Source organism: Rhizobium cauense (genome assembly GCF_019511525.1).
Lineage (GTDB): Bacteria > Pseudomonadota > Alphaproteobacteria > Rhizobiales > Rhizobiaceae > Rhizobium > Rhizobium cauense.
In genome coordinates this window covers 56,945-106,512 of the sequence record NZ_JAEUAT010000022.1, presented here as the reverse complement: position 1 = coordinate 106,512, position 49,568 = coordinate 56,945, and the positions used below count along the sequence as shown (strand labels likewise).

At 59.9% G+C, this 49,568-nt stretch carries 50 protein-coding genes and 1 riboswitch; of the genes, 31 read left to right on the top strand and 19 right to left on the bottom strand.

Going from position 1 to position 49,568, the window contains the following annotated elements; all coding sequences use genetic code 11:
• A partial coding sequence (locus tag JNB88_RS28840; RefSeq protein WP_220357662.1) for a transposase domain-containing protein occupies nt 1-104 on the top strand: 104 nt, incomplete at its 5' end.
• Between the two features lie 18 nt (nt 105-122).
• Here the strand turns inward: JNB88_RS28840 and JNB88_RS28835 are convergent.
• Together JNB88_RS28835 and adhP are read right to left on the bottom strand one after the other, a co-directional pair.
• A complete protein-coding gene (locus JNB88_RS28835) occupies nt 123-1,325 on the bottom strand; it encodes an aminotransferase class V-fold PLP-dependent enzyme (RefSeq protein ID WP_220358441.1) in 1,203 nt (400 codons plus the stop codon).
• Between the two features lie 28 nt (nt 1,326-1,353).
• Nucleotides 1,354-2,379 (bottom strand): alcohol dehydrogenase AdhP, encoded by a 1,026-nt coding sequence (adhP, locus tag JNB88_RS28830; protein ID WP_220358440.1) that lies wholly within the window; start codon nt 2,377-2,379, stop codon nt 1,354-1,356.
• Between the two features lie 347 nt (nt 2,380-2,726).
• Between adhP and JNB88_RS28825 the strand changes: the two genes are divergently transcribed.
• The 4 genes from JNB88_RS28825 to fabI are packed head-to-tail and all read left to right on the top strand — an operon-like array spanning nt 2,727 to nt 7,997.
• On the top strand, nt 2,727-4,979 hold the full coding sequence (locus JNB88_RS28825) for a DUF3141 domain-containing protein (protein ID WP_220358439.1): 2,253 nt from the start codon (nt 2,727-2,729) through the stop codon (nt 4,977-4,979).
• 26 nt (nt 4,980-5,005) lie between these two features.
• Nucleotides 5,006-5,989: a phosphate acetyltransferase gene (locus tag JNB88_RS28820; RefSeq protein WP_220358447.1), complete on the top strand. Its 984-nt coding sequence runs from the start codon at nt 5,006-5,008 to the stop codon at nt 5,987-5,989.
• A gap of 4 nt (nt 5,990-5,993) precedes the next feature.
• Nucleotides 5,994-7,166, top strand: coding sequence for an acetate/propionate family kinase (locus tag JNB88_RS28815; protein WP_220358438.1), 1,173 nt, complete (start codon nt 5,994-5,996; stop codon nt 7,164-7,166).
• Between the two features lie 48 nt (nt 7,167-7,214).
• Nucleotides 7,215-7,997 (top strand): enoyl-ACP reductase FabI, encoded by a 783-nt coding sequence (gene fabI, locus JNB88_RS28810; RefSeq protein WP_220358437.1) that lies wholly within the window; start codon nt 7,215-7,217, stop codon nt 7,995-7,997.
• A 253-nt stretch (nt 7,998-8,250) separates the two neighbouring features.
• Here fabI and JNB88_RS28805 read toward each other — a convergent pair whose 3' ends face one another.
• A complete protein-coding gene (locus JNB88_RS28805; RefSeq protein WP_037136339.1) occupies nt 8,251-8,952 on the bottom strand; it encodes a GntR family transcriptional regulator in 702 nt (233 codons plus the stop codon).
• Between the two features lie 121 nt (nt 8,953-9,073).
• Here JNB88_RS28805 and JNB88_RS28800 point away from each other — a divergent pair, with 121 nt between their 5' ends.
• The 10 genes from JNB88_RS28800 (at nt 9,074) to JNB88_RS28755 (ending at nt 18,512) form a co-directional block, all read left to right on the top strand.
• A complete protein-coding gene (locus JNB88_RS28800) occupies nt 9,074-10,588 on the top strand; it encodes an aldehyde dehydrogenase family protein (RefSeq protein WP_220358436.1) in 1,515 nt (504 codons plus the stop codon).
• Nucleotides 10,589-10,759: 171 nt separating this feature from the next.
• Nucleotides 10,760-11,710: a sugar ABC transporter substrate-binding protein gene (locus JNB88_RS28795; RefSeq protein WP_220358435.1), complete on the top strand. Its 951-nt coding sequence runs from the start codon at nt 10,760-10,762 to the stop codon at nt 11,708-11,710.
• A 69-nt stretch (nt 11,711-11,779) separates the two neighbouring features.
• Complete coding sequence (locus JNB88_RS28790; protein WP_197066703.1) at nt 11,780-12,799, top strand: ABC transporter permease subunit; 1,020 nt, start codon at nt 11,780-11,782, stop codon at nt 12,797-12,799.
• On the top strand, nt 12,799-13,536 hold the full coding sequence (locus JNB88_RS28785; protein WP_113359047.1) for an ATP-binding cassette domain-containing protein: 738 nt from the start codon (nt 12,799-12,801) through the stop codon (nt 13,534-13,536). Before JNB88_RS28790 ends, JNB88_RS28785 begins: the two co-directional genes overlap by 1 nt.
• A gap of 30 nt (nt 13,537-13,566) precedes the next feature.
• Nucleotides 13,567-14,409 carry a 5-dehydro-4-deoxy-D-glucuronate isomerase gene (gene kduI / locus JNB88_RS28780; protein WP_220358434.1) on the top strand — a complete coding sequence of 281 codons (843 nt, stop codon included), beginning with the start codon at nt 13,567-13,569 and terminating at the stop codon, nt 14,407-14,409.
• Complete coding sequence (gene kduD / locus JNB88_RS28775; protein WP_220358433.1) at nt 14,406-15,161, top strand: 2-dehydro-3-deoxy-D-gluconate 5-dehydrogenase KduD; 756 nt, start codon at nt 14,406-14,408, stop codon at nt 15,159-15,161. The genes kduI and kduD overlap by 4 nt, the downstream gene beginning before the upstream one ends.
• A gap of 6 nt (nt 15,162-15,167) precedes the next feature.
• Entirely contained in the window at nt 15,168-15,500 is a 333-nt protein-coding gene (locus tag JNB88_RS28770; protein WP_037136351.1) for a cupin domain-containing protein, read from the top strand.
• A 155-nt stretch (nt 15,501-15,655) separates the two neighbouring features.
• Complete coding sequence (locus JNB88_RS28765) at nt 15,656-16,447, top strand: SDR family NAD(P)-dependent oxidoreductase (protein WP_220358432.1); 792 nt, start codon at nt 15,656-15,658, stop codon at nt 16,445-16,447.
• Between the two features lie 141 nt (nt 16,448-16,588).
• Nucleotides 16,589-16,840, top strand: coding sequence for a hypothetical protein (locus JNB88_RS28760; RefSeq protein ID WP_037136354.1), 252 nt, complete (start codon nt 16,589-16,591; stop codon nt 16,838-16,840).
• 157 nt (nt 16,841-16,997) lie between these two features.
• Nucleotides 16,998-18,512 carry a peptide MFS transporter gene (locus JNB88_RS28755; RefSeq protein ID WP_220358431.1) on the top strand — a complete coding sequence of 505 codons (1,515 nt, stop codon included), beginning with the start codon at nt 16,998-17,000 and terminating at the stop codon, nt 18,510-18,512.
• 30 nt (nt 18,513-18,542) lie between these two features.
• Here the strand turns inward: JNB88_RS28755 and JNB88_RS28750 are convergent, their stop codons facing one another.
• Nucleotides 18,543-19,925, bottom strand: coding sequence for an MltF family protein (locus JNB88_RS28750; RefSeq protein WP_223217367.1), 1,383 nt, complete (start codon nt 19,923-19,925; stop codon nt 18,543-18,545).
• A gap of 375 nt (nt 19,926-20,300) precedes the next feature.
• On the opposite strand from JNB88_RS28750, the gene JNB88_RS28745 reads away from it, so the two are divergent.
• From JNB88_RS28745 to katG, 8 genes are all read left to right on the top strand, one after another.
• The gene (locus tag JNB88_RS28745; protein WP_220358429.1) at nt 20,301-21,767 is read left to right on the top strand and encodes a DUF3300 domain-containing protein; all 1,467 of its coding nucleotides are present in this window, start codon (nt 20,301-20,303) and stop codon (nt 21,765-21,767) included.
• A gap of 23 nt (nt 21,768-21,790) precedes the next feature.
• Nucleotides 21,791-22,744, top strand: a complete 954-nt coding sequence (locus tag JNB88_RS28740) for a DUF2950 domain-containing protein (RefSeq protein ID WP_223217366.1) — start codon at nt 21,791-21,793, stop codon at nt 22,742-22,744.
• A 7-nt stretch (nt 22,745-22,751) separates the two neighbouring features.
• Nucleotides 22,752-23,966, top strand: coding sequence for a hypothetical protein (locus JNB88_RS28735; RefSeq protein ID WP_220358428.1), 1,215 nt, complete (start codon nt 22,752-22,754; stop codon nt 23,964-23,966).
• Between the two features lie 109 nt (nt 23,967-24,075).
• Nucleotides 24,076-24,301, top strand: a riboswitch (cobalamin riboswitch).
• A 246-nt stretch (nt 24,302-24,547) separates the two neighbouring features.
• Complete coding sequence (gene nrdH, locus JNB88_RS28730) at nt 24,548-24,769, top strand: glutaredoxin-like protein NrdH (protein WP_220358427.1); 222 nt, start codon at nt 24,548-24,550, stop codon at nt 24,767-24,769.
• Nucleotides 24,770-24,781: 12 nt separating this feature from the next.
• A complete protein-coding gene (gene nrdI, locus JNB88_RS28725) occupies nt 24,782-25,192 on the top strand; it encodes a class Ib ribonucleoside-diphosphate reductase assembly flavoprotein NrdI (protein ID WP_220358426.1) in 411 nt (136 codons plus the stop codon).
• The gene (gene nrdE, locus JNB88_RS28720; RefSeq protein WP_220358425.1) at nt 25,162-27,330 is read left to right on the top strand and encodes a class 1b ribonucleoside-diphosphate reductase subunit alpha; all 2,169 of its coding nucleotides are present in this window, start codon (nt 25,162-25,164) and stop codon (nt 27,328-27,330) included. The genes nrdI and nrdE overlap by 31 nt, the downstream gene beginning before the upstream one ends.
• A gap of 16 nt (nt 27,331-27,346) precedes the next feature.
• On the top strand, nt 27,347-28,336 hold the full coding sequence (gene nrdF, locus JNB88_RS28715) for a class 1b ribonucleoside-diphosphate reductase subunit beta (protein WP_220358424.1): 990 nt from the start codon (nt 27,347-27,349) through the stop codon (nt 28,334-28,336).
• 267 nt (nt 28,337-28,603) lie between these two features.
• Entirely contained in the window at nt 28,604-30,790 is a 2,187-nt protein-coding gene (gene katG / locus JNB88_RS28710) for a catalase/peroxidase HPI (RefSeq protein ID WP_220358423.1), read from the top strand.
• 78 nt (nt 30,791-30,868) lie between these two features.
• Here katG and JNB88_RS28705 read toward each other — a convergent pair whose 3' ends face one another.
• Nucleotides 30,869-31,759, bottom strand: a complete 891-nt coding sequence (locus tag JNB88_RS28705; RefSeq protein ID WP_220358422.1) for a LysR substrate-binding domain-containing protein — start codon at nt 31,757-31,759, stop codon at nt 30,869-30,871.
• A gap of 127 nt (nt 31,760-31,886) precedes the next feature.
• Here JNB88_RS28705 and JNB88_RS28700 point away from each other — a divergent pair, with 127 nt between their 5' ends.
• Nucleotides 31,887-32,591 (top strand): SDR family oxidoreductase, encoded by a 705-nt coding sequence (locus JNB88_RS28700; protein ID WP_220358421.1) that lies wholly within the window; start codon nt 31,887-31,889, stop codon nt 32,589-32,591.
• Between the two features lie 60 nt (nt 32,592-32,651).
• Here the strand turns inward: JNB88_RS28700 and JNB88_RS28695 are convergent, their stop codons facing one another.
• The 4 genes from JNB88_RS28695 to JNB88_RS28680 all read right to left on the bottom strand — a co-directional run bounded on the left by JNB88_RS28695 (nt 32,652) and on the right by JNB88_RS28680 (nt 35,979).
• Nucleotides 32,652-33,440, bottom strand: coding sequence for a DUF481 domain-containing protein (locus JNB88_RS28695; protein ID WP_220358420.1), 789 nt, complete (start codon nt 33,438-33,440; stop codon nt 32,652-32,654).
• Between the two features lie 387 nt (nt 33,441-33,827).
• Entirely contained in the window at nt 33,828-34,706 is an 879-nt protein-coding gene (locus JNB88_RS28690) for an aldo/keto reductase (protein WP_220358419.1), read from the bottom strand.
• A gap of 185 nt (nt 34,707-34,891) precedes the next feature.
• A complete protein-coding gene (locus JNB88_RS28685; RefSeq protein WP_220358418.1) occupies nt 34,892-35,176 on the bottom strand; it encodes a hypothetical protein in 285 nt (94 codons plus the stop codon).
• 5 nt (nt 35,177-35,181) lie between these two features.
• Nucleotides 35,182-35,979, bottom strand: coding sequence for a DUF899 domain-containing protein (locus tag JNB88_RS28680; protein ID WP_220358445.1), 798 nt, complete (start codon nt 35,977-35,979; stop codon nt 35,182-35,184).
• A gap of 114 nt (nt 35,980-36,093) precedes the next feature.
• Between JNB88_RS28680 and JNB88_RS28675 the strand changes: the two genes are divergently transcribed.
• The gene (locus JNB88_RS28675) at nt 36,094-37,314 is read left to right on the top strand and encodes a helix-turn-helix domain-containing protein (RefSeq protein ID WP_220358417.1); all 1,221 of its coding nucleotides are present in this window, start codon (nt 36,094-36,096) and stop codon (nt 37,312-37,314) included.
• A gap of 9 nt (nt 37,315-37,323) precedes the next feature.
• The gene (locus JNB88_RS28670; RefSeq protein ID WP_037136367.1) at nt 37,324-37,956 is read left to right on the top strand and encodes a Vgb family protein; all 633 of its coding nucleotides are present in this window, start codon (nt 37,324-37,326) and stop codon (nt 37,954-37,956) included.
• A 15-nt stretch (nt 37,957-37,971) separates the two neighbouring features.
• Here the strand turns inward: JNB88_RS28670 and JNB88_RS28665 are convergent, their stop codons facing one another.
• The 4 genes from JNB88_RS28665 to JNB88_RS28650 are packed head-to-tail and all read right to left on the bottom strand — an operon-like array spanning nt 37,972 to nt 41,646.
• Nucleotides 37,972-39,120 (bottom strand): ABC transporter permease, encoded by a 1,149-nt coding sequence (locus JNB88_RS28665; RefSeq protein WP_220358416.1) that lies wholly within the window; start codon nt 39,118-39,120, stop codon nt 37,972-37,974.
• The gene (locus JNB88_RS28660; RefSeq protein WP_220358415.1) at nt 39,117-40,067 is read right to left on the bottom strand and encodes an ABC transporter ATP-binding protein; all 951 of its coding nucleotides are present in this window, start codon (nt 40,065-40,067) and stop codon (nt 39,117-39,119) included. Before JNB88_RS28660 ends, JNB88_RS28665 begins: the two co-directional genes overlap by 4 nt.
• Entirely contained in the window at nt 40,064-41,029 is a 966-nt protein-coding gene (locus JNB88_RS28655; RefSeq protein ID WP_220358414.1) for an HlyD family secretion protein, read from the bottom strand. The genes JNB88_RS28660 and JNB88_RS28655 overlap by 4 nt, the downstream gene beginning before the upstream one ends.
• Nucleotides 41,026-41,646 (bottom strand): TetR/AcrR family transcriptional regulator, encoded by a 621-nt coding sequence (locus tag JNB88_RS28650; RefSeq protein ID WP_220358413.1) that lies wholly within the window; start codon nt 41,644-41,646, stop codon nt 41,026-41,028. Before JNB88_RS28650 ends, JNB88_RS28655 begins: the two co-directional genes overlap by 4 nt.
• 341 nt (nt 41,647-41,987) lie before the next feature.
• On the opposite strand from JNB88_RS28650, the gene JNB88_RS28645 reads away from it, so the two are divergent.
• Nucleotides 41,988-42,746, top strand: coding sequence for an adenylate/guanylate cyclase domain-containing protein (locus JNB88_RS28645; RefSeq protein ID WP_220358412.1), 759 nt, complete (start codon nt 41,988-41,990; stop codon nt 42,744-42,746).
• 302 nt (nt 42,747-43,048) lie between these two features.
• Nucleotides 43,049-43,714, top strand: coding sequence for a hypothetical protein (locus tag JNB88_RS28640; protein WP_223217365.1), 666 nt, complete (start codon nt 43,049-43,051; stop codon nt 43,712-43,714).
• Nucleotides 43,715-43,852: 138 nt separating this feature from the next.
• Here the strand turns inward: JNB88_RS28640 and JNB88_RS28635 are convergent, their stop codons facing one another.
• On the bottom strand, nt 43,853-44,113 hold the full coding sequence (locus tag JNB88_RS28635; protein ID WP_037136378.1) for a YMGG-like glycine zipper-containing protein: 261 nt from the start codon (nt 44,111-44,113) through the stop codon (nt 43,853-43,855).
• Nucleotides 44,114-44,303: 190 nt separating this feature from the next.
• On the opposite strand from JNB88_RS28635, the gene JNB88_RS28630 reads away from it, so the two are divergent.
• Nucleotides 44,304-44,618, top strand: a complete 315-nt coding sequence (locus tag JNB88_RS28630) for a DUF2934 domain-containing protein (RefSeq protein WP_220358411.1) — start codon at nt 44,304-44,306, stop codon at nt 44,616-44,618.
• A gap of 140 nt (nt 44,619-44,758) precedes the next feature.
• Here the strand turns inward: JNB88_RS28630 and JNB88_RS28625 are convergent, their stop codons facing one another.
• The 5 genes from JNB88_RS28625 to JNB88_RS28605 all read right to left on the bottom strand — a co-directional run bounded on the left by JNB88_RS28625 (nt 44,759) and on the right by JNB88_RS28605 (nt 47,216).
• Nucleotides 44,759-45,016 (bottom strand): DUF982 domain-containing protein, encoded by a 258-nt coding sequence (locus JNB88_RS28625; protein ID WP_037136382.1) that lies wholly within the window; start codon nt 45,014-45,016, stop codon nt 44,759-44,761.
• Nucleotides 45,017-45,102: 86 nt separating this feature from the next.
• Nucleotides 45,103-45,297 carry a hypothetical protein gene (locus tag JNB88_RS28620; protein WP_220358410.1) on the bottom strand — a complete coding sequence of 65 codons (195 nt, stop codon included), beginning with the start codon at nt 45,295-45,297 and terminating at the stop codon, nt 45,103-45,105.
• A 69-nt stretch (nt 45,298-45,366) separates the two neighbouring features.
• On the bottom strand, nt 45,367-45,603 hold the full coding sequence (rpsU, locus tag JNB88_RS28615; protein WP_037136386.1) for a 30S ribosomal protein S21: 237 nt from the start codon (nt 45,601-45,603) through the stop codon (nt 45,367-45,369).
• 29 nt (nt 45,604-45,632) lie between these two features.
• A complete protein-coding gene (locus JNB88_RS28610) occupies nt 45,633-45,779 on the bottom strand; it encodes a hypothetical protein (RefSeq protein ID WP_220358409.1) in 147 nt (48 codons plus the stop codon).
• A gap of 495 nt (nt 45,780-46,274) precedes the next feature.
• Nucleotides 46,275-47,216 (bottom strand): DMT family transporter, encoded by a 942-nt coding sequence (locus JNB88_RS28605; RefSeq protein WP_220358408.1) that lies wholly within the window; start codon nt 47,214-47,216, stop codon nt 46,275-46,277.
• A 69-nt stretch (nt 47,217-47,285) separates the two neighbouring features.
• Here JNB88_RS28605 and JNB88_RS28600 point away from each other — a divergent pair, with 69 nt between their 5' ends.
• Both JNB88_RS28600 and JNB88_RS28595 read left to right on the top strand, forming a co-directional pair.
• Nucleotides 47,286-48,116, top strand: a complete 831-nt coding sequence (locus tag JNB88_RS28600) for an AraC family transcriptional regulator (protein ID WP_220358407.1) — start codon at nt 47,286-47,288, stop codon at nt 48,114-48,116.
• A 104-nt stretch (nt 48,117-48,220) separates the two neighbouring features.
• The gene (locus JNB88_RS28595) at nt 48,221-49,453 is read left to right on the top strand and encodes a D-arabinono-1,4-lactone oxidase (RefSeq protein WP_220358406.1); all 1,233 of its coding nucleotides are present in this window, start codon (nt 48,221-48,223) and stop codon (nt 49,451-49,453) included.
• The last annotated feature ends 115 nt before the right edge of the window (nt 49,454-49,568 follow it).

The following is a 49,568-nucleotide window of genomic DNA, read 5'->3' as shown; positions in this document are numbered from 1 at the left end:
CTGTCGATCCGCAAGCCTGGCTTACTCAGGCACTCGAGCGCCTCGCAAATGGATGGCCCAGCAGCGAAATCGACGCCCTCATGCCGTGGAACTATGCCGCCTGAACGGCCCCAGCTTGTCGCTTACGTATTGTAGATGTGAGGGCAAAGTCGTAACCCACCGCTGGACGAGGCTGCTATCCCGAATTTTGAATAAAGGGTATCGACCACCGTTTTCTGGTTTTCCTTCGGTACCTCTATCACAACCACCCCGCCGCTCATCGTAGGGCTTTCCGGGGTAACAAGGCTCGCCCCGAGGTCCCTTAATCCCCGCTTGAGTTGGCTTGCAAGCTCCGCGATGCGGGCTTCTATCCGCTGGGGGCCGATCTGCGTGTGTATATCCGCAGTCTCCGCGATCGCTGCAATGGCCGCGTCGTCGCGTTGTCCGAGCGTTTCAAATTTCTTTGCGTTGTCGAGGTCAAGTTCGACCTTGATCTCTCCGGTGTAGCCGATCGTGTTTGGCCATATTCCGCCGGCGCGCCCTTTGCGCACATAGAGGATGCCGACCTCCTTCGGACCCATGAACCACTTGTGCGCGCTGGCTGAGAAGCTGTCGCATCCCATGTCGTGCAGGTTGAGCGCCGACGCGCCCCAGCTCTGGGCCCCATCGACATGGCAATGGATGCCCCTCTCGCGAGCCCTCGCCGCAATTTTCTTGGCCGGGAGCTTCAGTCCACTCACATTGGAGCACTCCGTGAAGCTGACGATCTTCGTTCGGTCGGTGCAGGCCTTGGAGAACAGTTCGACGATCTGTTCGTCACTCTCGGGTAGTCGCGGCAATGCCACGCGCACGACCTTCAGGCCAAACCGCCGGGCCCGGATATCCCACGCCTCGTTGTTTGTAACGTGGTTCTGGTCCCAGATGACCACCTCGTCTCCCGACTTGAAATCGAGACCGTTGGTGATGACGCTGTTGGCTTCGGAGGTGTTTCGAACCAGGGCGATTTCGTCCGGATCGGCTCCGATCTGGGTCGCGACCTTCATTCGGGAACTGGAGAGCCGGTCGTTGAACTGCGCACGGTTATTCAATGAAACGTCGTAGTCTACGACGCGGGTCAACTCAGCCACCTTGGAGGCCACAGACTCGAAGGACGGGCACAGGTTCGCGCTGTTCATCGGAATCGCAGTGTCCGGGAAGATGAACTGGTGACGGACGAGTTCCCAATACATGTCCCCGCTGATCGTTTCTGCATGCGCTGCGGACATGAGTAGGTTTGATGTCGTCGCGACGGTGGCGGCTGCGCCTGCGAACCGCATCAGCGTGCGTCTGGTCATGGAGCCTTGCATCGCACTTCTCCTTGTGTTCGCTAACGGGCTACTGGAGGTCGATGACGACGCGGCCGTCGATCTTGCCTTCCTCCATGCGCGCGAAAATATCGTTGATGTTCTCGAGCTTGTCCCAGCTGAAGTGAGAGGCCACCTTCCCGTCGGCGGCGAAGCCGATGGATTCCTCAAGGTCCTGGCGCGTGCCGACGATCGAGCCTCTCACCGTGATGCGCTTGAGGACCGTGTCGAACACCGGAAGGCTGATCATGGCCGGAGGCAGTCCGACGAGCGACATCGTTCCTTTGGAACGCAGCATGTGGAACGCCTGCTCCATTGCCTGCGGAGACACAGCCGTTACCAAAGCGCCATGCACGCCGCCGACTTCCTTTTGAACCCTGGCAACCGCGTCGGGCTTCCGTGCGTCGACTGTCACATCCGCCCCAAGTTGGCTCGCAAGAGCGAGCTTGCTCTCGGAAACGTCGACCGCAACGACGTGCATTCCCATTGCCTTTGCATATTGGACGGCCATGTGCCCAAGGCCACCGATCCCGGAGATCATCACCCACTCGCCAGGGTTCACCTCGGTCTCCTTGAGGCCCTTGTAGACCGTAACGCCCGCACATAGGACCGGGGCTGCCGGGCCGAAATCGAGTTTGTCAGGAAGGATGCCGACAAAGTCAGGGTCGGCGAGGCCGTACTCGGCGAAGGAGCCGTTGACAGAATAGCCGGTGTTCTGCTGGCTTGCGCACAATGTCTCCCAACCCGTCCGGCAGTGAGAGCAGTATCCGCAGGCCGTATGGAGCCACGGAACGCCAACGCGATCTCCCTCCTTCAGACGCTTCACGGAACGACCGGCCTTGGCGACATAGCCAACGCCTTCGTGGCCTGGGATAAACGGTGGACTTGGTTTGACAGGCCAATCCCCGTGGGCGGCGTGAAGATCGGTATGGCAGACGCCCGTCGCTGCGAAACGTACCAGTATCTGATCATCCGCAGGGTCCGGTATCGGCACTTGCTCGATTACCAGCGGCTTTTTGAAATCGAGGACAACCGCTGCTTTCATCATGTTCGGCATGGTCTTCTCCCAACGATACAACAGCGGCCGGAGGAAAGCACTACAGGACCTCTTATACAAGAGAGCATCATGTTTGTTACACGTATCGCCGGATCACCCGATGGAGTGGTACTGCCCTCAGGCAACGCGTCGCGTGCAGTGACGCAGTGATAGCGCTGGCGCCTCCGTTTCGCGTATCCTACCGTAAGATACATTGGCCTTCGCTTCGATGGGGCTATGCTGCACCTGCTAACTGATCGCGTCTAATAGCGCGGGTTGTTCATTCATAGAGCGGACACAGATCGAGAACACTATCCCGAGAATAAGAACTTGACCCCTCGCCAAGAGGGTGAACGAGGAGCTTTGGCATGCGGCACTCTTCCTATCTTCCCACAGCCGATTTTGTCGCCCAACTCGGCCCGGCTGGTCAGGCCTTCGACTATGCCCTGGATGCTGCCCAACGCGGCGTGTTGTTCTGGGATGTCATGCGCAAGCGCGGCAATCGATATCGCGCTCATGCAGACACTGCGGCGCCGCACGTGCTGAGCTTTACACCCGAGGTCGTGCTCGACGGGCGCACACTCGATAAACCTGTCAACTACGCGCTGGTCCGGATCATCCCACCAGCGGAGACCAAGGTCGACGACGCTCGCCGACCTTTCGTGGTCGTCGATCCTAGAGCCGGTCACGGGCCGGGTATCGGTGGATTCAAGGCGGATAGCGAAATAGGGGTTGCGCTGAGGGCCGGACACCCCTGCTACTTCATTGGCTTCCTTCCGCAACCGGTGCCGGGGCAGACACTGGAAGACATTGCACGGGCCGAAGCGATCTTTCTCGAGAAAGTCATTTCGTTACACCCGCAGGCTGACTCCAAGCCCTGCGTGATCGGAAACTGCCAGGCGGGTTGGGCCGTCATGATGCTGGCTGCCATGCGCCCCGAGTTGTTCGGCTCGATCATCATTGCGGGTGCACCACTTTCCTACTGGGCAGGTGAGCGCGGCAAGTATCCGATGCGCTATACGGGCGGTCTGCTTGGCGGTACGTGGTTGACCGCGCTTACCAGCGACCTCGGTCACGGAGTGTTCGACGGCGCCTGGCTTGTGCAGAACTTCGAGAACCAGAATCCGGCCAACACCCTCTGGACCAAGCAGTATAACCTCTATTCGAAGATCGATACGGAAGCGCCGCGCTATCTCGGCTTCGAGGAGTGGTGGGGCGGGCACGTGAGCCTGAACGCCGAAGAAATCCAGTTCATCGTTGACGAGCTCTTCGTCGGCAACAATCTCGCGGCCGGCCGCATCGAAACGTCCAAGGGCGAGGCGATCGATCTGCGCAACATCCGCGCGCCGATTGTGGTTTTCTGCTCGAAGGGAGACAACATCACGCCTCCCGCGCAAGCGCTCGGGTGGATTCTCGACCTTTATGACGACGTGAACGAGATCCGTTCGCACGGGCAAACTATCGTTTACACCGTGCACGAAACAGTCGGCCATCTCGGGATCTTCGTGTCCGCGAGCGTCGCCCGCAAGGAGCATTCGGAGTTTTCAAGCAATATCGACCTGATCGACGCGTTGCCGCCAGGCCTTTATGAAGCGACCTTCGAGGCGGGGACCGATGAGACCATCGGTGGCGATCTCGTCGAGGGCGATTGGATCATGCGCTGCGAGGCAAGGACACTCGATGACATCCGGGCGCTTGGCTGCAATAGCCCGGAGGATGATCGCCGCTTTGCGACCGTTGCGAGGGTGTCGGAGATTAACCTGTCGCTCTATCGGAGTTTCGTACAGCCTTTTGTCCGCGCAATGATGCCGGAATGGGCAGCCGATCAGTTGCGCGAGATGCATCCGCTCCGGCTGCAATACGAGCTGTTCTCCGACGTCAACCCGATGATGGCACCGATAGCAGACCTTGCCGTCGATATTGCGGACGAGCGGCGCCCGGTTGCGGCAGATAATCCCTTCCTGGCGCTGGAACAAGCATTTTCCAGGCAGATCGTCGCTGGGCTGGATGCCTGGCGCGAAGGCGTGGAGGCCTTGAGCGAGGCGACGTTTCTCGCCGTCTACGGGTCTCCGCTCCTGCAGTCCGTCGTCGGGATCGATCCATCTGATGCAAGGCCGCATCGGCGCGCAAGCAAGACGGGACTGCATCGGCAGGTTCTCAAGACGAAAATTGACGAACTCCGGGCACAAATCGGCAGCGGTGGGCTCCGAGAAGGCTTGGCACGCAGCCTGCTCTATGTCGCCATGGCGAGTGGTGCAGCCGATGAGCGCGGATTTGCCGCGATCCGCCGGATGCGGAGCGCCGAGAACGGAATGCCGGCAATGACGCTGGCAGAATTCAAGGCCCTGATTCGCGATCAGTTCCTCATGCTGGTGATTGATGAAGAGGCTGCCGTGAATGCAATACCGCGGCTGTTGCCAGCGGAAGAGGGTGCTCGCCGCGAAGCATTGTCCTCTCTCCAAAAGGTCTTGAGCGTGCGTGGCCCGCTCTCAGAAGAAGCCGACCGGCGCTGGCAGAGGATTATCGAACTCTTCGACCTTTCCGGAGAACCGCTTGCCGAACTGCATCATCGCCAAGGAAATCCACGCGCCTCGAGACGGTCAGGGGGTCGAGCTAGCTGACACTCGATTTGAAATCGTCTTTCAACATGGAGGATGTGCAGATGCCGAATACGCACGACGTCGGGGAAGAAATCGGCAGTCATCAGAAATACGAGCGGCTGATCGCCAAGGCGAAGCAGGTTCCGCAGATGCGGACGGTCGTTGCTCATCCTTGCGATGAGACATCGCTACGGGGGGCAGTCGAGGCGGCCGAAGTGGGACTGATGCGGCCCGTTCTCGTCGGACCGGGAGAAAAGGTACGTGCGCTTGCCAAATCGTGCGAGCTTGATATTTCGCCCTTCGAGCTGATCGATGTGCCGCACAGCGATGCGGCCGCAGCGAAAGCGGTGGAGATCATCCGGGAAGGCGGTGCCGACCTGTTGATGAAAGGAAGCCTGCACACGGATGAACTCATGCGGGCCGTGACCTCGTCCACGACGGGGCTCCGGACGGCGCGCCGGATCAGCCATGTCTTTGTGATGGATGTGCCCAACTATTCGGAAACGCTTTTCATCACCGATGCCGCAATTAACATTGCGCCGGATCTCGATGCCAAGCGGGACATTATCCAGAACGCGATCGATCTTTTCACACATGTGGGCCTTGGTGTGCCCCGGGTGGCAATCCTTTCGGCGGTCGAGACTGTCACGTCGAAGATACCGTCCACCATCGACGCAGCAGCCCTCTGCAAAATGGCCGAACGGGGACAGATCACGGGCGGCATACTCGATGGGCCGCTTGCCTTTGACAACGCTATCGATCCGGAGGCCGCCCGGATAAAGGGCATCCAGTCGCCTGTAGCCGGTAGCGCTCAGATCCTCGTCGTTCCAAATCTCGAAGCCGGCAACATGCTGGCAAAGAACCTGACCTTCCTCGCGAGGGCGGACGCGGCGGGCATCGTCCTCGGTGCGCGGGTGCCGATAATCCTGACTTCGCGAGCGGATTCGGTCAGGGCGCGTCTTGCCTCGTGCGCTGTCGCAGTCCTCTTCGCCGATGCGCGCCGTCGTACGGCGCCGATACAGGGCGGTTGATGCCATGGACACGATCCTCATTGTGAATGCCGGTTCGTCCAGCCTGAAGTTCGAGGTTTTCTCGGTCGCGAACTCGCTGGTTCGGCTGGTCAAGGGGCAGATGGAGGGGATCGGAACGACGCCGCATCTGACCATCAAGAGCAGTGACGGAGAGCAACTGGCGAACGAAAACTATCCCCTCGAAACCGTTCCCGACATGCTGGCGGCGATGCGCCTGGTGGGGGAATGGCTCCGTCAACGGCCGCAGGGCCAGCTGATTGCCGTCGGCCATCGCGTCGTTCATGGCGGACCGAACCATGCGCGCCCGGCACGCATTACCGACGATTTGCTGCGTGAACTGGAACGGTACACGCCGCTGGCGCCCTTACACCAACCCAGCAACCTTGCTCCGATCCGCGTGCTGCTGGAGCGCCAGCCGCACCTTGCGCAGATTGCTTGCTTCGACACGGCCTTTCATCGCAGCCATGATCCCATGACGGACCACTATGCCATTCCGGCGCGTTATTTCGACGAGGGTGTCCGACGCTACGGCTTTCATGGACTGTCCTACGAATATGTCGCCGGAAAGCTGGCCGAGATCGCACCCGGCGTCGGTAGGGGACGGGTTATTGTTGCGCATCTTGGGAGCGGTGCATCGATGTGCGCGTTGTATCAAGGGCTAAGCATCGAAAGCACGCTCGGCTTCACGGCACTCGACGGCCTCCCGATGGGTACGCGATGCGGACAGATCGACCCTGGTGTGCTTCTCTACCTCCTGCAGCAACACGGAATGACAGCGCCGCAATTGCAGGACCTACTTTACAAGGAGTCCGGGCTTAAAGGGCTCTCCGGCATCAGCAACGATGTTCGCGCGCTGCTTGCCAACGACGACGCAGGCTCGCGGCTCGCGCTCGACCATTTCGTGCATCGCATCGGCCTCAATGCGGGAATGCTGGCAGCAGCACTCGGCGGTCTGGACGCTTTCGTGTTTACCGCTGGCGTCGGTGAGAATTCGGCGGTGATGCGCGCACGGATCTCCAAGAAGCTGGGCTGGCTTGGAGTGTCCCTTGATCCGGTGCGAAACGAGGCAGGCGACCTGCTTGTTTCGAACGAGGACAGCAAGGTCGCCGTCTATGTCGTGCCGACCGATGAAGAGCTGATGATCGCGCGTCATACGCTCGCGCTTATCGCGGCGTAGCGAGATTGCGCCACACTGCAGGTTTTTTAGGCTGAAGAGAGGGTTGATATGATTCCCGAGGTAAAGGCCAAGCTTCTCGAAGGAAAACGCGGACTGGTGGTCGGCATTGCCAACGACCAGTCTATTGCATGGGGCTGTGCGAGGGCATTCCGCGCCTTGGGCGCGGAACTGGCCGTGACCTATCTCAACGACAAGGCCAGGCCCTATGTCGAGCCGCTGGCCGAGGCCCTGGAGGCATCCATCGTCATGCCGCTCGACGTCGCGGTGCCCGGACAGCTGGAGGCCGTGTTCGACCGCATCACGGAGCAATGGGGCGAGCTCGATTTCGTCGTGCACTCGATCGCCTTCTCGCCGAAGGATACGCTGCAGGGGCGTGTCGTCGATGTGGCCCGCGACGGGTTCCTGAAGACAATGGACATTTCCTGCTGGTCGTTCATTCGGATGGCACATCTCGCCGAACCACTGATGAAGCGCGGCGGTACCCTGTTCACCATGACCTACTACGGCAGTCAGATTGTGGTGAAGAACTACAATGTCATGGGGGTGGCCAAGGCGGCACTGGAAAGCTCGGTTCGCTACATCGCAGCCGAACTCGGACCCAAGGGCATTCGCGTGCACGCCATCTCTCCCGGCCCGCTGGCGACACGAGCCGCCTCCGGCATCCCCGAATTCGACGACCTGCTGAACAAGGCGCAGGAAACGGCGCCGGCCCGCAGCCTCGTCTCCATCGACGACGTAGGCATGGCAACCGCCTTCCTGGCGCATGATGCGGCGCGGTTAATCACCGGCGATACGATCTATATCGACGGCGGCTATCACATCATAGATTAGTTTGCGGTAGTGCTCTGTCCGTTGTTAGCGACCCTGTTCGGTTAACCCGATGGTCTTCTGAAGGGAGACTGGTGAAAAACGAGACACGAGGCGCTTGGCTCTGCCGGTCCACGCTACTGAGATGGCGTCCTCGACCAAGTCCGGATCTGAGAGCTTTTGCGTCTTTGCTCGGTATCGAGCTTGCCGCCTCGCATTTCTCGGCATCGAGGCATTGTTGCATCCCATGTCCACAGCGGCAACCATCGGCAAGGGATCATTCGAAAAGGTCGGGATGATCCGCCTCGATTTGCGGTAACTCGGACAGGATGCCGTTGAGATGCGCGCACATGGCGGATGCCGCAGCGTCGGCGTCGCGCCTGTCGATGGCGGTGATGATCGCCTCGTGCTCTGCGATCAGCCGCATCATGGAATCGGGGTGGCGAAGCTGCAGATTGCAGACGCGATCCATATGGGCCTTGATGTCGGCAATCGCGTTCCAAGCAAGGCTGCAGCCGGCGCCTTCCGCGATTGCGATATGAAACTGCTCGTCCTCGCGTCGGAATGCGTTGTGGTCATGGGCTTCCATGGCAGCTCTCTGCCGGGCAAGAATGGTGTCGATCCGGCGCCGCGTCCAGCTGTCGAAACTGTCGCTGGCGCGACGGACAACGGCGGTCTCAAGCGCCTCGCGGACGAAGCGCGCCTCCATCATCTGCCGTGCCGAGATCCTGACGACCACGGTGCCCCTGTTGGGGCGCACATCCACCAGCTTCGATTTTCCGAGCGCGATGAGCGCCTCGCGCACGGGTTGGCGCGATACGCCCATGCGGGTCGCGATCTCCTGCTCTGATAACCGCGTGCCGGGCGCCAGTTCCAGCTTGATGATCGCCTCTCTCAGGTCACGCTCGACCTGCGCCGCAGCTGTTTCGCCGGTCTCAATCTTCAAGGATTCGAGGTTCATGTCTTTCGTCGCCGTCATGCGTTGACATCCAATTTAAACCACCATACAGTACCATACAATTCAAACGCAACATAAATCCGGGGGCTCAAAACCGGGTAAAAAGGGAGGGCCGGCACGATGTGTCGGCTTGAAGTGTAACGTGCTGTCAAATTTCATTGCGCCTGATTCCAGTGATCCGCGGCTGAACATTAAATCCCGCTACCAGATGCTTGTCGATGGCAAGTCGGTGGATGCCGCTTCGGGCCGAACGATTGACCGCGTCAGCCCCGGTCATGCCGGTGTCGTGGTCGGTACCTGGCCCGAAGCTTCGGCTGAGGATGTGCGCTTGGCGATCGCGGCTGCCCGTCGTGCCTTCGATACCGGCCCATGGCCGCGCATGTCGGGCGCGGAGCGCTCGCGGCTGATGTTCAAGGTGGCGGACCTGATCCTCAAGCACCAGGAAGAGCTGGCCTTGGCCGAGAGCCTGGAAGTCGGCAAGCCGATCGCCCAGGCGCGTGGAGAGATCGGATTCTGCGCCGATCTCTGGTCGTATGCTGCGGGCCAGGCGCGTGCGCTCGAGGGGCAGGCGCACAACAATATCGGTGACGACCGCCTGGGCCTGGTGCTGCGCGAAGCTGTCGGCGTCGTCGGCATCATCACGCCCTGGAATTTCCCCTTCATCATCGCGGCCGAGCGCGTGCCGTGGGCAATCGGCGCAGGATGCACGGTTGTCCTCAAGCCGTCCGAGTTCACCTCGGGAACATCGATCCGCATGGCGGAACTGGCACGCGAAGCGGGTATCCCCGATGGGGTCTTCAACGTCGTCACCGGCTATGGCGACCCGGCTGGCCAGGTGCTCGCCGAGGATCCCGGCGTCGACATGGTTGCCTTTACCGGCTCGGTACGTGTCGGCACCAAGCTCGGCGAGATCGCCGCGCGTAGCGTCAAGCGCGTCGGGCTGGAGCTTGGCGGCAAGGGACCGCAGATCGTCTTTGCCGATGCGGATCTCGAGGCCGCGGCCGATGGCATCGCTTACGGCGTCTATCACAATGCCGGGCAGTGCTGCATATCAGGCAGCCGGCTGCTGGTACAGGAAGGCATTCGCGACGCATTGATGGAGCGCCTGCTCGATATTTCGCGCAAGGTGACCTTCGGCGATCCATTGAACGATCGCACGAAGATCGGGGCGATGATATCCGACGCCCATGCCACGAAGGTTCATTCCTACGTGGAAGCCGGCATCGCGTCCGGTGCCGAGCTGCTGCTCGGTGGTGAGCGCGTCGGCAAGGATACTGGCATCTATTATGCCCCCACCGTGTTTGCTGGCGTTAAGCCTGAGATGTCGATCGCTCGAGAAGAGATCTTCGGCCCGGTGCTTTCGACCTTCACCTTCAAGACCGCGGACGAGGCGGTTGCACTTGCCAATGCCAGCGAGTTCGGCCTCTCCGCGTCGGTCTGGTCGACCAATCTCGAAAACGCGATGCAGAGCATCCGCCGTATTCGCGCCGGCCGTTGCTGGATCAACAGTGTTATCGACGGCACCCCGGAACTGCCGGTCGGCGGATACAAGAAGAGCGGCCTCGGCCGCGAGCTCGGCCGCTACGGCTTCGATGAGTATTCCCAGTTCAAGGGCGTGCATGTGACGTTCGGGCGTCCGGCGCCGTGGTTCGGCTAAAGATCGCGACGCGCTTCAGCAGGGGAATTAAGAGATAGGGCGTTTCCGCTTTTGGGAGAAGGCGGAACGGCCAGGAGGAAAATCTCGGCCGGCGTGATCTTTGGTCGGAGCCCGCCAGCCGAGACTTGGGTCTTTCGACCCGCATTGCACATCCAAAGGGAGGATACGCAAATGAAAGTGACCAGTCTGAAAACCGCAGCACTCGCCGCGGGTCTCGCCACGATGATGACGTCTACGGCATTGGCCGCTGACGTCAAGGCAACAATGATTATCTATCTCGATCCAAGTGTCCAGTTCTTCAACCCTGTGGTAAAGGGTGCGAAGGACGCAGCCGCGCAATTCGGCGTCGATCTCGACGTGCAATATGCCAACAACGACCCGGTTCGCCAGAACGATCTGATCGAGAGTGCGACGGCAAGCGGCGTCGACGGTATTGCGGTTTCTATCTCCTCGTCTGATGCCTTCGATGAAAGCATCTGCGCGGCGGTGAAGTCCGGCATCGTCGTCATCGGTTTCAACAACGACGACCTGGAAGGCGCCAAGGGCAATTGCCGCCAGGCTTATGTCGGCATGAACGAGTTCGCCTCGGGCTACGAGCTCGGCAACCGGATGATCAAGGAGTTCGGCCTGAAGTCCGGCGACGTTGTCTTCAATCCGCGGGAAATCCCCGAGGCGAGCTTCGCGGTCGCGCGTGGCGGCGGCATCGAGAAGGCGATGAAGGAAAGCGGCATCAAGGTCGAAACGGTTCGCGCCGGCCTCGATCCGGCCGAGGCGCAGAATATCATGGCGCAGTTCCTGATCGCCAATCCGGGAGTCAAGGCGCTGTTCGGCACTGGCTCCGTCACCTCAACCGTCGGTGCTGGCGCTATCAAGGACGCAGGCGTGAAGATCCCGTTCGGCGGCTTCGATCTGGCAGTCGAGATCGTCAATGCGGTTGAATCAGGCGCGATGTTTGCGACCATGGACCAGCAGCCATACCTCCAGGGCTACTATCCGATCGCCCAGATCGCGCTCTCGAAGAAGTACGGGCTGACACCGACCGACGTCGACACCGGGCAGGGTGCCTTCCTCGACAAATCGCGCATCAGCTCGGTCAAGCCGCTGATCGGCAGCTTCCGCTAACCGCGTTTCGTGGGAGCCTGCCGGCGATACCGGCAGGTTCTCCGTCTCCAATCGATCGAGTACCAGACCGTGACACCAATTCTCGCAGAAAGTGCCGCGCCCCGATCGCGGACGCAGAAACAACCTGTTATCAGGCAGATCATGGCGATGCCCGCGGGCGCGATCTTCCTTGTTTTCATGACGCTGCAGATCATCTGCATCGCAGGCGCCTTGCTCTATCCCGATCAGTTTCGCTACCTCTCGCCGCAGAACCTGACGATCCTGATGAAGGCGATCCCGGTGCTCGGCTGCCTGGCGCTCGGCGCCGGCGTGCTGATGATCGCAGGCGAGTTCGACCTCTCCATCGGTTCCGTCTACACCTTCACCGCCATCCTGATGGCGAGCCTCGTCGGCGCCGGATTGAGTGCCTTCATAGCCGCACCGCTCGGCGTGCTGGCCGGCATCATGATCGGGCTGCTCAACGGCCACATCACGCTGCGCTTCGGGCTGCCCTCCTTCATTGTTACCTTGGGCGGTCTGTTGTTCTGGCGCGGCGCGGTCCTGCTCTATAATGGTGCCGTCCAGGTGCGCTTCGACCCGGAACCGATCTTTACCAGCCTGTTCTCCGGCACACTGCTCGGTATCAATGCCGCTTTCATCTGGATCGTTCTTTTCGTCGTCGGCTTCCACTATCTCGTCCACCGTCACCGTTTCGGCAACCACGTCTTCGCAACCGGCGGCAATCGCGGCGCTGCGGAGGCGATCGGCATCAACACCAACCGCGTCAAGCTCGTGGCATTCGCGATCGCCGGCGGCATGGCGGCAGTGGCCGGAATTCTTGCCACTGCCCGCGTCGGTAGCGTGCAGCCGGGGCAGGGCGCTGGCTTGGAACTCCAGGCGATCGCCGCTTGCGTGATCGGCGGACTATCGCTGCGCGGTGGGCGCGGATCGATCATCGGCATCTTTCTCGGCGTGCTGCTCATCCACACGATCACCGACGTCCTGCTTCTGCTGCGCGCGCCGGGCTTCTATCTCGATATGTTCATCGCGACGCTGATCGTGCTGGCCGCCATCTTCAACCATCTTATCGAGCGGCGAGGTCTTGCGTGATGTCGGCCCCTAATCTTCTGGAACTGCACAATATCTCGAAAAGCTTCGGCGCGCTGACGGCGCTGCGCAATCTGAGCTTTCATATCGGCGAAGGCGAGGTGGTGGGGCTGCTCGGCGACAACGGCGCCGGCAAGTCGACAACCGTCAACCTGATATCCGGCATTCACAAGCCGACAGAAGGCTATCTCAGCGTCGACGGGAAGAAGACGGCATTTACCTGCCGGTCCGATTCGGCCGATGCCGGCATCGAAACCATCTATCAGCATACGGCGCTGGTGGATTCCCTTTCGATCACCCGCAACATCTTCATGGGTCGCGAACTCACCGATCGCTTCGGCTTCCTTCGGCAACGCGAGATGCGCGAGATCGCCATGGAGGTGCTCCAGAACGCGGTCCACATCTCGGGCATCGATTCCCCCGATACGCTTGTTGGTAATCTCTCCGGCGGCCAGAAACAGGCCGTCGCCATCGCCCGCGCCGTCTACTTCAAGAAGCGGGTGCTGCTTCTCGACGAGCCGACTTCGGCGCTGTCGGTGCGTGAGACGGAGGCACTCCTGAACCAGGTGCTGAAGCTCAAGGCAGAAAACGTCTCCAGCGTATTGGTGACGCACAACATCTACCACGCCTACCAGGTGTGCGACCGCTTCGTCATCATGAGCCATGGCACCAAGGTATTCGATGTTGACAAGGCGGACACGACGATCAACCAGTTGACCGAATATGTCGTGCTCACCTGACCCCATTCCACAGACAGAAGAGGCATAGCCGTGACCATTTCAGTATCAGTACGCCAGGTCGTCGGACCGGAGGACGCCGCAAGGCGCGACACGCAGGGTCTGCGCGATGGGTTCGTGATCGAGGACCTGTTTCGCCCAGGTGAGGCCAATCTCACCTACAGCCATCTCGATCGCATGATCGTCGGCGGCGTCATGCCGGATGCCAAGCCTCTGGAGATCGCCGCGATTGCCCAGACGGGCACGGAGCGTTTTCTCGACCGGCGCGAGGCCGCTATCGTCAATATCGGAGGCACCGGTACGGTCAGCGTCGCGGGAAAGCGCTACGAACTCGGCTTCCAGGAGGCACTTTACATCGGAATGGGAGAGGGCGCCTTGAGCTTTGCCAGCCTTGATCCGGCCAAGCCAGCGCTGTTCTACCTGCTCAGCGCGCCTGCGCATCGTGCTTGCCCGACGGTTCACATTACGCGTGAGATGGCGAAGAAGGTGGTTGTGGGCTCCGCAGAGGAATCCAACGCCCGCACCATCAACCAGTATGTGCATCCCGATGTCTGCGAGAGCTGCCAATTGCTCGTAGGTCTCACGATGTTCGAACCCGGCTCGGTCTGGAACACGATGCCGGCGCATGTTCATGATCGGCGCATGGAGGTCTATCTTTACTTCGGCATGCAGGAGACGACCCGCATCTTCCATTTCATGGGGGAGCCCAGCGAGACGCGGCATGTCGTCCTGAAGAACCACGAGGCGGTCTTGTCGCCCGGCTGGTCCATACATTCCGGCGCCGGTACCGGTCGCTATGCCTTCATCTGGGCCATGGCCGGCGATAACATGAGCTTCACCGACATGGACAAGGTGCCGATGGAATCTCTGCGATGAGCCTTTTCGATCTCACTGGCCGCTGGGCGATCGTCACCGGCGCCAATACCGGCATTGGCCAGGCCATCGCCGTCGGCCTGGCGGAAGCGGGCGCCGACATTGTCGGCGTCGGCCGTTCAGCGATGGACGACACCGCGAAGGCGGTCACTTCGACGGGGCGCCGGTTCGTATCGCTCAAGGCGGACCTGTCCGATACCAAGGAGGCGAGGGCTGTTGTCGAGCGCGCCCTTGCCGCCGGCGCCTCGCCCGATATCTTGGTCAACAACGCCGGCATCATTCGCCGTGCCGACGCGCTGGAGTTTACGGAAGAGGATTGGGATGCGGTACTGGACACCAACCTGAAGTCCGTTTTCTTCCTCTGCCAGGCGTTCGCCAAGGCAGCGCTCGCGCGGCAGGCGCCGGCGAAGATCATCAACATCGCTTCGCTGCTGTCGTTCCAGGGAGGCATTCGCATTCCATCCTATACGGCGTCGAAGAGCGGGCTCGCCGGCATCACCAGGTTGATGGCGAATGAATGGGCATCGAAGGGCATCAATGTGAATGCGATCGCGCCCGGCTATGTCGAGACCAACAATACTGAGGCGCTTCGCGCCGATGCGGAGCGAAGCGCGGATATCCTGAAGCGCATCCCGGCCGCCCGCTGGGCGAGGGCCGAGGATATGGTTGGCACGGCGGTTTACCTTGCTTCGCGCGCCTCGGATTATGTTCATGGCACGGTTCTGCCGGTCGACGGCGGCTGGCTTGCTCGATAGGAGATTATGATGGCCGATCACTACACGCTTCCCGATGACATCACCTGGACGGAAGTTGCGCCGGGCAACAGGCGTGCCGTTCTCTCGCACCGCCCGGAAATGATGCTCGTTGCCTTCAGTTTCGAACCCGGCGCCATTGGTGCGCTTCATTCACATCCGCACACACAGGTGAGCTACGTGGCCGAGGGGGCCTTCGACGTTACAGTCGATGGCGTCACCACAAGGCTCGATGCCGGCTCCAGCTTCATCGTCGCTCCCAACCTTGTTCACGGCGTCGTCGCCCTCGAAAAGGGACTGCTGATCGACACCTTCACGCCAAGGCGCGACGATTTCCTTTAGGACAGGGCGCTTCTCCCAGAGGATCGCGGAAGGGCGCATCCGGCACTGAGCCTCGAAGCTCTGTCAAATATCGCTGAATCTCTCGTTGGTCGGACCGTTGCGGGACCGCAAAACTGACTATAGGTTTCGTCATCCAACCTCGACGGGAGCAGAAAATGCAAATCGATCTCACTGGAAAGAGGGCGCTGGTCACCGGATCAACGGAGGGCATCGGCTACGCAATTGGCCGCCAGCTTTCAAGGGCTGGAGCCGATGTTGTCGTCAACGGCCGGTCAGAAGACAAGACCGCAAAGGCTGCCGAACGGCTCAGGGGTGAAGGCGCCAGGGGCAGCGTCAAGTCTGCTGCCGCCGACCTCTCAACCGCCGAAGGATGTGCCGCGCTTGTCGCGAAAATTCCCCAGGTGGACATCCTGATTAACAACGCTGGCATCTTCCAGCCGATCGACTTTTTCGACGCCAGCGACGAGGTTTGGGACCGACATTGGCAGGTCAACGTCATGTCCGCCGTCAGGCTCTCCCGCGCCTATCTTCCAGGCATGCAGACGTTGAACTGGGGCCGCGTGATCTTCCTGGCGTCCGAATCCGGTTTCAACATTCCGGTCGAGATGATCCACTACGGCGTCAGCAAGACGGCCGACATTGCTGTCGCTCGCGGTCTCGCCAAGCGCATGGCCGGAACGGGTATCACGGTGAACTCCGTCCTTCCTGGTCCCACGCTTTCCGAAGGCGTGGAAGCGATGCTTGCCGACGAGCAAGCTAGAACCGGGTTGCCACTGGAGGAGATCGCTGCCGCCTTCGTCAAGCAGCATCGCGGTAGCTCGATCATTCAACGCGCCACCAGTGTCGAGGAAGTCGCAAACTTGGTAACTTATCTTGCGTCGCCGTTCGCTTCCGCGACGACAGGCGCATCCGTTCGCGTTGACGGCGGGGTCATCGACACCCTCTAAGCAGGGGAAACTTCCTCCAGAGCATCGATGCCGCAGCAGTTCAGATCGGATGGCCGGACGCTGGCGTCGTCTTGTCATGGTGCGGTTGTCATGATGTCGCCAAAGTCAGTGCTGACACTCCCTGCAAAGAGGTGCGCGCAGATGAACGCTGACGAAAACCGCTATGTCGAGCTCACAACACGGCTTCGCTCCGTCCAGGCGTTCTGCGAATTCCTTGCCCATGGCGGAACGGTCCGCATCGCTCCCTCCGATGCGGCATCCTATCGTGACGTAACCCAGGTTCTGCTTCGCAAGCATCGACTTGAGGCTGAAGCCCTCGAGCGAACCCGGCGGCAGCTCTTTCCCGATCGCGCCGACGAAGACATCAATCCGAGTCTCTACAGTCACCACTAGCAAAGGCGCAGTAGGCCACTTTGCTGAGGCTGGACTGGTGGACCGCTGGCAAGTTGGCTTCTCATATCCCGTCAATCTCTCTATGCGCATAAAACTTATGCGCGATTTTTCCAATCCGCGTTATAGTCTGCTGAGATACGTGCGCGGGGTGGGTTTGATGTCGACTTCCGTAAAGCGTCCGCCGGGGCTCGTTGCGCTCTTTCTCGTCGAGATGTGGGAGCGCTTCAGCTATTACGGCATGCGCGCGATCCTGATCCTCTATCTCGTTGACCAGGTACAGAATGGTGGCCTCGGCTTCTCCACAGCTGATGCCGCGGCTATCTACGGGCTCTACACCGCTTCCGCCTACATATTGGCCTTACCCGGTGGATGGGTTGCCGATCGCTTCTGGGGCAGCAAGCGCGCCATTATCATCGGCGGTATAGCCATCATGATTGGGCATATTCTGCTAGCGATCTCGGGCACCGCCGCATCGGTCTTTTTCGTGGGCCTTGTCTGCATTGCCGTCGGAACCGGACTGGTCAAGCCCAATATCTCCACCATCGTGGGCCAGCTCTACGACAAGAACGACATCGGTGGCCGTGACGCGGGCTTCTCCTTCTTCTACATGGGCATCAATATCGGTGCGATACTCGGCGGATTGATTGCCGGTTATCTCGGTGAGAACTGGGGCTGGCATTGGGGTTTCGGGGCCGCCGCCGTCGCCATGTTCCTTGGTCTTGTGAACTTTCTGCACGCAAGCCGCACCTCGCTGCGCGACAAGGGAGGCGTGCCGAGCGCACATCACCATCCGGACGCCGCCACGGGTAGGCGCGACCATATCTTTACCGGTATCATCGGCGGTACAGTTGTAGCGCTCGTTGCCGCCGCGGCTGTCACGGGCTTAATCGACCTGACCAGCGCCCAGGGGCTCGCCAAGGCCATGGGATTGGTCATTATCACGGTTGCTGTCGGCTTCTTCCTCAACATCTATTTCGCGGGTGACCTGACCGGTCCGGAGAAGCGCCGAATGATCGTGCTCGCCATTCTCTTCGTCGCGGCCGCACTCTTCTGGTCAGGGTTCGAGCAGGCGGGCTCCTCGCTCAGCCTGTTTGCCAACGATCTGACGGTGCGCGAGGTCGGAAGCTTTACCGTACCCGCGTCGTGGTTCCAGAACCTCAATGCCCTGTTCATTATCCTGCTCACGCCAGCCTTCGCCGCCTTCTGGGTCTATGCCGAACAGCGCTGGACCATTCCCGTTTTCGTCAAGTTCGGGCTGGCGCTCGTGGCGATGGGATTGGGCTATCTCATCCTCGTTCCGGCGGCTCAAACCGCGGCAACCGGTGTGAGAGTCACCGCTCTCTTCCTAATCTGCACCTATCTCTTCCATACTGTCGGCGAGTTGATGTTGAGCCCGGTCGGACTTTCAACATTCTCCCGCCTTGCCCCCGAGCGCTTCACCAGCCAGATGATGGGCTTCTGGTTTGTCGCCTCGTCGCTCGGCAATCTCATGGCGGGGCTGCTTGCGTCCGGTATGGACACCGAACAAGCCTCCGGGCTGCCAGATGCCTTCTTCCGCATATTCCTGACCAGCGCTGCCGTCGGGGTGGTGCTTATCCTGCTGGCTCGCCCGCTTACCCGCTGGGCGCTCGGCGGGAGCGAGCGGCTTGAAGAGACGGCGCCGGCGCAGTGAGAAATGGAATCCGTCCCCGGGAAGCGAAGATCATTGCTGGTTGGCTGCACCTTGGTCTTTGGGCGGGTCTTTGAGACGATCTGCAAGAAGGTCGTATGCGACGTAGTACTTGTAGATATTGCTGACGTATTGCACCGTCTCGCGTCCCACGATCGCAGCGGCTCCATTTTCCACGGTTCCGAACCAACGATTGCGATCGAGGCCCATCTCTTCGGCCTTCTGCCTGAACTTTCGCAAGTTGGCGGGACCAGCGTTGTAGGCCGCGAAGGCAAACAGGAACTGCTCGCGCGGGCTGAGCCCGGGCTCGTTGATATATGTATCGATCAGATGGCGAAGGTATTTTGCACCGGCCTCGACGTTCCGTTCCGGACTTTTCTCTATGCCCTTTATGCCGATCGCCTTGTCCGCGGCGGTCGATGGCAGCAGTTGCATGATGCCGACGGCACCTCGAGGGCTGCGCCGTGATTGGTCAAGTTGCGATTCCTGATAACCCTGCGCGGTGAGCATGAGGTAGTCGAAGGAATAGCTGCCGCCGTACTGCCTGAAGATTGCAATCAGTTCTCTGAACTTTTCCATATCCTCCGGCGAATAGGCTCGACGCACCATCTTGTCGCTCTTGTAGAACTTGTTCTTCAAGATGTTTCCGAATGTCGTGCCGACGCGATGCTCGGCGGCAAACTTGTCGAGAATTGACTTTAGCTGCGGATTGTCCTTGCGGATTGCCCAGGCGATCTGTCCTTCGGAGGCGATGGCTATGTCGTCGCGAGCTTTTGTCGCCGGAAACACCGAGGCCCATATCCGCGCCTTGTAGTCATCGACAACGGTCCATGGCAGCAGGCCAGCGTTGACCATCTCCAGAAGATCCTCGTCTTCCAGGTTTTCGTCCATGACATGCAGCGTGATCAGCGGCTTGCCCGCAGCCTGTCGTTCCATGTTCAGCGCAGCGAGATGTTCGTAGTAGCTGCTGGACTTACGGACGAAAACTTCCTTGCCCCCAAGGTCATCCAGCGATGTGACGGGAGGCGCGGCGGGTCCCGTAACAAGCACTTCGGCCGCCTTGTCGTAGAGTGGAGCGGTGAAGTCGACCAGCTTCTGTCGTTCCGGCGTGACCGTGAAGTTGGCCATGATGATGTCGCCTCGGCCCTCGTTCAGGGCAGCTATCAGGTCGTCGCGCGCGGTGGGAATGAATGCGACCCGTATGCGTTCGATTTCCTTTTTGCGGCCGGCGTTTATTACTTTCTCGAGCTCACGACCGAAATCGACAGCCGTTCCATACTGAGCACCTTTGTCGATGAAATAGATCGTCTTGCTGTAGGGGACGATGATCCGCACAAGACGACGCTTCTCCATCTGGTCGAAATCGCCGGTGAAAGGCTTGAGGAGTGTGGTTCCGCCAGCCGTGGCGGGAGTCATGAAGGGCCCGCAGACCAGGCACACGCACGTCATTGCGATTGCAAGTATTCTTGACATCGTAGCCCCGCCGACACTCGATCTTGCCTGTAGTCCGGCACGGAGCTTAGCGCGAAGATTAGGTTGCTGTCACCGTCCCTCTTTGGTCTATAGCTCGTGAAGCGGGTCACTCGATTTATCGACACTTTTCCGCGCCCAACCATCCCGCCGCTTCGCCGGGGTGGAGCGTAAATTTACTGTAACGTACTTCCCTCTCGCGGCGTCGTTCAGTTCAACTACGATCGAGGTTTCAGACACTCTGGAACGACTTTGGCAAATCAAAGCCAAGTCCGGTGCCGACCGCATCGCAATCTTCAAGAACTGCTCAGTGGGGGTCCAATGCGTGTAAGGCTTCTATGGGACTGCGGTTACGTCGTGCGCTGGGCAGTAATATCGCTCACCGCAGTGGCGTTCGGCGTAACGAATGTGCCGCGTGTCGGTGCCCAAACCCCGCCAAGTACCAACGCCACGGCGGCTAGCACGACCACCCAGGATGCTGCACCCGATCCGCTCAGCGAAGACGAACTGGAAGTTCTGGTCGCGCGCATCGCGCTCTATCCGGACGAACTTGTTGCCCTGATCAGTTCCGCCTCCGTCTACCCGCTTCAGGTCGTCGAGGCGTCGCGGTTTCTCGACAATCTGAAGAAGGATGCCAGTCTCAAGCCGAAGGATAGCTGGGACGGAAGTGTCGTCTCGCTTCTGAACTATCCTGATATCGTGAAGATGATGGCGGACGATCTCGACTGGACGCAGGACTTTGGCGACGCCATCGCCTACCAGCAGAAAGATGTCCTGCTGGCAATACAGACCCTTCGGGACAAGGCAGTCGCTGACGGCATCATCAAGACCGACGACAAGATCACCGTTGTTCAGCAGAACGAAAATGTCGTCATTCAGCCAACGGACCCCGAGAAGATCTATGTTCCACGCTACGAGCCGGAAATGCTCTACGCGGAGAACTACCAACCGATTCCGCTCTCCTACTATCAGGATCCCTATCCAAACTACTGGTATCCGACAGCAACCTTTTTTGCGGGCGCGGTGACGGGGGCAATCTTTGCCTCCGCTGTCGATTGGGACAATTGGGGCGTTTGGGGTGGTCGCTTCGACGGCAACGACCTCGATGTCGACTGCAACAACTGCTTCAACAATCGCAATTTCAACGGCAAGGTCAATTTCAACGACGTCGACTGGAAGAACGTCGATCGCAGCAAGATCAAGTTCGACAAGAACCAGCTTACAAAGCTCGACAATACCAACATCAAGAACCGGATAAAGGCGGATGGGGCAAACAACATTCGCGACAAGGCCAAGCTGGCCAAGGGTACGGAAAATATCCGCCAGCGCGCAGGTTCGACGGCGATGAAGGATATCAGGGCGAACAAGATCGAGACGCTGCAGCGTCCCGGGGGTGGGCGTCCCGATGCCGGCGCGATCAGGGCGAGGGCCGACGGCGCCCGGGATGCCGGCGCGCTCGCCAATCGTCCCGCCATCAAGGATCGTCCCGGTGGCAGGATCGATCGCGACATCGGCAAACCCCGGCCCGCGGCAAAACTCGACAATCGGCCCAAGCGACCGTCCGGGCTGGGCGAAGTTCGCTCCGGAAAGGCAGCGCAAATCCAATCGCATCGTGGTTCGCAGGCGATGGGCGGCGGTATGCGCGGCGGCTCACACCGCGAGTTCCAGCGGGGTGGTGGCGGTGGCGGCCATTCGATCAACCGGGGTGGTGGTGGTGGACGAGCTGTTCACCGCGGCGGAGGCGGTGGTGGGCATCGAGGCGGTGGCGGCGGTCACTTCCGGCGTTGATTGGGAACGAAGAGGAAAATGCAATGATTGCCAACTATCCGCGCATGCTTCTTTGCTCCGCCTTCGGGCTGATATTCCTGGGCGCAACGCTTGCGCCGCTCGGTGCCTTTGCGCAAAGCGACAGCGACGACGGACTTGACCAGTTCATGGCCACGGCATCGCCGCCGCAGTTCGATGATCCCGACAAAGCCCTGTCAGTTTTGAAGAACGCGCTCGCAGCGGGCGATTTCGATAAAGTTGCCGGGCTGCTGGGTCTTGACGCTGCGAAGCTGAAGACGAGCGAAGGCGCGACCGACACCTTCGCGAAGATCAAGGATGGCGCTGCCAGAAAACTTGTCCTTGAGGACAGCGGCGAGAGAAAAATCGTTGAGATCGGCGATGAACTCTGGCCGCTGCCGTTCCCGCTGGCGAAGGCGGAAAACGGAAAATGGGCCTTCGATACCAAGGCAGGCATCGAGGAAATCGTCAACCGTCGGATCGGCGAGAACGAGCTTGAAGCGATTGCCACCGGCCGGGCCTATGTCGACGCCCAGGAAGACTATGCCGACGCCGACCATGATGGCGATGGGGTCCTGGAATATGCGCAGAAACTGATCAGCACTCCCGGCAAAACCGATGGGCTCTATTGGCCCGAGGATCAGGGGGATGGCGCCAGCCCGGCGGGCGATATCGATCAGACCGAGCTCGGAAAGGCCAAGGAGAACGAGGGATACTTCGGCTATCGCTTCAAGATCCTTACCCGTCAGGGCGGCAACATCGCCGGAGGGGCCTATGATTACGTGATCAATGGCAACATGATCGCGGGCTTCGCGCTCGTCGCGTGGCCGGTGAAATATGGAGAGACGGGCGTCCACACATTCGTCGTCAACCGGAACGGCACCGTCTATCAGGCCGATCTCGGTGAGGATACGGATAGGCTGGCACCCGAAATCAGGCAGTTCAATCCGAACGACAACTGGGAGATCACCGAGGATTGACGGCAAGATGACATCGATGGAACCCGAAGCGAGCGAAACGCCATCGAAACATGAGGAAGATGGGATGCGCGTTCCCTCACTTGAGTTTCTGGCGTCTCACGGCGGCCCGTTCTTTGAGTTTCAAAGACGTCTGAAGCTGCTCAGCGACGGATCGCTCAATGTCGGCAAGCGCGCGCTGCTCTTCGTCGGGCTTGCCTGGGGGGTGCCCCTGATCCTTTCTGGTCTTTCACGTGGGTACGGTTCGTTTTTATCCGATCCCGGAGCCTGGGCGAAGTTCCTGGTCGCGGTCGGCGCTTTCGTTCTGGCGGAACAGCAGGTCGAACGCGGACTGCGCATCAAGCTACAGCAATTCGTTCGAGCACCGCTTATCGATCCGGACTCGTGGCCGGCGGCAGCGACGGCATTGAGCAGGGCTGTGAGGCAGCGGGATTCGCGTGTGGTCGAAATCGGTTGCCTCGCTGTCTGTCTGCTCGTGTCGATCGTCACCTTTGCCAGTCTCGATCCATCTCAAGTTTCTCAGTGGGCTGTGAAAGGCGTTGGCGAGCAACCGGGTTTGACCCTCGCAGGCTGGTGGTCGTTGCTCGTCAGCACGCCATTGGTGGTTTTCCTGCTGTTACGCGGCCTATGGCGTCACCTCGTCTGGGCGCGGCTGCTTCGAACCATCGCTGGCCTCAAGCTACGCCTCGTGTCGACGCATCCGGACGGCAAGGGTGGACTGTCGTTTCTCGCTGATTACCCCAACGCCTACATGTTGTTTGTGTTCGGCGTCAGTTCGGTGATGGCTGCGGTCCTCACCAAGCACCTCTTTCTCGAGACGCTGACTGTTGCGGCCTTCTCAAGCATTTTGGCGGGTTGGCTCATCGTCGTTATCGGTCTGTTCGCATACCCGCTGGCGGCCTTTTCCAAGCCGCTGGCAACGCTCAAGGAGCAGACGCTGCTGGCCTTGGGCGCGCAAGCGACTTCTTTTCAGCGGGCCGCAGAGCGCAAGGCGATCGGCTCCAACATCATGGCAACCAACGGCAATGAGGAAACCGAATCCGTTGGCACGGTCGATGTCAGCAAGCAATTCGAGATCACCCGCAAGCTCTCTTCCGTGCTGGTTAGTCGATCTGCTGCCTTGCCGGTCGCCGCTGCGGCACTTCTCCCGTTTGCCGTCGTTGGCGTAACCAAATTGCCCTACAAGGAAGTATTTTCCGTTCTGAAGAAACTCCTGTTGTTGTGATGCCGCCTGTCTCAACGCCGCAACTCGACCGAGCTTCAGCATCAGGCGTCTGGGTCATGAAACTGCTGTAAACTCGAATCTAGCCATTGACCAGAATTTAACCATCGATACTATATCTAGTGTTCGAGGTTCTTTCGATTCGCAAGGATTGGAAGCTAAGACGGGAATACGGTGCGCGCTGCCGATGATGGGCAAAGCAATGCCGGAGCTGCCCCCGCAACTGTAAGCGGCGAGCGCTCGTTCGACAAAGCCACTGAAATCTCTCGATTTCGGGAAGGCGAGGACGGGAGCTATGACCTGCAAGCCAGGAGACCTGCCTCAGACCAAAACGTCCACGGGCGGGGTGTCCGATGGCGAGTGATGCGATGTGTGCATGATGCGCTTCGCTTCCTCTGATGCCCCGTATGAACCACTTCGGGGTGAAGTCTATGTCCTTGAGTATTTATCCATATCCGCGCGAATGACGGGCAGCTAGCGTCCGGCAATCGCCAACGGCTGTCATCTTTTTGAATTTCTGTTCCCGGACATCGGCAGATGTCCGGACGATCCTTTATGCCCTATCGAACCACGAGGATCTTTTCGTGAATATTACCGTCTACAGCAAACCCGCCTGTGTCCAGTGCACAGCGACTACGCGCGCCCTCGACCGCCAGGGTATCGACTATACTGTCATCGACATTTCTGCGGATGCCGCGGCATACGAACTGCTGCAGGGGCTCGGCTATCGCCAGGTTCCCGTCGTCATCGCCGGAGAACAGCATTGGGCGGGCTTCCGTCCCGACATGATCAGCGCGCTCGCCTGAGTGGCTACGGCGATGGGTGAAGTGATCTATTTTTCGAGCCGATCGGAAAACACCCATCGCTTCGTCGAAAAGCTCGGCCTTCCGGCCCGGCGCATCCCCATCACTGGCGAGACCATCGAAGTGCGCTCACCCTATGTGCTCGTTGTCCCGACATACAGCGGCGAGGGCGGCAAGGGGGCCGTGCCCAAGCAGGTAATCCGTTTCCTCAATGATGCGGACAACCGTTCGAACCTCCGCGGCGTGATTGCCGCGGGCAACAGCAACTTCGGCGAGACCTACGGGCTTGCCGGCGACATCATCGCGAAGAAGTGCCAGGTGCCTTACCTCTACAGGTTCGAGCTTCTGGGTACTGCCGAGGATGTCACCAACGTCAAACACGGATTGGAAAGATTTTGGACACGGCAGTTCTCGAACGCCCTGTGAAGGCGACGGATACGAAGGTGGCGGACGCAACGCTCGACTACCACGCGCTGAACGCGATGCTGAACCTCTATGACGAGGACGGAAGGATTCAGCTCGACAAGGATCGGCAGGCGGCCAAGCAGTATTTCCTGCAGCACGTCAATCAGAACACCGTCTTCTTCCACAATCTCAGGGAGAAGCTCGATTACCTCGTCACCGAGGGCTACTACGAGCAGGAGGTGCTGGACCAATATTCGTTCAACTTCGTCCGCGACCTGTTCGACCACGCCTATGACAAGAAGTTCCGCTTCCCGACCTTTCTCGGTGCCTTCAAATATTACACCAGCTACACGCTGAAGACTTTCGACGGAAAGCGCTACCTCGAGCGCTACGAAGACCGTATCTGCATGGTGGCGCTGAGCCTGGCGCAGGGCAACGAAGGGCTCGCCCGCGATATGGTCGACGAGATCATCTCGGGCCGCTTTCAACCGGCGACGCCGACCTTCCTCAATGCTGGCAAGAAGCAGCGCGGCGAACTCGTGTCCTGCTTCCTGCTCAGGATCGAGGACAACATGGAGAGTATCGCCCGCGGCATCAATTCGGCGCTGCAGCTCTCCAAGCGCGGTGGCGGGGTGGCGCTGTCGCTGACCAATCTGCGCGAGGCAGGAGCACCGATCAAGCAGATCGAGAACCAGTCATCGGGCGTGATCCCGGTCATGAAGCTCCTTGAGGATTCGTTCTCTTACGCCAACCAGCTCGGCGCCCGGCAGGGTGCGGGCGCGGTCTATCTGAACGCCCACCACCCCGACATCATGCGCTTCCTCGACACCAAGCGCGAGAATGCCGACGAGAAGATCCGTATCAAGACTCTGTCGCTCGGTGTCGTTGTTCCTGACATCACCTTCGAACTCGCCAAGAACAATGAGGACATGTACCTGTTCTCGCCGTATGACGTGGAGCGCGTTTACGGCGTTGCCTTCAGCGAGATCTCGGTCACCGAGAAATACCGCGAAATGGTAGCCGACAGCCGCATCAAGAAGAAGAAGATCAAGGCTCGTGACTTCTTCCAGGTGATTGCCGAGATCCAGTTCGAGAGTGGCTACCCCTACATCATGTTCGAGGACACGGTGAACAAGGCGAACCCGATCGCCGGGCGCATCACCATGAGCAACCTCTGCTCGGAAATTCTGCAGGTCAGCGACGCCAGCACCTATGGCGCTGATCTTTCCTACGACCACATGGGGAAGGACATTTCCTGCAATCTCGGCTCGCTGAACATCGCGGCCGCGATGGACTCGTCCGATTTCGGCAAGACCATCGAGACCTCGATCCGAGCGCTGACGGCGGTTTCCGACATGAGCAACATCACCTCGGTCCCATCCGTGGCCAAGGGCAATGCCGACAGCCACGCGATCGGGCTCGGCCAGATGAACCTGCATGGCTATCTCGCCCGCGAGCGGATCCACTATGGCTCCGAAGAGGGTGTCGATTTCACCAACATGTACTTCTACACCGTGACCTATCACGCCATCCGTGCCTCGAACCGCCTGGCCGTCGAGCGGGCGCAGACCTTCAAGGGCTTCGAGAACTCGAAATACGCATCAGGCGAATATTTCGACAAATACACCGAGAAGGAATGGAAGCCCGCGACCGCGCGCGTGGCCGAACTGTTCGAAACGGCGGGCATCCATATCCCGACGCAGGAAGACTGGCTGGAGCTGAAGAAGGCCGTGATGGAAGGCGGGCTCTATAACCAGAATCTGCAGGCCGTGCCGCCGACAGGGTCGATCTCCTACATCAACCACTCGACCTCCTCGATCCACCCGATCGTTTCGAAGATCGAGATCCGCAAGGAAGGCAAGATTGGCCGCGTCTACTATCCGGCCGCCTTCATGACCAACGACAATCTCGACTATTACCAGGATGCCTACGAGATCGGGCCGGAGAAGATCATCGACACCTATGCGGCGGCCACCCAGCATGTCGACCAAGGCCTGTCGCTGACGTTGTTCTTCCGCGATACCGCGACGACGCGCGATATCAACAAGGCGCAGATCTACGCCTGGAAGAAGGGCATCAAGACCATCTACTACATCCGCCTTCGCCAGATGGCGCTGACCGGCACCGAGGTGCAGGGCTGCGTCTCCTGCGCCCTCTGATCCCAGGTGAACCAAGATGAACATTCAAGTTAAGACCAAAGCCCCGAAGGCTGCCGCCGCCGTGCGCGCCATCAACTGGAACCGCATCGAGGACGACAAGGATCTCGAGGTCTGGAACCGCCTCACCGGAAACTTCTGGCTGCCCGAGAAAGTGCCGCTGTCGAACGACATTCCCTCCTGGGCGACGCTGAAGTCGGAAGAACAGCAGCTGACGATCAGGGTCTTCACCGGACTGACGCTGCTAGACACGATCCAGAACGGTGTCGGCTCGGTGAAGCTGATGGCGGATGCCGCGACGCCGCATGAGGAAGCGGTGCTCTCCAACATCTCGTTCATGGAAGCGGTGCACGCGCGTTCGTACTCGTCGATCTTCTCGACACTGTGCTCCACACCCGATGTCGACGATGCTTACCGCTGGTCGGAGGAGAACGAATTCCTGCAGCGGAAGTCGGCGCTGATCATGGTGCAGTACGCTTCCGGCGATCCCTTGAAGAAGAAGGTCGCCAGCGTCTTCCTGGAAAGCTTCCTGTTCTATTCCGGCTTCTATCTGCCGATGTATTGGTCGAGCCGGGCGAAGCTGACCAACACCGCCGACATGATCCGCTTGATCATCCGCGATGAGGCCGTGCATGGCTATTACATCGGCTACAAGTTCCAGCGAGCCGTCGAGCGGTTGCCGGAGGCCAAGCGCCAGGAGACCAAGGACTTCGCCTTCGATCTGATCATGGAACTGTACGACAACGAGGCGAAGTATACCGAAGCGCTCTATGACGGCGTCGGGCTGACCGAGGACGTCAAGAAGTTTCTGCATTACAACGCCAACAAGGCGCTGATGAACCTCGGATACGAGGCGCTGTTTCCGCCCGAGGCTTGCAGGGTCAATCCCGCAATCCTTTCCGCGCTATCTCCGAATGCTGACGAGAACCACGACTTCTTCTCGGGTTCCGGTTCGTCCTACGTGATCGGCAAGGCTGTCGCGACCGAGGATGAGGATTGGGACTTCTGATCGACGGCCCCAAGCCGTAGTCCGCATCCGCGACCGGTCTGAGGCGCTGTATGTAGACGCTTCCTGCAGCGCCCCAGTCTTCTGTATGGGTGTCCAATAGGATTATCCTATCGAAGCGATCAGTAAATCCAACTTAAAATTATGGGATGCTTCCGCTATTAAAGAGAGATGCACGAGGCGCGCCGACCAACTTGAAGCGGGAGGCGGGGAATGCGCTCGTTCAATCCCTTCTACGGTAGAAGCAACAAGCAAAACGAGGAGATAGTCATGGACCAGAAACCCGACAGCGCCGGTAAATGTCCCGTCCCGCATGGCAACACGCCACGCGGTCGATCCAACCGCGACTGGTGGCCGAACCAGCTCGACGTTCAGGTTCTCCACCAGCATTCCGGTCTGGCCGATCCGATGGGCAAGGCTTTCGACTATGCCGAGGAATTCAAGAAGCTCGATCTCGACGCTTTGAAGAAAGATCTTCATGCCCTGATGACTGATTCCCAGGACTGGTGGCCGGCGGACTTCGGTCACTACGGTGGCCTGTTCATCCGCATGGCTTGGCACAGTGCAGGCACCTATCGCATCACCGACGGTCGCGGTGGTGCGGGCCAGGGCCAGCAGCGTTTCGCTCCGCTCAACAGCTGGCCTGACAACGTCAACCTTGACAAGGCTCGACGCCTCCTGTGGCCGATCAAGCAGAAATACGGCAACCAGATTTCCTGGGCTGACCTTCTCATCCTCACCGGCAACGTCGCGTTGGAGTCCATGGGCTTCAAGACTTTTGGTTTCGCTGGCGGTCGCGCCGACGTTTGGGAGCCGGAAGAACTCTATTGGGGTCCGGAAGGCAGCTGGCTCGGCGACGAGCGCTACAGCGGCGAACGCGAACTTGCCGAACCGCTGGGTGCCGTCCAGATGGGCCTCATCTATGTGAACCCGGAAGGCCCGAACGGCAATCCGGATCCGCTCGCCTCTGCTCGCGACATCCGTGATACCTTCGCCCGCATGGCGATGAACGACGAAGAAACCGTCGCGCTGATTGCCGGTGGTCATACCTTTGGCAAGACGCATGGTGCCGGTGACCCGTCTTTTGTCGGTATCGATCCTGAAGGCGGTGAACTCGAAGCGCAGGGCCTCGGCTGGGCGAGCACGTTCAACACCGGCGTCGGCAAGGATGCGATCGGCAGCGGTCTTGAAGTCATCTGGACGACGACCCCGACCAAGTGGAGCAACAACTTCTTCTGGAACCTGTTCGGCTACGAATACGAACTTGAAACCAGTCCGGCTGGTGCCAAGCAGTGGGTTGCAAAGGGCGCCGGCGCTACGATCCCTGATGCCTTTGACCCTTCGAAGAAGCACCGGCCAAAGATGCTGACCTCCGACCTCGCCCTTCGTTTCGATCCTGTGTACGAGAAGATCTCGCGCCGGTTCATGGAAAATCCGGATCAGTTCGCCGATGCCTTTGCCCGCGCGTGGTTCAAGCTGACCCACCGCGACATGGGCCCGAAGGCTCGTTACCTCGGCCCGGATGTGCCGAAGGAAGACCTGATCTGGCAGGACGTGGTCCCGGCCGTCGACCACAAGCTCGTTGATGACCAGGATATCGCCGAGCTGAAGGACAAGATCGTTGCGACCGGCCTTACTGTGCAGGAGCTCGTCGCCACGGCCTGGGCATCTGCCTCGACCTTCCGCGGTTCCGATAAGCGCGGCGGTGCCAATGGCGCGCGCATCCGCCTGGCCCCGCAGAAGGATTGGGAAGTCAACCAGCCGGCGCAGCTCTCCAAGGTTCTCGGTGTTCTCGAAGGCATCCAGAAGGACTTCAATGCCGCCCAGACCGGCGGCAAGAAGATCTCGCTCGCTGACCTGATCGTGCTTGCCGGTGCAGCCGGCGTCGAGAAGGCGGCAAAGGCCGGTGGGCATAATGTCAATGTGCCGTTCACGCCTGGTCGCACCGATGCGTCCCAGGCGCAGACCGATGCCGCGTCCTTCGCTCCGCTCGAGCCGCGTGCCGACGCTTTCCGCAACTATGTCAATACCGGCAAGCTGCAGTTCATGAAGGCAGAGGAAGCACTTGTCGATCGGGCGCAACTGCTGACGTTGACGGCACCTGAGATGACGGTCCTCGTCGGCGGCCTGCGCGTGCTGACGGCCGGCCAGCCTGAACACGGCGTCTTCACCGACCAGCCCGAGGCGTTGACGAACGACTTCTTTGTCAACCTCCTCGACATGGGTACCGTTTGGGCGCCGGTTGCCGACAAGAAGGGCGTCTACCAGGGGAGTGACCGCAAGACGGGAACTGCCAAGTGGACCGGCACCCGCGTCGACCTGATCTTCGGTTCGCACTCGCAGCTTCGCGCCATCGCCGAAGTCTACGGTCAGTCCGATGCGAAGGAGAAGTTCGTCAAGGACTTCGTCTCGGCCTGGAACAAGGTGATGAACGCCGACCGTTTCGATCTCGTCTGATCGGCAGCTTGCCCGGATGCGGATTTCGTCCGCATCCGGGCAGTCCATCCGGAGCGTACCCACCGATACCGCTTCGACTTACCGGTTTGCAGCTTTCGACAACCATGCTCGAACCGCCGTCACCGAGGCCGGGTGGCGGGGTTTGCGTGGCGATACGACGTAGAAATCCTTGTCGATCATCAGTTCCGTCGGCAAGACGCGAAGAAGGCGTCCCGACGCTATGTCATCCTCCACGAAGAATGTGCTCGTCAGAGCGAGGCCCTGACCGGCGATCGCAGCCTCGATCGCCAGCGAGGTCTGGTTGAAACGGATATTCTTGGCAGCTGTCGGCGGTCCATTCGGGAAAGCCAGCTCAAGGAGCTGCGGCCAAAAGTCATGGGCATCGTGCAGAAGCGGATAACGCGTGAAGTTATCATTCTGAACGGGCAGGCCGAGCTTCTCCACCAGCAAGGGGCTGCCAACTGCGACGATCACGTCGTCGAAAAGAAGTTCCGCATTCAGACCCGCTCCGAAAGGCGGACGTCCGTATCGGACAGCAAGATCCACCGCGTCGGTCTGAAAGTTGGCGATACGATCACTCGCAAGTATGCGCAGATCGATGTTTGGGTGGATCGCCGTGAAATCCGTCAGCCGTGGGATCAGCCATTTCGAGGCAAAGGTCGGTGTCACGCTGATCGTCAGGTGAAGCGGTTCCGGCTTCAATGTCTCCGTTGCCTCGGAGATAAGTTCGAATGCGCGACGGATGTTCGTCACGTAGCTCCGACCGGTCTCTGTTAGCGCCAGAGTTCGCGGGAACCTGTCAAACAGCTTCATGCCCAGTTCGGCTTCCAGCCCTCGTATCTGCTGCGCGACGGCTCCTTGCGTCACTCCCAGTTCCTCCGCTGCCAGGCGGAAGTTCAAATGGCGAGTGACGACTTCGAAGACGCGAAGTCCATTCAACGAGGGGAGGCGTCTGATACCTTCGGTCATGCGATAGATTTTCTATTGGATGATGAGAGCGGAACTAGTTCGTATTGGCACTGCAGGAATGATATCACCCTTCAAGGGAAGTGCAGACCGCAATTCCATGCAGCTTGTCGGAAAACAGGAGAGGATCATGTCAGTAGAAAAGGTAGCAGTGATTACGGCCGGTGGCAGCGGGATGGGCGCGGCTGCGGCCAAGCGTCTTGCCGCTGACGGATTCAAGGTGGCAATCCTGTCGTCGTCCGGCAAAGGCGAAGAACTTGCAAAGGCGCTCGGGGGCGTCGGCGTGACCGGCTCCAACCAATCGACCGACGACATCGGCAAGCTTGTTGATCTTGCGATCTCGACATGGGGGCGGATCGATGTGCTCGTCAACAGTGCCGGTCACGGCCCTCGCGCGCCGATCCTCGACATATCTGATGATGACTGGCACCGGGGCATGGAGGTCTACCTCTTGAATGTCATTCGCCCGACGCGCCTGGTGACGCCACATATGCAGAAGCAAAAAGGCGGTTCCATCATCAACATTTCCACGGCATGGGCCTTCGAGCCGAGCTCGATGTTCCCGACGTCAGCGGTTTTCCGTGCCGGGCTGGCGTCCTTCACCAAGATCTTCGCGGAAACCTATGCGGCTGAGAACATCCGCATGAACAACGTCCTTCCCGGTTGGATCGACAGCCTTCCAGCAACCGAAGAGCGTCGCGACAGCGTTCCGATGAAGCGCTATGGGACCAGCGAGGAGATTGCCGCGACTGTGTCCTTCCTCGCGTCATCCGGCGCAGGCTACATGACCGGACAGAACATCCGTGTCGACGGTGGATTGACCCGTTCGGTGTGATGGCGACTGGCGGCTGCCCCGGAGTGGATCGCCTCCGGGGTGCTGTATCGGCGAGCGCGATCAGAAGCGGATGACAGCTCCGAGAATCGGGCCGTGCTCGATCACGTCGTAGGTGAAGCCATCGTTGCTGTAGTTGACACCGAGGGCGCGGTAACCGGCAACCGCTGAGACGGTGTCGTTGAACTTGTAGCCAATGCCTGCCAATACGTCCCAGTCCAGATCGGCGCCGCCGGCGCCAATCATGCCCCAGCCGGTAAGATAAACCTTGTCAGTCAGAGAATAGTTGCCTTTGAAGCCCGCGACCGCGTCGACCCAATTGGCACTATCGGTCCGCGACACGTTGCCGATGAGGCCACCGCTCAGTCCGATCGTCGTTTCCGCATGCCAGTACCTTGCGCCGGCAACTACATCCAGGCGAGCCTTCGGATCTTCGTAGACGGTGTATCCTACACCCAAGAGTGCGCTGAATGTGACTGACTTGACATCCACCTCGTCGGCGATGACGCCTCGCGGTGTTGCAGCATCCGTCGTTATGCGAGCATAGATTATGTCGGTGAATATGCTGAATTGTTCATAGCGGGCGTCGCCGGCAGCCATGAAGGCAAAGTCGAGATCCTTGATGATATCGCTAAAGTCCTGATGGATGTCGACGGTCGGAAGGCCGAATACCTGGGTCTTGCCGTCGAGGCCCGCAACCCAGAAATAGGGAGCGAAAGAAAACGTCCAGCCCTCCGGTTGCGCGGTCTGTGGCTGCGGTGCCGTGGCGGGCAAGAGATCCGCGGCGTGCAGAGGCGTGACGAACGCCAAAGCGGCAACAGTGCATGCGATCAGCGAAATCCTGCTACTCATTGTCAACCTGTCCCCTCTCGCGTTCAGGTCACAATGGCCCCGATTCACCGACCTGAACTGATATCGCAGATTGCACCAAGTCCTGTCTTTCGCAAAGGGGTTATATTTCGCTTCTCATATATGAGAGTCGGCACCTTGCGATCGTATTCGGCTTCAGTCTCGTGTGAGTGTCAGAAGGAAGTCCTTCGCATGACACCGGCGCCTCTGTGACACATCCGCCCCAGAACCTGTTTCGCTCCAAATGGCGGTCTCCGCTCGGTCACGGGATGATCGGTGGATACACTTCCCTTGAGAGTGATAGCGTGCCACGCAAACATGGCTCCGCCTTCGGCAGTCGGAGCCTCTGGCGACGAAGGAGGAACCGAGACCTAGCTTGGTCACGTCCGACTACGACCCGGATTGGCGAGCCGCAGCGTCCAGCGCAGCGAAGTCCCCGTCATCCAGAACGATGCTGGCTGCGGCGACATTCTCCTCAAGGTGCTTGACCTTGGAAGTTCCAGGGATTGGCAACATCACGGGGCTGCGCTTGAGCACCCATGCCAAAGCAATCTGGCTCGGCGTCGCGTCATATTTTTTGGCCAGCCTGTCAAGGACGGAACCTGGACGTGCCAGTTCGCCTGCCGCCAGCGGATACCACGGAATGAAGCCGATGCTCTCGCGCTCGCAGTAGTCAAGGACATCCTCGCTGCCTCGGTCGACGAGATTGTAACGGTTCTGAACGGTTGCGACCGGAAATACCTTCCTGGCCGCCTTTATGTCCTCAACCGAGACTTCGCTGAGGCCGGCATGGGCAATGACTCCCTCATCCAGGAGCTTCTTTACCGCGCCGAACTGCTCGGCGGCCGGGACCTTGGGATCGATGCGGTGCAGTTGCCACAGATCAATTCGGTCGACGCGGAGTTTTTTGAGGCTGCCTTTTGCTCGTTCGATGAGATAGTCCGGCCTGCCGTTCGGCGTCCACCGGTCCGGTCCCTGGCGGGTCAGGCCCGCCTTGGTAGCGATCAACAACCCTCCATAAGGATGCAGCGTCTCGCTGATGAGCTCTTCCGAAACGTCGGGGCCGTAGGAATCTGCCGTGTCTATGAAGTTGACGGCGATCTCGGGAAGGCGGCGCAAGGTTGCCAATGCTCCGGCCTTGTCCGCCGGCGGTCCCCAGATGCCAGGCCCCGTTACGCGCATGGCGCCGAAGCCAAGGCGATTGATGGTGATATCGCCGATCGAAAATTGACCTGATGTGGCTGCTGAGATCGTGGAATTGTCTGGCACTGACCTTCCTCCCGATAGCCTGTCTGTTGGGGAATTTGACTCGGGGAAAGGTGGGGCGGGCATGGAGCATTGCAAGGCATTCCGGGAAATCCGCCATTGCTCCAGCAGGCTGGAATTAAAGGGTGCGCAAAGCACGGTCTGGCGCCTTAAATCTGCGATGATAGCAGCGGCGCCAGTCCTGGGTATCAGGGTCGCTGGGACTCAGGCGCGCGTCCTGAGGTCAGGCGCAGCCATGGCGGCAGGTGGAAGACGCACATCAGCAGGTACATCGTTGTCATGCCGTCCATAGGAAAGACGCCCTGCATGGCGGAGCAGATCATGTCTGCTCCGCCGCCTGCCATGCTAACGACAGTCATGATGGCGAAGGTTGGCGCGGCTGCAAGGCACAGCCAGTCGGCGATGCTTGCCGCTGCATTGTCGGTCGGTGTTTCCGCCGATGCACTGTGCCTTGTCCGATCCGAGGAAAGCATGAGCGTCATCCCCTGCCATATTCGTCGTGGTGCCGCCACCAGATGCCCTGTTCATTGCGGCCGAGAGGAGCGCGGTCGAGCCACTGGTACACACCCCAGATACCGTCCACGCCGCGGGCATAGCTGGAGTAGGTGTGGTAGACAACGCCATCCTGAAGCACGAAGGCGCTGACGCCGGGCCGATCGCGAGTGTAGGTTGCTACATCGGTTCCGGTCATTGCGGCAATCTGGGCAACTGGCGTTTCGCTGCCGCGCAGTCGCCATTCCTGCACGTTTTCGGCCGCGAGCGGCTTAGGTGCCGGCGGCTCGCGGCGGTAATTGTATTCGATCCCGCCTTCGCGCTGCTGCTGCTCGCTGAACAAGACGCTGAAATCGAGATTGAAATCGCTACCAAAAGAGGATGCCCAGTCAAAGGTCCACCCCATTCTTTCCTTGAAGGCCTGCAACTTCGGAAGCGGCGCACGGGAAACCGCGGTAAAGGCGACATCATGGTTTTCGAGATGGACGACAACGCCATTGAAGCCATCCGCGATAGAGGAGCAGGAGGGGCATCCGACGGTATAGTCGGGTCCGAACATGAAGTGGTAGATGAGCAACTGCGAGCGGCCTTTGAAGAGGTCGGCCAGTGAGGCGCCGCCGTTGGCGGTCTCAAACCGATAGTCCTTGTCGATCCGCACCCAGGGCAACTCTTGGCGACGCTGAGCCAGCATGTCGCTGCGCCGTGTCAGTTCCTTCTCTTCTGCGAGCAGATCAAGCCGAGCTGCAAGCCATTCTTCGCGTGTGCCTGTCACGTGCATCGTCATCATGCTTCTCCTTTTGCTGTTTGTTGGCGTAGCATGCCGCCGTGTGCGGCAGCTCGGGAACAGACTAGGGCCGGTGGCGGGGATGGTGGGAGTTACAAGTTTGACGGGATTTCGATGGACTCGATGATCACTGCCGCCGCGCGGCTGCTGGCGACCGGCGACCTCCTTGGGGCGTTGAAACGGGTTGCGCTGCGTGAAGACGCACCTGCGCTCGCGCTTCGGGGTATAGCGATGGCGCAGCTTGGCGACCTCGTCCGTGCCAAGGCGCTCCTCAAGATGGCTGCCCGTGCGTTTGGAGCCAAAGAGCCGGTTGCCCGGGCACGCTGTCTCGTTGCCGAGGCCGAAATCGCACTTGTCTCGCGCGACCTTACTTGGCCGGCCAAGACGCTTGCCACCGCACGGGCGGTGCTCGACGCTCACGGGGACCGTCTGAATGCAGCTCACGCCCGGCATATCGAGGCCCGGCGATCGCTCCTTATAGGCCACCTCGACGAGGCCGAAGGTCTGCTCGCCGGTATCGATCCGATGCCGTTTCCACCCCCGTTGCGCGTCGCCTATGAACTCGTGGCCGCCGGGATTGCCATCCGCCGCCTGCAGACAAGCGCGGCACGCGCCGCCGTCCAGAGGGCGGAAAAGGCTGCGCGCGATGCGGGGATTCCATCGCTTGAGGCGGAAGTCGAAAGTGTTTCTGCTGTTTTGAAAGCGCCGGCGGCGCGTCTCGTCGCGCGCGGCGAGGAACGGTCTTTGCTGCTTGAGGATGTCGAGACAGTATTGGTGTCGAGGGCGCTTGTGGTGGATGCTTGCCGCTATGTCGTGCGCGATGGAGACGTCATCGTTCCTCTTTCCACTCGCCCGGTTCTCTTCGCGTTGGCGAGAATACTGGCGGAAAGCTGGCCCGGAGACGTTTCGAGAACCACACTGGTCGCCCGTGCGTTCCGGGCAAAGGATGCTGATGAGTCGCATCGCGCCAGGCTGCGCGTCGAAATCGGTCGGCTGCGCGGCGAGCTTCACCGCATAGCGGATATCAAGGCGACGCGCGACGGCTTCGTGCTCGTGCCGCGGCGCGCTGGCGATGTGGTCATCCTGGCCCCGCCCGTCGAGGAACAGCACGGTGAGATCCTGGCGTTCCTGGCTGACGGAGAAGCCTGGTCCAGTTCTGCGTTGGCGATTGCGATCGGGGCAAGTCCACGCACCGTGCAGCGCGCGCTCGAGGCCCTCGCGGAAACGGGCAAGGTGCAATCCCTGGGACGCGGACCTGCGCGCCGTTGGACGACGCCTTCGCTGCCGGGCTTCCCGTCAACTTTGTTACTCCCAGGTCCTCTACCCAACGATTAGGATAGGCCCATGAAACACTCCAAAGCTGAAATCCTTCGTGAATATGGCCCCTTTCCGGATACGGACCAGGTGGCGGGTGTCACCTATGACGGTAGGCACGTCTGGTTTGCGTCCGGCGACAAGCTGAACGCCCTGGATCCGGATGCCGGTGAGATTGTGCGTTCGATCGACGTTGCGGCACACGCCGGAACCACGTTCGATGGACGCCATCTCTTCCAGATTGCCGAGGATCGCATCCAGAAGGTTGATCCGAAGACCGGTGAGGTGCTCTCAACGATACCAGCCCCTGCGAACGGTGGCGATTCCGGACTAGCCTGGGCGGAAGGAACGCTCTGGGTTGGAGACTATCGCGGCAGGAAGATCCATCAGATCGATCCGGAAACAGGCACGATCCTTCGCAGCATCGAGTCCAACCGCTTTGTTACCGGCGTCACTTGGGTTGACGGCGAACTTTGGCACGCCACTTGGGAGGGCGATGAGAGCGATATCCGACGCCTGGAGCCGGAGAGCGGACGCGTGTTGGAACGCCTCGACATGCCATCCGGTCTTACGGTGTCGGGGCTTGAGTCCGATGGCGGCGATCGTCTCTATTGCGGCGGCGGCAGGAGCGGCAAGGTCCGAGCTGTTCGTCGACCGCGCTAGCGGTCCACTCGATTGCTAGTCCAATGTTCTGCGGAAGCGTCGGACGGCGATCAGCATGGCAACGGTCATGAGATAGGCAAGGGCAATCGTGTCATAGGCGAGGGTTTCGATATCTGCGCCTTTCAGCATGATCGCGCGGACAATGCGGATATAATGCGTGAGCGGCAGTGCCTCCCCGATCCATTGCGCCCATTTCGGCATGCCCGCAAAGGGGAACATAAACCCAGACAGAAGGATGTTTGGCAGGAAGAACATCATCGCCATCTGCATGGCCTGCAGCTGGTTTGCGGCTACCGTCGAGAATGTGTAGCCAATCGAAAGGTTGGTGATGACGAAGAGTGTCGTCGCAGCCGCGAGCGAGAGCGGATCACCTATGATCGGCACATGGAAGACGAGCAGGCCAGCGCCGATGATTAACAACGACTGTACCAGACCGATCAGCACATAGGGTGCGATCTTTCCCAGCATGATTTCCAGCGGCTTGATCGGCATGGACAGCAGGTTCTCCATCGTGCCTCGTTCGACCTCGCGGGTCACGGAGAGCGCCGTGAATATCAGCAACGTCATCGTCAGGATCGTACCGAGCAGGCCCGGCACGATGTTCAAGGTCGACGAACCGGCGGGGTTGTAGCGACGGTGTTGCACGATCGAGAAGGCGGGCTTGGTCGGCTCGGAGAATTCGACCTGGCGGTCGTTGGCGAGAGCCGATGTCACGATGCCGGAGAGTGCCCCCAACGCCGAACTGGAGGCAACCGGATCGGTGGCATCCGCAGCGACCAGTAGCGAAGGCGTATCACCGCGGCGAAGCGAGCGTTCGAAGTCTTCGGGAATTTCCACGACGAACAATACCTTGCCGGATTGCAGCAGCGAATCCATGTCCTCCGCTCGCGTAACGACAGAGCGGATCTCGAAGAAGTCCGTGTTTTCCAGTGCCGCCAAAATCGATCTTCCGACATCGGTGTTCTCGCGCATCAGCACGGCGGTCGGCAGGTTGTGCGGCGTCGTGTTGATCGCAAAGCCAAACAGGAACAGCTGCATAATCGGCAAGGCCACCATCGTTGCCAGCGTGATCCGGTCGCGGGTCATCTGGATGAATTCCTTGATGGTCATCGCCCAGAAGCGCCCGAAGGAGAAGCCGTTGCCGTTTGCCGTTGTTGTCGTCATTGGAAGTTGTCCTCGGAGCGGCGCATCAGATCGATGAAGGCATCCTCCAACGTCGCCTCGCCCTTCTGCCACTTGAGATCGGGCCTCTCTCGGTATGGCGCGATTGCCTTTTCGAGCGCTTCGGGATCGCGGCCGGCAACATGCAGGCTGATCCCGAAGGGCGCGATCATGTCGACACCCGGCGCGTTCTCGAGTTCGGCCTGAATGCGATGCATGTCCGGCCCCGACACGGTCCAGGTCACGAGGCCGGTGCTGGCAATCACCTCGTCCACCGTCCCCTGCGCCAGCAGTTTGCCATAGGCGATGTAGGCAATCTCATGGCAACGCTCCGCCTCATCCATGTAGTGGGTAGAAACGAGGACCGAGAGGCCGTCGGCGGCAAGCGCGTGAATTTCGTTCCAGAAGTCCCGCCGAGCTTTCGGATCGACGCCTGCCGTTGGTTCGTCGAGAAGGAGCAGGGCCGGTTCGGGGAGGATGCAGGCGCCGAGTGCCAATCTCTGTTTCCAGCCGCCCGAAAGTTCTCCGGCCAGCTGCGCTTCACGTCCCTTCAGGCCGAGGCGTTCGATGGCCGCACCGGCTTTTCCGCGCGCATCAGGCAGGCCATATACGCGAGCGACGAACTCAAGGTTCTCCCGGATCGACAGGTCCTGATAGAGCGAAAACTTCTGCGTCATGTACCCGACGCGGCGGCGGATGCGGTCGCTCTCGGTCAGGATATTGAAGCCGAGGCATGTACCGTCACCGCTGTCTGGCGTCAGCAGGCCGCAAAGCATGCGGATTGTCGTCGTCTTGCCGGAACCGTTCGGACCGAGAAAGCCGTGAATGCGGCCTTTCTTCACCGACATCGATACATCGTCGACCACCTTTCGGTTGCCGAAACTCTTGGTGAGGTGATGAACGTCGATCACTGTCTCGGGCGCGTCGACCGCCATTGCTGTGTCGCTCATGGGCGAGCTCCCGCGGTGACATCCACCGGCTGGCCGGGGCGCAGCGCAGTGGGAGCGGCAGGAATCGCCTCGACGCGATAGACGAGTTTGGCGCGCTCCTCGAGACTGAAGATTTCTGGTGGCGTATATTCAGCTTGGCTCGAGATGAAACTGACCTTTGCGTCAGTCGGCTCGCAGGCATCACAGGCGACGCGGATGGACTGGCCCAACGCAAAGCGCGCAATCTCGGTCTCTGGTACAAAGAAGCGGACGCGGATGTTTTCCGGTGGCAGAAGCGCCACGATTGGTCGACCGGCAGGGACGACCTCTCCGATACGGTAGTAAATGGTCTGGATGCTCCCGGTCGCCGGAGCCGCCACGAAACGTCGGGCGAGTGCGGCCTCCGCCGAAGCGAGATCGGCTTTCGCGGCAGCAACAGCCTGCCGTGACTGGCGCAGCATCTCGATGCGGGCCGGCAGGTTACCCAGCGTAATCTGGCTGCGGATATTGTCGAGGGCGGCACGGTTGGCCGCCTCGGTGGCTGTTGCCGTATCGAGGCGGGCCTGCGTGGCGGTGCCACGTTCGACCAGCACCTTGGTGCGATCCAGATCCTGTGCGGCAAGCTCCAGCCGTGCCAGCGCTTCGCGTTCGCTGGCATGCAACATATCTATTTCTTCCGGCCGCTTTTGCTTCGCTTCGGCGAGCTCCAGTTCGGCCTGCAGGCGGGCCAGCGAAGCGCGGGCGGCGCCGACGGCAGCCTCCTCGGTTTGAGAATCCAGGCTGAAGAGCGGCGTCCCGGGCGCAATTGCCTGGCCCTCGGCGACATCGAGTTTCACCACGCGCCCGCTGGTGTCAGCGCCGATGAACAGCGTGTCGGCCTCGATCCAGCCCTGGTAGGCGCGTTGCGACTTGTCGGCGAAGAGGAGGGGCAGGGCGGCAAGGGCCGCGCCGGCGACGACGGCCACCATAAGCATTCGTTTCATTTCGCGCCTCCTTCCGGCACGAAGAGGGTGTCAAGGAACGTGTCGAAGACCTTCTGCGTGTCCAGGTGCTCGTGGTTCTCGAATAGCGTCGTCCAGATGATCGACATCAAAGCCGGCGCCATGACCAGTTGCGGGACTTCTGCAACCGCGGGATTGCGGAGTTCGCCGCGAGTGGCCGCACGGCCAAGCAGGACACGCAGGATCGCGAGGCCCTTGGTGATAATTTCGCGGTAGTAGAATTCGGTCACCACAGGGAACATCGGTCCCTCGGCGAGGATCAGCCGCAGGAGGTGCCGGCGATCGGTCTCCAGGACCTGGCGTTTGAAGAGCGTATAGAACATCGAAACCGCGGCGCGCGGCGGAATTGCCTCTTTCTGGACCAGACCGCCGACTTCACCAAGGAGCGGTGAGACAACACCCGACACCAGCTCGATGAACAATCTCTCCTTGTCAGGAAAATGTAGGTAGACGGTGCCCTTGGCAATGCCTGCCCGGGCAGCGACATCCTCCATGCGGGTCGCAGCGAAGCCGCGCTCCGCAAAGCAGGCGAAGGCCGCCGTCAGGATCTCCGCCCGGCGTTGTTCCGGGTCTCTTCTCTCACGCTTTTTCTCTGGCATGGATTTTACGTCCAATTATGACTGACTGGACAGTCATTAACACGATGCGTGGAGTTTTGCAAGGAGATGGGAAGGGCAGGCGCGCCCGCCGGGGCTCGACGCTCGATATGAGGTCAACGAAAAGCCTGCAAGGCTGTGGGAGTGATGGATGTGTGAGAGGAGATGACAGGGGCCATCTTCGTTTCGGTCCGCTTCGTGAATTGAAGCTGTCGACGTCAATCCTCAAGGTTCAATTCTGGCTGCTCTTCCGGGGATAACCTGAGTTGCAAAGTTCAGGCAAATATCGGAAGTTCATTTTCGAAAGGGCAACGGCCGGCTTTCTGCTGGAGGAGGTACCGAACATGACGACTGCCTCCCATCCGACGGATTCGACCAATCGCGGCGACGCTCAAATCTGCCGGGGATGCTGGGATCAGATGCGTGTGCCCATCCCGATCCGAGGCGCGCTCGCGTTGCCGTTTCGGATGTTCGGGGTCACTCGCAGCAAGATGAATCCGAATATCTGCACGATCTGCGAACGGTCGTTTCGCTATGTCAAGAAACAGCGTCACGTCACTGCCAGTGCTACTATCCTGTTTGCTGACATCAGAGGGTTCACGGCCCTCTCGGAACAGATCGAACCGGTGAGGTTGAGTGAGATTGTCAGCCTCTTCCAGGATCGATGCGCGCAGGCGATCTGGGCTCATGACGGCATCGTCAACAAGCAAATGGGTGACGGTCTGATGGCGATCTTCAACTTTCCGATTGTCAGACAGGATCACGCCGCGGCGGCCGTCATGGCGGCAATGGATATCCAGCGGCACTGCAGGTCAGCGTTCGAACACCTGGAGGCGGATCACGGGTTGGGCGTTGGTGTGGGTATTCACAGCGGGGAGGTCGAGATCGGCGAATTTTCGAGCTTCCGCAGCGACTTTACCGCAATTGGCGGTGCCGTAAATCTGGCCGCGAGGCTTGAATCCCAAGCACGTGCGGGCGAGATCGTTATGTCGCCCGAGACGACCACCCAGGCTGCGCATCTCACATCGGAAGCGCAATCCCGCTCGCTCGTGCTCAAAGGGATAGAGCAGCCGGTTGAAGCGCGGGTCCTGACGACCGCCTGACGTTCCGCAGCACTCTGACGCGCATCAGGATTTCTTCGCCGATCCTTGCGGCTATTCCTTTATTGACGCATTGCCAGCCCCGTTACTCAATCGGAACGGGCCTTTTTGAGGGAGACGTAGAGAAATAATTAACTTATGCGCGAATCCTTTGGAACATTAGCATCGTTTAATGTTTTTATAGGTCATGGATCATATCCGGCAGTCGACTCTTGGTCGTCGGTTACTGATCTCGGAGTGCGCGCGCTTCCGTTTCTTCCTTGCTGAAGCATGGGGCTTTGGCCGGAGACAATGGAGGATGAAAAATGCATTACGACAAGTCGGCTTTTGCCGCGATGGCGCTTGGCTGTGCGATCCTGATCGGCCCCGCGCCGGCGTCTGCTTTAGATATCGGCGGCAGCAATGGCATCAGTGTAGGGAGCAATGGTAGTGGTGGCCTCGGCGTATCGGTCGGTGGCGCCAACGGCGTCAATGCGAGCGTCGGCGGCACATCGACCGGCGGACTGGGTGTCAATGCCTCCGTCGGCGGCACTGGCGGCGTCAATAGCAACACATCGATCGGCGGCAGCAGCAACAGCGGCGGTCTCGGTGTCAGCACAAATGCAAGCGTTGGCGGTTCCCGCGGCGTCAACGCTGATGTCAATGCCAATGTCGGGGGCTCAAGGTTGGCGACTGCCAACGCAACGGTTGGAGCAGGAGGAAATACACTGCTCAATGCGGCACTCGGCGTGCCGTCGGTAAGCGATCCGGGTTCCGGTTCCGTCGGGTCGAGTGTACCAGGCGGTTCCGGCGGCTCGGGTGCAACTGGTTCAGACCGGCCGTCGCGTACCACGCCGGCACTCACGGCTATCAATGACATGTCGGCGGCGGATCGGGCGAAGGCAAAGCTTCGTTGCAAGGATGTCTTGCGCTCAGGAGGATATGAGGCGAGCCTTGTGAAGCTCTGCAAGATGGTCGTTGCGATGCGCTGATAGCATTCACCGGCGTGAGGGTGCCGCGATGCGGCATCCTCTTACATTGCCTGATTGGCTACGGGTGATAGCATCCAATGATGCTGAACTTGCGATTCTTCGAGACTAGGGCAACGATGATCTCTGTTGCCCGCGTCCTCAGCGCGGGCAGGCGGCCTGGTATCGCCGTCCGTATTGATCCCGATAATAGCACTGGCCGGGCTGCCCGGCGACATTGCCGATGACTGCGCCCGCAGCACCACCGATGGCGGCGCCGACTGCGGCACCGCGCACATCGCCGGTCACCACGCCACCAATGACCGCGCCGCTTGCGGCACCAATTCCCGCGCCTTGCTGCGTCGGCGTACATCCAGCAATCGTGGCTCCTGCCAGAAGCAGCAATATCGATGTGCGTTTCATTTCGCTTTCCTTCCTGCTGAGGTGGCTCGCTGGAGTAGATAGAGGCGTTTTGGAAAAGACAATTGCTGCGTTAGCCCGCGGTGTTTGTCGTCGGCCCGCCACTTCGAACAATTGGGGTGACGCCTCCATTGTCTATCGGGTCGATTGCGCCAATTAAGTCCGGGTTGCAACGAGGAGCAGGATCCCTGTTATGAACCAGCGTGAAGAGAACATCCGCCGCCGCGCATACGAGATCTGGGAGCAGGAGGGTCGCCCCCATGGTCAAGACATGAAGCATTGGCTGCAGGCCTTCAAGGAATTCGGCGAGCAAGCCGACCATGCTGCCGGCGGTGTATCGGCGAAACCGGGGGCCAAGACGAAATCTGCAAAACCTAGGGCAGCTGCAAAATCGGCTGCCGAGAAGTCCGCAGCGAAGAAGACGAAGGCGGCTTCGATTGCGATCACGGCTGCTCCAGGGGACAAGCCCCGTCGCACACGTGCTACGAAGTCCGTCACGACGCACTAGATTTCCGAGTGTAGCCTTGGACAACCACAGCGATCGCCCCGCTTTCCTTCAAGCGAGCACGTTTTGTTCGGACGTGCTCGCAGGGTTCGTGTGCCAGGCGCAGAGGCGGCTAACTTGCCAGCAAGCTTCGCCTGATCAGTCTAGGCCAGGACTTTGGCTTCCGCCGCTGCCGCGACGAAGGCATCCCGGGACGCTTCCAAGTGCGCGAGATGGTTCATGGCTTCCACGCACCTGCGCTTGGCCGCCTCAAGGTGCATGCTGTGTTGAAGCGGCCATCTATGTTCCAGATAGTCAACGGCTTCGGCTGGGCCATGAATGTGCTCAGAGGGTCGCGTCCCAATCTGGATCGCCACGGGCGCAGCCCACCTCGGTTCGGTTGCATGGCTGATAGTGTTCATTGTGAACCTCCTCTTTGCCAACAATCGATAAGCAGGATGTAGGGGGCTGCGTAGGCCGATCAACACCGCGCGACCCCGGAATAAAGTCAGTGCACGCTCGGGAACTTGGCCAGGACAGCGTAGTCTTCTGCCACGAGCTCACTGATTGCAATGAGAACCTCTTCGGCTGTGAAACCGGAGGCGATGGTCGTGCGGATTAGGTCCTGAAGGTCCGGGTCGATCACGTCCCGGCAGTCCTCGAGCCGCTCGTCTGACACGGTCAGGCTATGCAGTTCTTCCATAATTGCCCCTTTCGTGGGATGGAGCCGTCGCCGAGTACGCCCGGCGTCGGATCTCCTCTTCAGGATTGACTATCGGCCGGATGACCGTGGCCTCGGTGATGCCAAGAGGCCCTCGCGCTGCAATTTCTTTCGGGCCGCCTTACGCTGTCTGGCAATCGCCTGCGCCCGTTCGCGTACGCGACGTTCCGAGGGTTTCTCGTAAGCGCGGCGCTCCTTCATCTCGCGGAAAAGACCTTCCCGCTGCATTTTCTTCTTCAATGCGCGCATGGCCTGTTCGACGTTGTTGTCTCTGACGATAACCTGCATGCTTTTCTCCTTGTTCTTGAGATTGCCGATCAGCCAAGCTGCTCGGCGATCAGTTCCTGCAGTTCACGACGGGTGAGAAGGCAGGGATAGGGTTTCCAGTTTCGATCCACGCGAGCAGCGTCATCGCGCTCGCGCGGACCCGCCGCCGGTACGGCGGGGATGTCGGGTTTGTTCAATTGAAGTCCTCAGCCGCTTCTGGCGGCATTTCGACATGGCGGTCGCTGCTTCCGTCGCGCATTGCGGAGGAAACGCGGCAAGACGCGAGGCGTCGGCCATGTCTCGTCGAATTTTTCGGGTGTGGACTAGAGATGGGGACGCGATCGATGCGTTACAAGGCATCCGGCCCGGCTGCCTGCCTGTTCTCGACTACGGAGCACCGGGGCGCGCTTTGGCAGCGCGTATGGGAAGCACAGTGATTTGAGAAATTTTGGCGAGGTCACCGCAAAACAGACGACGTGAGTTTTGCAGTGACCTCTTGATGACTAGGTGATGTAATCATCCAGGTACAGGCTACCTGAAGTATCGAAATATGGAATTTATCACATCCGGTAATCCACATGTACTTTGGGGGCATTTGCCGGCTGGGGTTGGCCTTTAGGGGGATTGTGGGCCTGGTCGGCAATAAAGCGAGCCCCTCAGAAGCCCTATTTCGTATGATGCGGTCTTTCCCGCTACTCGGCCGGCGAGGAAAACGCTCGGCTGATTCGCTTTTGTGTGAGCCATGGATAGGCGCTGACGATCAAAATACCCGCGAGGACTCCCGCCGAACCAATGATGAACTCGGTGGTCAAAGGTTCGTCCAATAGGAGGAAGCCTAGCACGACGCCGAAGAGTGGTGTCATGAAGGAGAATACGCCCATCTGGGACGCGACGTAGCGTGTGAGCAGCCAAAACCAAACCAGAAAGCTGCAGAGCGATACAATAATGGCCTGGAAAGCGAGGTTCGCGCCAAGTTGCCAGGACGGAACGATATCTGCCTGACCCGTGATTACAGCTGTGGCTGTCAGCAGAGCCCCGCAAACGGCAAGCTGGTAGAAGAGAGTATGCGCTGCCGGAATTGCCGCAAGGCCCGAGGTGCGGATCAGGATCGTGGTCGCGCCCCAGGCCGCGCCTGCAGCAAGTGCGAGAGCGTCGCCGAGCAGCACGGAAGAAAGGTCGCTTACGGTAGCACTGTCACCGCCAAAGAACGCGACCGCTATTCCCGCCGATGCGATCGCAATTCCGATCCACTGGAAGGGCGCAAGGCGTTCGGATGGCAGCTTAAGGTGAAGCCCGATCGCGGCAAAGATTGGTGCCGTGTATAGGAACACGACCACGTGCGATGCCGAGGTATGGCGTAGGCTTTCCCCGACGAGCAGGAACTCAATTGCGAAGAGCACGCCTGCCGATGCGCCGGCGGCGGCGAGAGGCCCGCTGAGTACGATGTGCTGCCCTCGAAGCTGCGTCACCAGCCAGAGCAAAATTGCTGCGATCGCCGATCGCAACCCGAGTTGCAGCACCGGCGCGGCAAAGTCGGCGGTGGCTTTCAATCCAATCTGCTGGATCGCCCAGATGAAGCAGATGGCCACCAGCATGAGGATTGCGGATAGATCCAATGACTTGCGGCTGTCCAACGTCCGGCTCCCGATGCAGTAAGTTGAACCGCTTTACCATTTGTCAGCCTTGGATTATATATTGATCTTATGACAGTAGGTATCGCGACAACGACAGGCGAACACGAACGCGTTGTAGCGCGGCATTTTCGGGATGTGCCGTTCCGCGACGCGCTTCCGTCTCCGCTATACTTTCGGGCTGCACACATGCCGGCTGATGCGACCTATCCTCGCCACAGCCATAGCTGGGGGGAGTTCGTTTATTCCTTCAGCGGTGTCATGGAAATCAGCCTTGCCGACGCACACTACCTTGCGCCTCCCCAATATGGCGTGTGGCTTCCGCCGGATGTCGAGCACAGGGGGCTCAACCGGCACGAGGCCTATCATTGCTCCCTCTACGTGTCGAAAGAGCAGTGCCAAGGCTTGCCGGAGGCGACGTGCGCGCTCGAAATTACCCCGCTCGTGCGGCTGATGCTGGAACATCTTCGCATCAACGAGACGCCGGACGCTTCGCCCGTACAACACCAGCGGTTTCTTCAAGTTCTGGTCGACCAGCTGCGTCAGGCAAAACAGGTCGGCACCTATTTGCCATGGTCATCGGATGCGTTGCTCGAACCGGTTCTGAGGCGGCTGCAGGACGACCCCGCCGATAACAGCGCCCTGGCGGAGCATGCTCGTGAAGCTGGGACGACCGAGAGAACGCTCATTCGTCGATGCCTGAAGGATCTCGGAATGCCGTTTTCCGAGTGGAAGCAGCGACTACGCGTGATCAAGGCGATGCCTTACCTCGAAGCTGGTGAGAAGGTTGAGATCGTTTCAGCGAGGCTTGGCTATCAGAGTGCGTCAGCCTTCATAGCCATGTTCAAGAGAATGACCGGCTCGACGCCGGACGAGTACAGGCACGGCGCAATCGCGCGCTGAGGCGAAGAGGTGATTGGTAGGGGCGGTGCCGAATCGGATATTGATCTCGCTGAGCCAAACTTGCCGGCGCCATATGAGAAATAGTTCAAACTTGAGAGTGACGCATGACCGATTTTCCGCGGACGAACTGGTCGAAGAGCTACAGCTATCAGTTTCGGAATTGCATTCGTCCAACGTCCATTGACGAGCTTGGCGCTGCCGTCCGAGCGGCCAACAAGATCAAGGCGCTGGGCTCAGGGCATTCCTTCAATGCGATCGCCGATGGCGATGTTGCCGTGGTTCTAAATGGGATACCACTGGCGCCAGCGATTGAAGATGACGGCAGGAGAGTGGCGATTGCCGGCCACGCCACCTATGGTGATCTCGCGCGGTTCCTGCAGGAACACGGCCTCGCGGTGCACAACCTGGCATCCCTTCCGCATATCTCGATTGCCGGCGCAATCGCGACGGCGACCCACGGCTCCGGCAATCGGAACGGCAATCTGGCGACGGCCGTCTGCGGTCTTGAGTTCGTCACGGGCAACGGCGAGGTCGTTCGTGTCGAACGAACCGATCCCGATTTTGAGGGGATGGTGGTCCACTTGGGTGCCCTCGGCGTTGTGACCAGGGTGACGCTCGCCGTTCAGCCCGCGTTCCAGATCAGGCAGAACGTGTACGAAGGGCTGAGTTGGACCACGCTCTTCGAGAACTTCGATGAGATCTGTGCCGCCGGATACAGCGTCAGTGTCTTTACGGGGTGGGGCGACGAGGCGGGGCAGGTGTGGGTAAAGGCGATGGCGGGTGAGGACGTGCAAGCTATCCGCGGCACGACGCCGGCTACTGTCAAGCGGCACCCGATCATCGGGCTGGATCCCGTCAACGCGACCGATCAGCTCGGCGAACCCGGCCTGTGGTCGGATCGGCTGTCGCACTTTAGGATGGGCTTCATGCCGAGCAGCGGTGAGGAGATCCAGTCCGAATTCCACGTTCCGCGAAGGCATGCGACGGCGGCACTTGAGGTGCTGGTTGCTATCCGTCGTGACTTCTCTCATCTCATCCTGGCGGGAGAATTCAGAACCGTCGCTGCTGACCGGCTCTGGATGAGCCCTCAATACCAGCGGGATACCCTGTCGATCCATTTCACATGGCGTCGTGAGGCCGCGGCAGTGGATCAGGCTGTGGCGCGGATCGAGGCCGCACTTGCGCCGTTCGAGGCTCTTCCGCATTGGGGCAAGGTGTTCTCCGAGAGGAATCTTTCTGAACACTACCCGATGGCGCCGGCGTTCAAGAAACTTCGCGACAGAATGGATCCGGAAGGAAAGTTCCGCAACGAGTGGCTGGACCGGATCGTCGGCTGAGGCCGTCTTTAACCGATCATCAACGCTGTTGTATGAGACCGCCGCCGTTTGGTGGCATGTAGCGTCCTGGCGAGCCGGGAGGCGGTTGCTCTCTGTCGATGTCCATGCGCAGAGT

Coding starts and splice junctions, on each gene's coding strand:
- kduD (WP_220358433.1), top strand. CDS start 14,406: ATGAGCCTTTTCGATCTCACTGGCCGCTGGGCGATCGTCACCGGCGCC.
- JNB88_RS28760 (WP_037136354.1), top strand. CDS start 16,589: ATGAACGCTGACGAAAACCGCTATGTCGAGCTCACAACACGGCTTCGC.
- JNB88_RS28670 (WP_037136367.1), top strand. CDS start 37,324: ATGAAACACTCCAAAGCTGAAATCCTTCGTGAATATGGCCCCTTTCCG.
- JNB88_RS28665 (WP_220358416.1), bottom strand. CDS start 39,120: ATGACGACAACAACGGCAAACGGCAACGGCTTCTCCTTCGGGCGCTTC.
- adhP (WP_220358440.1), bottom strand. CDS start 2,379: ATGCCGAACATGATGAAAGCAGCGGTTGTCCTCGATTTCAAAAAGCCG.
- JNB88_RS28695 (WP_220358420.1), bottom strand. CDS start 33,440: ATGAGTAGCAGGATTTCGCTGATCGCATGCACTGTTGCCGCTTTGGCG.
- rpsU (WP_037136386.1), bottom strand. CDS start 45,603: ATGCAGGTTATCGTCAGAGACAACAACGTCGAACAGGCCATGCGCGCA.
- JNB88_RS28640 (WP_223217365.1), top strand. CDS start 43,049: ATGCATTACGACAAGTCGGCTTTTGCCGCGATGGCGCTTGGCTGTGCG.
- JNB88_RS28765 (WP_220358432.1), top strand. CDS start 15,656: ATGCAAATCGATCTCACTGGAAAGAGGGCGCTGGTCACCGGATCAACG.
- JNB88_RS28755 (WP_220358431.1), top strand. CDS start 16,998: ATGTCGACTTCCGTAAAGCGTCCGCCGGGGCTCGTTGCGCTCTTTCTC.
- JNB88_RS28770 (WP_037136351.1), top strand. CDS start 15,168: ATGATGGCCGATCACTACACGCTTCCCGATGACATCACCTGGACGGAA.
- JNB88_RS28635 (WP_037136378.1), bottom strand. CDS start 44,113: ATGAAACGCACATCGATATTGCTGCTTCTGGCAGGAGCCACGATTGCT.
- JNB88_RS28740 (WP_223217366.1), top strand. CDS start 21,791: ATGATTGCCAACTATCCGCGCATGCTTCTTTGCTCCGCCTTCGGGCTG.
- JNB88_RS28750 (WP_223217367.1), bottom strand. CDS start 19,925: ATGACTCCCGCCACGGCTGGCGGAACCACACTCCTCAAGCCTTTCACC.
- JNB88_RS28735 (WP_220358428.1), top strand. CDS start 22,752: ATGACATCGATGGAACCCGAAGCGAGCGAAACGCCATCGAAACATGAG.
- nrdF (WP_220358424.1), top strand. CDS start 27,347: ATGAACATTCAAGTTAAGACCAAAGCCCCGAAGGCTGCCGCCGCCGTG.
- nrdI (WP_220358426.1), top strand. CDS start 24,782: ATGGGTGAAGTGATCTATTTTTCGAGCCGATCGGAAAACACCCATCGC.
- JNB88_RS28620 (WP_220358410.1), bottom strand. CDS start 45,297: ATGGAAGAACTGCATAGCCTGACCGTGTCAGACGAGCGGCTCGAGGAC.
- JNB88_RS28745 (WP_220358429.1), top strand. CDS start 20,301: ATGCGTGTAAGGCTTCTATGGGACTGCGGTTACGTCGTGCGCTGGGCA.
- JNB88_RS28685 (WP_220358418.1), bottom strand. CDS start 35,176: ATGCTTTCCTCGGATCGGACAAGGCACAGTGCATCGGCGGAAACACCG.
- JNB88_RS28595 (WP_220358406.1), top strand. CDS start 48,221: ATGACCGATTTTCCGCGGACGAACTGGTCGAAGAGCTACAGCTATCAG.
- JNB88_RS28815 (WP_220358438.1), top strand. CDS start 5,994: ATGGACACGATCCTCATTGTGAATGCCGGTTCGTCCAGCCTGAAGTTC.
- JNB88_RS28630 (WP_220358411.1), top strand. CDS start 44,304: ATGAACCAGCGTGAAGAGAACATCCGCCGCCGCGCATACGAGATCTGG.
- JNB88_RS28655 (WP_220358414.1), bottom strand. CDS start 41,029: ATGAAACGAATGCTTATGGTGGCCGTCGTCGCCGGCGCGGCCCTTGCC.
- JNB88_RS28820 (WP_220358447.1), top strand. CDS start 5,006: ATGGAGGATGTGCAGATGCCGAATACGCACGACGTCGGGGAAGAAATC.
- JNB88_RS28785 (WP_113359047.1), top strand. CDS start 12,799: ATGTCGGCCCCTAATCTTCTGGAACTGCACAATATCTCGAAAAGCTTC.
- JNB88_RS28675 (WP_220358417.1), top strand. CDS start 36,094: ATGGACTCGATGATCACTGCCGCCGCGCGGCTGCTGGCGACCGGCGAC.
- JNB88_RS28700 (WP_220358421.1), top strand. CDS start 31,887: ATGTCAGTAGAAAAGGTAGCAGTGATTACGGCCGGTGGCAGCGGGATG.
- JNB88_RS28650 (WP_220358413.1), bottom strand. CDS start 41,646: ATGCCAGAGAAAAAGCGTGAGAGAAGAGACCCGGAACAACGCCGGGCG.
- fabI (WP_220358437.1), top strand. CDS start 7,215: ATGATTCCCGAGGTAAAGGCCAAGCTTCTCGAAGGAAAACGCGGACTG.
- JNB88_RS28660 (WP_220358415.1), bottom strand. CDS start 40,067: ATGAGCGACACAGCAATGGCGGTCGACGCGCCCGAGACAGTGATCGAC.
- JNB88_RS28835 (WP_220358441.1), bottom strand. CDS start 1,325: ATGCAAGGCTCCATGACCAGACGCACGCTGATGCGGTTCGCAGGCGCA.
- JNB88_RS28805 (WP_037136339.1), bottom strand. CDS start 8,952: ATGACGGCGACGAAAGACATGAACCTCGAATCCTTGAAGATTGAGACC.
- JNB88_RS28795 (WP_220358435.1), top strand. CDS start 10,760: ATGAAAGTGACCAGTCTGAAAACCGCAGCACTCGCCGCGGGTCTCGCC.
- JNB88_RS28645 (WP_220358412.1), top strand. CDS start 41,988: ATGACGACTGCCTCCCATCCGACGGATTCGACCAATCGCGGCGACGCT.
- JNB88_RS28625 (WP_037136382.1), bottom strand. CDS start 45,016: ATGAACACTATCAGCCATGCAACCGAACCGAGGTGGGCTGCGCCCGTG.
- JNB88_RS28705 (WP_220358422.1), bottom strand. CDS start 31,759: ATGACCGAAGGTATCAGACGCCTCCCCTCGTTGAATGGACTTCGCGTC.
- JNB88_RS28600 (WP_220358407.1), top strand. CDS start 47,286: ATGACAGTAGGTATCGCGACAACGACAGGCGAACACGAACGCGTTGTA.
- JNB88_RS28825 (WP_220358439.1), top strand. CDS start 2,727: ATGCGGCACTCTTCCTATCTTCCCACAGCCGATTTTGTCGCCCAACTC.
- JNB88_RS28680 (WP_220358445.1), bottom strand. CDS start 35,979: ATGACGATGCACGTGACAGGCACACGCGAAGAATGGCTTGCAGCTCGG.
- katG (WP_220358423.1), top strand. CDS start 28,604: ATGGACCAGAAACCCGACAGCGCCGGTAAATGTCCCGTCCCGCATGGC.